Source organism: Mesorhizobium sp. dw_380 (assembly GCF_018588885.1).
In the GTDB taxonomy this organism is placed as follows: Bacteria; Pseudomonadota; Alphaproteobacteria; order Rhizobiales; family Rhizobiaceae; genus Mesorhizobium.
The window spans coordinates 112,843-167,512 of the sequence record NZ_JAFFIW010000009.1; the positions used below are offsets into that span (position 1 = coordinate 112,843).

The 54,670-nt window shown below is 62.6% G+C and carries 62 protein-coding genes (2 of these 62 running past the window's edge); 32 read left to right on the forward strand and 30 right to left on the reverse strand.

Translation table 11 applies throughout. The annotated features are described in order from the left end of the window. Positions 1-258, forward strand: partial view of a TfoX/Sxy family protein gene (locus JT360_RS11835; protein ID WP_214471800.1) — the 3' portion only. It extends 66 nt beyond the left edge of the window; 258 of the gene's 324 nt are visible here — the last part of the coding sequence; the start codon falls outside the window, past its left edge; it ends in the stop codon at positions 256-258. Between the two features lie 205 nt (positions 259-463). On the opposite strand, the gene JT360_RS11840 is transcribed toward JT360_RS11835, so the two are convergent. Together JT360_RS11840 and JT360_RS11845 are read right to left on the reverse strand one after the other, a co-directional pair. Further along, entirely contained in the window at positions 464-1,381 is a 918-nt protein-coding gene (locus JT360_RS11840) for a pseudouridine-5'-phosphate glycosidase (RefSeq protein ID WP_214471801.1), read from the reverse strand. Positions 1,382-1,457: 76 nt separating this feature from the next. Beyond that, positions 1,458-2,402, reverse strand: a complete 945-nt coding sequence (locus tag JT360_RS11845; RefSeq protein ID WP_214471802.1) for a carbohydrate kinase family protein — start codon at positions 2,400-2,402, stop codon at positions 1,458-1,460. 282 nt (positions 2,403-2,684) lie between these two features. Here JT360_RS11845 and recA point away from each other — a divergent pair, with 282 nt between their 5' ends. Both recA and alaS read left to right on the forward strand, forming a co-directional pair. Beyond that, positions 2,685-3,785: a recombinase RecA gene (gene recA, locus JT360_RS11850; protein ID WP_027042422.1), complete on the forward strand. Its 1,101-nt coding sequence runs from the start codon at positions 2,685-2,687 to the stop codon at positions 3,783-3,785. A gap of 356 nt (positions 3,786-4,141) precedes the next feature. Beyond that, positions 4,142-6,808 (forward strand): alanine--tRNA ligase, encoded by a 2,667-nt coding sequence (gene alaS / locus JT360_RS11855; RefSeq protein WP_214471803.1) that lies wholly within the window; start codon positions 4,142-4,144, stop codon positions 6,806-6,808. Positions 6,809-7,080: 272 nt separating this feature from the next. Here the strand turns inward: alaS and JT360_RS11860 are convergent, their stop codons facing one another. Together JT360_RS11860 and JT360_RS11865 are read right to left on the reverse strand one after the other, a co-directional pair. Further along, a complete protein-coding gene (locus tag JT360_RS11860) occupies positions 7,081-7,707 on the reverse strand; it encodes a glutathione S-transferase family protein (RefSeq protein WP_214471804.1) in 627 nt (208 codons plus the stop codon). 83 nt (positions 7,708-7,790) lie between these two features. Further along, positions 7,791-9,002, reverse strand: a complete 1,212-nt coding sequence (locus JT360_RS11865; protein ID WP_064991552.1) for an NADP-dependent isocitrate dehydrogenase — start codon at positions 9,000-9,002, stop codon at positions 7,791-7,793. 216 nt (positions 9,003-9,218) lie between these two features. Between JT360_RS11865 and JT360_RS11870 the strand changes: the two genes are divergently transcribed. The 3 genes from JT360_RS11870 to JT360_RS11880 all read left to right on the forward strand — a co-directional run bounded on the left by JT360_RS11870 (position 9,219) and on the right by JT360_RS11880 (position 11,167). Continuing rightward, on the forward strand, positions 9,219-10,136 hold the full coding sequence (locus JT360_RS11870; protein ID WP_214471805.1) for an RNA methyltransferase: 918 nt from the start codon (positions 9,219-9,221) through the stop codon (positions 10,134-10,136). Beyond that, the gene (gene murI / locus JT360_RS11875; RefSeq protein ID WP_214471806.1) at positions 10,129-10,917 is read left to right on the forward strand and encodes a glutamate racemase; all 789 of its coding nucleotides are present in this window, start codon (positions 10,129-10,131) and stop codon (positions 10,915-10,917) included. Before JT360_RS11870 ends, murI begins: the two co-directional genes overlap by 8 nt. A 61-nt stretch (positions 10,918-10,978) precedes the next feature. Next, a complete protein-coding gene (locus JT360_RS11880) occupies positions 10,979-11,167 on the forward strand; it encodes a DUF3008 family protein (RefSeq protein ID WP_010909084.1) in 189 nt (62 codons plus the stop codon). A gap of 88 nt (positions 11,168-11,255) precedes the next feature. Here JT360_RS11880 and JT360_RS11885 read toward each other — a convergent pair whose 3' ends face one another. After that, positions 11,256-11,453 carry a hypothetical protein gene (locus tag JT360_RS11885; protein ID WP_140506376.1) on the reverse strand — a complete coding sequence of 66 codons (198 nt, stop codon included), beginning with the start codon at positions 11,451-11,453 and terminating at the stop codon, positions 11,256-11,258. A 375-nt stretch (positions 11,454-11,828) separates the two neighbouring features. On the opposite strand from JT360_RS11885, the gene rpsD reads away from it, so the two are divergent. The 4 genes from rpsD to JT360_RS34230 all read left to right on the forward strand — a co-directional run bounded on the left by rpsD (position 11,829) and on the right by JT360_RS34230 (position 14,768). Further along, positions 11,829-12,446 carry a 30S ribosomal protein S4 gene (gene rpsD / locus JT360_RS11890; protein WP_013895883.1) on the forward strand — a complete coding sequence of 206 codons (618 nt, stop codon included), beginning with the start codon at positions 11,829-11,831 and terminating at the stop codon, positions 12,444-12,446. Between the two features lie 133 nt (positions 12,447-12,579). Continuing rightward, positions 12,580-13,467, forward strand: coding sequence for a tRNA 2-thiocytidine(32) synthetase TtcA (gene ttcA, locus JT360_RS11895; RefSeq protein WP_214471807.1), 888 nt, complete (start codon positions 12,580-12,582; stop codon positions 13,465-13,467). Then, positions 13,457-14,284: an inositol monophosphatase family protein gene (locus tag JT360_RS11900; protein ID WP_214471808.1), complete on the forward strand. Its 828-nt coding sequence runs from the start codon at positions 13,457-13,459 to the stop codon at positions 14,282-14,284. Before ttcA ends, JT360_RS11900 begins: the two co-directional genes overlap by 11 nt. A 55-nt stretch (positions 14,285-14,339) precedes the next feature. Next, positions 14,340-14,768 (forward strand): UCP034077 family protein, encoded by a 429-nt coding sequence (locus JT360_RS34230; RefSeq protein ID WP_502845465.1) that lies wholly within the window; start codon positions 14,340-14,342, stop codon positions 14,766-14,768. Positions 14,769-14,803: 35 nt separating this feature from the next. Here the strand turns inward: JT360_RS34230 and JT360_RS11905 are convergent, their stop codons facing one another. From JT360_RS11905 to JT360_RS11930, 6 genes are all read right to left on the reverse strand, one after another. Next, positions 14,804-16,072: a multidrug effflux MFS transporter gene (locus JT360_RS11905; protein WP_352127192.1), complete on the reverse strand. Its 1,269-nt coding sequence runs from the start codon at positions 16,070-16,072 to the stop codon at positions 14,804-14,806. Between the two features lie 136 nt (positions 16,073-16,208). Then, complete coding sequence (grxD, locus tag JT360_RS11910; RefSeq protein ID WP_010909091.1) at positions 16,209-16,544, reverse strand: Grx4 family monothiol glutaredoxin; 336 nt, start codon at positions 16,542-16,544, stop codon at positions 16,209-16,211. Positions 16,545-16,739: 195 nt separating this feature from the next. Beyond that, on the reverse strand, positions 16,740-16,973 hold the full coding sequence (locus JT360_RS11915) for a BolA/IbaG family iron-sulfur metabolism protein (protein WP_214471809.1): 234 nt from the start codon (positions 16,971-16,973) through the stop codon (positions 16,740-16,742). A 97-nt stretch (positions 16,974-17,070) separates the two neighbouring features. After that, complete coding sequence (locus JT360_RS11920; RefSeq protein WP_214471810.1) at positions 17,071-17,595, reverse strand: hypothetical protein; 525 nt, start codon at positions 17,593-17,595, stop codon at positions 17,071-17,073. Continuing rightward, the gene (gene purL / locus JT360_RS11925) at positions 17,592-19,823 is read right to left on the reverse strand and encodes a phosphoribosylformylglycinamidine synthase subunit PurL (RefSeq protein WP_214471811.1); all 2,232 of its coding nucleotides are present in this window, start codon (positions 19,821-19,823) and stop codon (positions 17,592-17,594) included. The genes JT360_RS11920 and purL overlap by 4 nt, the downstream gene beginning before the upstream one ends. A 165-nt stretch (positions 19,824-19,988) precedes the next feature. Further along, positions 19,989-21,401, reverse strand: coding sequence for an aminotransferase-like domain-containing protein (locus JT360_RS11930; protein WP_214471812.1), 1,413 nt, complete (start codon positions 21,399-21,401; stop codon positions 19,989-19,991). Between the two features lie 94 nt (positions 21,402-21,495). Here JT360_RS11930 and JT360_RS11935 point away from each other — a divergent pair, with 94 nt between their 5' ends. After that, the gene (locus JT360_RS11935) at positions 21,496-21,747 is read left to right on the forward strand and encodes a DUF1127 domain-containing protein (protein WP_214471911.1); all 252 of its coding nucleotides are present in this window, start codon (positions 21,496-21,498) and stop codon (positions 21,745-21,747) included. Here the strand turns inward: JT360_RS11935 and JT360_RS11940 are convergent. The 4 genes from JT360_RS11940 to purQ all read right to left on the reverse strand — a co-directional run bounded on the left by JT360_RS11940 (position 21,728) and on the right by purQ (position 24,214). Next, complete coding sequence (locus JT360_RS11940) at positions 21,728-22,366, reverse strand: Pr6Pr family membrane protein (RefSeq protein ID WP_214471813.1); 639 nt, start codon at positions 22,364-22,366, stop codon at positions 21,728-21,730. The two genes, JT360_RS11935 and JT360_RS11940, sit on opposite strands and share 20 nt — an antisense overlap. A gap of 2 nt (positions 22,367-22,368) precedes the next feature. After that, positions 22,369-22,776 (reverse strand): hypothetical protein, encoded by a 408-nt coding sequence (locus tag JT360_RS11945; protein WP_214471814.1) that lies wholly within the window; start codon positions 22,774-22,776, stop codon positions 22,369-22,371. After that, the gene (locus tag JT360_RS11950; RefSeq protein WP_214471815.1) at positions 22,773-23,438 is read right to left on the reverse strand and encodes a glutathione S-transferase family protein; all 666 of its coding nucleotides are present in this window, start codon (positions 23,436-23,438) and stop codon (positions 22,773-22,775) included. Before JT360_RS11950 ends, JT360_RS11945 begins: the two co-directional genes overlap by 4 nt. A gap of 107 nt (positions 23,439-23,545) precedes the next feature. Beyond that, positions 23,546-24,214, reverse strand: coding sequence for a phosphoribosylformylglycinamidine synthase subunit PurQ (gene purQ, locus JT360_RS11955; protein WP_214471816.1), 669 nt, complete (start codon positions 24,212-24,214; stop codon positions 23,546-23,548). Between the two features lie 118 nt (positions 24,215-24,332). Between purQ and JT360_RS11960 the strand changes: the two genes are divergently transcribed. Further along, the gene (locus JT360_RS11960) at positions 24,333-25,079 is read left to right on the forward strand and encodes a hypothetical protein (protein WP_214471817.1); all 747 of its coding nucleotides are present in this window, start codon (positions 24,333-24,335) and stop codon (positions 25,077-25,079) included. On the opposite strand, the gene JT360_RS11965 is transcribed toward JT360_RS11960, so the two are convergent. From JT360_RS11965 to purC, 3 genes are read right to left on the reverse strand one after another with little or no spacing between them, the layout of a single operon-like run. Beyond that, positions 25,065-25,283 (reverse strand): hypothetical protein, encoded by a 219-nt coding sequence (locus JT360_RS11965; RefSeq protein WP_214471818.1) that lies wholly within the window; start codon positions 25,281-25,283, stop codon positions 25,065-25,067. The genes JT360_RS11960 and JT360_RS11965 overlap by 15 nt on opposite strands. 18 nt (positions 25,284-25,301) lie before the next feature. Next, the gene (gene purS / locus JT360_RS11970) at positions 25,302-25,544 is read right to left on the reverse strand and encodes a phosphoribosylformylglycinamidine synthase subunit PurS (RefSeq protein ID WP_013895864.1); all 243 of its coding nucleotides are present in this window, start codon (positions 25,542-25,544) and stop codon (positions 25,302-25,304) included. Positions 25,545-25,587: 43 nt separating this feature from the next. Next, entirely contained in the window at positions 25,588-26,382 is a 795-nt protein-coding gene (gene purC / locus JT360_RS11975) for a phosphoribosylaminoimidazolesuccinocarboxamide synthase (protein WP_214471819.1), read from the reverse strand. A 277-nt stretch (positions 26,383-26,659) separates the two neighbouring features. Between purC and JT360_RS11980 the strand changes: the two genes are divergently transcribed. Both JT360_RS11980 and JT360_RS11985 read left to right on the forward strand, forming a co-directional pair. Next, positions 26,660-26,980: a DUF1476 domain-containing protein gene (locus tag JT360_RS11980; RefSeq protein ID WP_214471820.1), complete on the forward strand. Its 321-nt coding sequence runs from the start codon at positions 26,660-26,662 to the stop codon at positions 26,978-26,980. Between the two features lie 107 nt (positions 26,981-27,087). Further along, a complete protein-coding gene (locus tag JT360_RS11985) occupies positions 27,088-27,861 on the forward strand; it encodes an HpcH/HpaI aldolase family protein (RefSeq protein WP_214471821.1) in 774 nt (257 codons plus the stop codon). A 19-nt stretch (positions 27,862-27,880) separates the two neighbouring features. On the opposite strand, the gene JT360_RS11990 is transcribed toward JT360_RS11985, so the two are convergent. After that, entirely contained in the window at positions 27,881-29,053 is a 1,173-nt protein-coding gene (locus JT360_RS11990) for an acyltransferase family protein (RefSeq protein ID WP_214471822.1), read from the reverse strand. A gap of 169 nt (positions 29,054-29,222) precedes the next feature. After that, complete coding sequence (locus tag JT360_RS11995) at positions 29,223-29,771, reverse strand: RBBP9/YdeN family alpha/beta hydrolase (protein WP_214471823.1); 549 nt, start codon at positions 29,769-29,771, stop codon at positions 29,223-29,225. Between the two features lie 244 nt (positions 29,772-30,015). On the opposite strand from JT360_RS11995, the gene JT360_RS12000 reads away from it, so the two are divergent. Next, a complete protein-coding gene (locus JT360_RS12000; protein WP_214471824.1) occupies positions 30,016-30,828 on the forward strand; it encodes a VOC family protein in 813 nt (270 codons plus the stop codon). A 50-nt stretch (positions 30,829-30,878) separates the two neighbouring features. Here the strand turns inward: JT360_RS12000 and purB are convergent, their stop codons facing one another. Beyond that, positions 30,879-32,186 carry an adenylosuccinate lyase gene (gene purB, locus JT360_RS12005; RefSeq protein ID WP_214471825.1) on the reverse strand — a complete coding sequence of 436 codons (1,308 nt, stop codon included), beginning with the start codon at positions 32,184-32,186 and terminating at the stop codon, positions 30,879-30,881. A gap of 147 nt (positions 32,187-32,333) precedes the next feature. Here purB and JT360_RS12010 point away from each other — a divergent pair, with 147 nt between their 5' ends. Then, on the forward strand, positions 32,334-32,588 hold the full coding sequence (locus JT360_RS12010; RefSeq protein WP_214471826.1) for a DUF2171 domain-containing protein: 255 nt from the start codon (positions 32,334-32,336) through the stop codon (positions 32,586-32,588). Positions 32,589-32,597: 9 nt separating this feature from the next. Here JT360_RS12010 and JT360_RS12015 read toward each other — a convergent pair whose 3' ends face one another. Next, positions 32,598-33,620, reverse strand: a complete 1,023-nt coding sequence (locus tag JT360_RS12015; RefSeq protein ID WP_214471827.1) for a P1 family peptidase — start codon at positions 33,618-33,620, stop codon at positions 32,598-32,600. Next, complete coding sequence (locus JT360_RS12020) at positions 33,620-34,693, reverse strand: branched-chain amino acid ABC transporter substrate-binding protein (RefSeq protein WP_214471828.1); 1,074 nt, start codon at positions 34,691-34,693, stop codon at positions 33,620-33,622. The genes JT360_RS12015 and JT360_RS12020 overlap by 1 nt, the downstream gene beginning before the upstream one ends. A 180-nt stretch (positions 34,694-34,873) precedes the next feature. Here JT360_RS12020 and JT360_RS12025 point away from each other — a divergent pair, with 180 nt between their 5' ends. The 7 genes from JT360_RS12025 (at position 34,874) to JT360_RS12055 (ending at position 41,376) form a co-directional block, all read left to right on the forward strand. Continuing rightward, positions 34,874-35,401, forward strand: coding sequence for a flavin reductase (locus tag JT360_RS12025; protein WP_214471829.1), 528 nt, complete (start codon positions 34,874-34,876; stop codon positions 35,399-35,401). Then, the gene (locus JT360_RS12030) at positions 35,398-36,327 is read left to right on the forward strand and encodes an AAA family ATPase (protein ID WP_214471830.1); all 930 of its coding nucleotides are present in this window, start codon (positions 35,398-35,400) and stop codon (positions 36,325-36,327) included. The genes JT360_RS12025 and JT360_RS12030 overlap by 4 nt, the downstream gene beginning before the upstream one ends. 3 nt (positions 36,328-36,330) lie before the next feature. Beyond that, positions 36,331-37,575 (forward strand): vWA domain-containing protein, encoded by a 1,245-nt coding sequence (locus tag JT360_RS12035; protein WP_214471831.1) that lies wholly within the window; start codon positions 36,331-36,333, stop codon positions 37,573-37,575. A gap of 50 nt (positions 37,576-37,625) precedes the next feature. Continuing rightward, positions 37,626-37,964, forward strand: a complete 339-nt coding sequence (locus JT360_RS12040) for an XdhC family protein (protein WP_214471832.1) — start codon at positions 37,626-37,628, stop codon at positions 37,962-37,964. A gap of 6 nt (positions 37,965-37,970) precedes the next feature. Continuing rightward, the gene (locus JT360_RS12045) at positions 37,971-38,675 is read left to right on the forward strand and encodes an XdhC family protein (RefSeq protein ID WP_214471833.1); all 705 of its coding nucleotides are present in this window, start codon (positions 37,971-37,973) and stop codon (positions 38,673-38,675) included. Further along, positions 38,672-40,282 (forward strand): NTP transferase domain-containing protein, encoded by a 1,611-nt coding sequence (locus tag JT360_RS12050; RefSeq protein ID WP_214471834.1) that lies wholly within the window; start codon positions 38,672-38,674, stop codon positions 40,280-40,282. The genes JT360_RS12045 and JT360_RS12050 overlap by 4 nt, the downstream gene beginning before the upstream one ends. Positions 40,283-40,524: 242 nt before the next feature. After that, on the forward strand, positions 40,525-41,376 hold the full coding sequence (locus JT360_RS12055; protein WP_214471835.1) for an alpha/beta hydrolase family protein: 852 nt from the start codon (positions 40,525-40,527) through the stop codon (positions 41,374-41,376). Positions 41,377-41,404: 28 nt separating this feature from the next. Here JT360_RS12055 and JT360_RS12060 read toward each other — a convergent pair whose 3' ends face one another. Beyond that, positions 41,405-42,457: a DUF1176 domain-containing protein gene (locus tag JT360_RS12060; protein ID WP_214471836.1), complete on the reverse strand. Its 1,053-nt coding sequence runs from the start codon at positions 42,455-42,457 to the stop codon at positions 41,405-41,407. 140 nt (positions 42,458-42,597) lie between these two features. On the opposite strand from JT360_RS12060, the gene JT360_RS12065 reads away from it, so the two are divergent. Beyond that, positions 42,598-43,104: a DUF1993 domain-containing protein gene (locus tag JT360_RS12065; protein WP_214471837.1), complete on the forward strand. Its 507-nt coding sequence runs from the start codon at positions 42,598-42,600 to the stop codon at positions 43,102-43,104. Between the two features lie 56 nt (positions 43,105-43,160). Here the strand turns inward: JT360_RS12065 and JT360_RS12070 are convergent, their stop codons facing one another. Continuing rightward, positions 43,161-43,325 (reverse strand): hypothetical protein, encoded by a 165-nt coding sequence (locus JT360_RS12070; protein WP_214471838.1) that lies wholly within the window; start codon positions 43,323-43,325, stop codon positions 43,161-43,163. Between the two features lie 292 nt (positions 43,326-43,617). Here JT360_RS12070 and JT360_RS12075 point away from each other — a divergent pair, with 292 nt between their 5' ends. The 3 genes from JT360_RS12075 (at position 43,618) to JT360_RS12085 (ending at position 46,652) form a co-directional block, all read left to right on the forward strand. After that, positions 43,618-44,148 carry a hypothetical protein gene (locus tag JT360_RS12075; RefSeq protein WP_250888747.1) on the forward strand — a complete coding sequence of 177 codons (531 nt, stop codon included), beginning with the start codon at positions 43,618-43,620 and terminating at the stop codon, positions 44,146-44,148. A gap of 120 nt (positions 44,149-44,268) precedes the next feature. Continuing rightward, positions 44,269-45,336: an aldo/keto reductase gene (locus JT360_RS12080; protein WP_214471839.1), complete on the forward strand. Its 1,068-nt coding sequence runs from the start codon at positions 44,269-44,271 to the stop codon at positions 45,334-45,336. Between the two features lie 47 nt (positions 45,337-45,383). After that, on the forward strand, positions 45,384-46,652 hold the full coding sequence (locus tag JT360_RS12085; protein WP_214471840.1) for a cysteine desulfurase-like protein: 1,269 nt from the start codon (positions 45,384-45,386) through the stop codon (positions 46,650-46,652). A gap of 13 nt (positions 46,653-46,665) precedes the next feature. Here the strand turns inward: JT360_RS12085 and JT360_RS12090 are convergent, their stop codons facing one another. From JT360_RS12090 to JT360_RS12110, 5 genes are read right to left on the reverse strand one after another with little or no spacing between them, the layout of a single operon-like run. Continuing rightward, positions 46,666-47,694, reverse strand: coding sequence for a histone deacetylase family protein (locus JT360_RS12090; protein ID WP_214471841.1), 1,029 nt, complete (start codon positions 47,692-47,694; stop codon positions 46,666-46,668). Beyond that, entirely contained in the window at positions 47,691-48,203 is a 513-nt protein-coding gene (locus tag JT360_RS12095; protein ID WP_214471842.1) for a GNAT family N-acetyltransferase, read from the reverse strand. The genes JT360_RS12090 and JT360_RS12095 overlap by 4 nt, the downstream gene beginning before the upstream one ends. A gap of 52 nt (positions 48,204-48,255) precedes the next feature. After that, positions 48,256-49,185, reverse strand: coding sequence for a 3,5-dioxohexanoate:acetyl-CoA acetone transferase (kce, locus tag JT360_RS12100; protein WP_214471843.1), 930 nt, complete (start codon positions 49,183-49,185; stop codon positions 48,256-48,258). Between the two features lie 4 nt (positions 49,186-49,189). Next, complete coding sequence (locus tag JT360_RS12105; RefSeq protein ID WP_214471844.1) at positions 49,190-50,575, reverse strand: aminotransferase family protein; 1,386 nt, start codon at positions 50,573-50,575, stop codon at positions 49,190-49,192. A gap of 1 nt (position 50,576) precedes the next feature. Then, on the reverse strand, positions 50,577-52,217 hold the full coding sequence (locus tag JT360_RS12110) for a N,N-dimethylformamidase beta subunit family domain-containing protein (RefSeq protein WP_214471845.1): 1,641 nt from the start codon (positions 52,215-52,217) through the stop codon (positions 50,577-50,579). 155 nt (positions 52,218-52,372) lie between these two features. Here JT360_RS12110 and JT360_RS12115 point away from each other — a divergent pair, with 155 nt between their 5' ends. From JT360_RS12115 to JT360_RS12135, 5 genes are all read left to right on the forward strand, one after another. Continuing rightward, positions 52,373-52,621: a ParB N-terminal domain-containing protein gene (locus tag JT360_RS12115; protein WP_006206067.1), complete on the forward strand. Its 249-nt coding sequence runs from the start codon at positions 52,373-52,375 to the stop codon at positions 52,619-52,621. Between the two features lie 110 nt (positions 52,622-52,731). Continuing rightward, positions 52,732-53,217, forward strand: a complete 486-nt coding sequence (locus tag JT360_RS12120; protein ID WP_214471846.1) for an SRPBCC family protein — start codon at positions 52,732-52,734, stop codon at positions 53,215-53,217. A gap of 184 nt (positions 53,218-53,401) precedes the next feature. After that, a complete protein-coding gene (locus JT360_RS12125; RefSeq protein ID WP_214471847.1) occupies positions 53,402-53,797 on the forward strand; it encodes a GFA family protein in 396 nt (131 codons plus the stop codon). 152 nt (positions 53,798-53,949) lie between these two features. Next, positions 53,950-54,147, forward strand: a complete 198-nt coding sequence (locus JT360_RS12130) for a hypothetical protein (RefSeq protein ID WP_214471848.1) — start codon at positions 53,950-53,952, stop codon at positions 54,145-54,147. Positions 54,148-54,343: 196 nt separating this feature from the next. Next, positions 54,344-54,670, forward strand: the 5' portion of a protein-coding gene (locus JT360_RS12135) for an undecaprenyl-diphosphate phosphatase (protein WP_214471849.1). It continues 546 nt past the right edge of the window; the window shows 327 of its 873 coding nt (coding positions 1-327); its start codon is at positions 54,344-54,346; the stop codon falls past the right edge of the window.

Genomic DNA, 54,670 nt, shown 5'->3' on the forward strand with positions numbered 1-54,670 from the left:
GGCGGCAAGGGCGTCTATTTCGACGGCGTTATCGTTGCCATCGTGCTGCGCGGCGAATTGCTGCTGAAGGCGGATGAACAAAGCGCGCCCGACTTCGAAGCCGCTGGCTGCCGGCAGTGGACCTATACCGGCTCAAGGCACGGCAAGCTCGTCGCCATGCCTTATTGGAGTATTCCCGACAGTGCTTTTGACGACCCGGACGAGATGACGGTGTGGGCCCGCCGCGCTTATGAGGCAGGGCGAAGGGCGGGGAAGTGACGCGCAAAATTCGGAACGCTGGAGGGACAGCACCCCCCTCTGGCCTGCCGGCCATCTCCCCCTCAAGGGGGGAGATTAGCAGCTTCGGTGCTCCGCTCACTCCCCAACGTCGAAAGATTGGAAGGCCGCGATGACGTCCGATCTCCCCCCTTGAGGGGGAGATGTCCGGCAGGACAGAGGGGGGCGCTGTCCCGCCAACGTTGGCCTAAAGTGCCTTCGCTATCTCCGCCGCCAGCCTCGCATTGTTCTCAACCAGCGCGATGTTGGTCTTGAGGCTCCTGCCACCAGTCAGTTCGAGGATTTTCGACAACAGGAACGGCGTCACTGCCTTGCCGGTCACGTTGAGCGCCTCGGCGGCCTTTTGCGCCGCCTCGATATAACCGGCCATCTCGTCGGCCGGGATTTCGTGGTTCTCGGGCACCGGGTTGGCGATCAGCATGCCGCCACCGAGCCCCAGCGCAGCCCGAGTCCGGTAGAAATGCGCGATCTCTTCGGGCTTTTGCAGGGTCAGCGGCGCGCGGAACGGCGACTGCCGCGACCAGAAGGCCGGCATCGTCTCGCAGCCATGACCGACGACTGGCACGCCGCGCGTCTCCAGAACTTCCAGCGTTTTTTCGATGTCGAGAATGGCCTTGGCGCCGGCCGACACGACGATGACCGGTGTGCGCGCCAGCTCGTCGAGGTCGGCCGAGATGTCAAAACTCTTTTCCGCACCCTTGTGCACGCCGCCAATGCCGCCGGTGGCGAACACTTTGATGCCGACCATGTGCGCTGCGATCATCGTGGCGGCGACCGTGGTGCCGCCCGTGCGCCCTTGCGCGACTGCGAAGCCGAGATCGGCACGCGACAGCTTCATGGCGTCACCCGTCATGGCGAGCGATTCGCGCTCGCCGTCGGAAAGGCCGATCTTGATGCGGCCGCCAACCACGGCGATCGTCGCCGGCACGGCGCCGCCGTCGCTGATGATCTTTTCGACGTCCGCCGCCATGGCGCCATTGTCGGGGTAGGGCATGCCATGGGTGATGATGGTGCTTTCCAGCGCCACCACCGGCCGCCCGGCGGCCAGGGCTTGCGCAACCGGCGCGTGGATATCGATGAAGGGGCGGGCGGTTTCCGGGTTCATCTGGATCTCCAACTTGGGAGCGGGCCCGCATCTGCCTCGACGCTTGGCGGCACTCCGGACTACGAATTTGCCGGTCTCATGCCACTTCCTGTGCATCCGGCACAAGGGCCAGCGCTTCCGCGAAGGTCGCCGCGGTGAAATCGGGAATGGCGTTGGCACTTTCGATGGCCAGCGTCGCCGCGGCAACGCCTTCGCGCAATGCGCTTCGCAAGGGCAAGCCGTGCAGCAAGGCCGCGACCGTCGCGCCCGCCAGCGCATCGCCGGCGCCGGTGACGTCAGCCACTCTTTTGGGAGTGGGCGGCACGACGGCGAAGATGCCGCCCTGGTCGAAACCCAGCACGGGACCGCCACCCGCGGTAACGACCGCGCTGCCGAGGCCGGCACGTTTCAGCCCCTCGATGATGTCTTGCCGGGAAGCCGCGCCGTCCAGCCCGGCCAACGCAAGGGCCTCGCGCTGGTTCATGAACACGACGGCCAAGTGCCCGAGAACCGGTTTCAGGCGCACGATCTTGGCCGGCGAGATGGCAATGGCGAAGATGGGCTTGCCGGCGGCGAGCGAAACCAGCCGCTCCAGTGCCGCCGACGGCAGATTGGCGTCGCACAGAATGGCGTCGGCGTCGGCGATCGCCTCGCGCACCTTGGAGCGGCGGATCTGCTTGGGAAACGCCAGCTCGTAGAGCGCCATGTCGGCAAAGCCGACGATCAGTTCTCCCTCACGGTCGAGCAACGCGGTATAGCTCGGCGTCGTGCGGTCAAGGAACACCGCCGACAGATCGGCAATGCCTGCTTGCGCAATGGCTCTCGAAATTGCGTCCGCCGCGGCATCGCCACCGCGCATCGACATCAGGGAGCCCGATACGCCGCGCCGCACCGTGCTGCGCAGCGCGTTGAACACGCCGCCGCCCACATCCTCGCGCATCGTGCCGGGATTGGACGCAGCCGGCACATACGGGCCAGCCACCTGGCCGCGGCGGTCGATATGGGCACCGCCCACGGCCAGTATCTTCGCGGATTTCACCATGCCGGCGATATGCCCTTTGTTATTCCAGCCGCACAAGCGCTAAGCTGCGTGACGGGAGTTTCGCATGCGAGGCAGCGATTCGGCGAACCGAAACAATGGAGCCGTCTGGCCTAATGCGAGATACATCCGTGCTTAATCTCTTGGTACGAAAAAAGAACAAATCCGGATAACACTTGTTTTTCAGTTATTTGAAGACCCTTGCCAAACGAGAACAAAAAAGGTACAAAATAGCAAGGATTACGGATTGTCCGGCCTTCATTGACGACCAAGGGGTGATGTATCATGGCTCAGAATTCTTTGCGGCTTGTAGAGGACAAGGCAGTGGACAAATCAAAGGCTCTGGATGCGGCGCTGTCGCAAATCGAGCGGGCTTTCGGCAAGGGCTCGATCATGCGGCTCGGCGCGAACGAGCAGGTCGTCGAGATCGAGACGGTGCCGACCGGCTCGCTTGGCCTCGACATCGCGCTTGGCGTCGGTGGCCTGCCGCGCGGTCGCATCATCGAAATCTACGGGCCGGAAAGCTCGGGCAAGACGACGCTGGCCCTGCACACGGTGGCCGAAGCCCAGAAGAAGGGCGGCATCTGCGCTTTCGTCGATGCCGAGCACGCGCTCGATCCGGTCTACGCCCGCAAGCTTGGCGTCGATCTTGAAAACCTTTTGATCTCGCAGCCCGACACGGGTGAGCAGGCGCTGGAAATCTGCGACACGCTGGTGCGTTCCGGCGCCATCGACGTGCTGGTGGTCGATTCGGTGGCGGCGCTGACGCCGCGCGCCGAAATCGAGGGCGAGATGGGCGATTCGCTGCCGGGCCTGCAGGCTCGCCTGATGAGCCAGGCGCTGCGCAAGCTGACCGCCTCGATCTCGCGCTCCAACACCATGGTCATCTTCATCAACCAGATCCGCATGAAGATCGGCGTCATGTTCGGTTCGCCCGAGACCACGACCGGCGGCAACGCGCTGAAATTCTATGCGTCGGTGCGCCTCGACATCCGCCGCATCGGCTCGGTCAAGGACCGCGACGAGGTCGTCGGCAACCAGACCCGCGTCAAGGTGGTCAAGAACAAGCTGGCGCCGCCCTTCAAGGTGGTCGAGTTCGACATCATGTATGGCGAGGGCGTATCAAAAACCGGCGAACTGGTCGATCTCGGCGTCAAGGCCGGCGTGGTCGAGAAGTCGGGCGCCTGGTTCTCCTATAATTCGCAGCGTCTTGGCCAGGGCCGCGAGAATGCAAAGCTGTTCCTGCGCGACAATCCCGATACCGCCCGCGAGATTGAACTGGCGCTGAGGCAGAATGCCGGGCTGATCGCCGAGAAATTCCTCGAAAATGGTGGCTCTGAAGGCAGCGGCGACGACGGTTTTGAGGACGAAGCCGGCGCGATGTAGGGCAACGGCCAGAGTTCGGCCATAAATGCAGCCTATCATCTGATGCTTAAGTAACCGAGTTCTGTAGTACCGCGTTCTAAACCGCCGGCCTTCGCGCCGGCGGTTTTTCGTTTTGGGAGACCGGCAAGGCTCCTACATTGCCCATTCCGTGTTTCTGGACAGGGTGGGGCGTGCCCGCTAAAAGGCCAAGTCTATCTTCCTATGCTTGTCGCCCAAAATGACCTCGGTCTTGAGAAGACGATATGCATAAAGCAAAGACCTAAAGCGTGTCGCGTGGATCCGCATCGACGCGCTTTGGAAAGCAGAGAACAGTTTCCGCCGGCCGCGCCGGCGGTTTTCGCGAAAAGGCAGCAGTCATGAGTGGCGTGAACGAGATCCGGTCGACATTTCTCGACTATTTCCGCAAGGAGGGCCACGAGGTCGTCGCCTCGAGCCCGCTCGTGCCGCGCAACGATCCGACATTGATGTTCACCAATGCCGGCATGGTCCAGTTCAAGAACGTCTTCACCGGATTGGAGAAGCGGTCCTATTCGCGCGCCACCACCGCCCAGAAAAGCGTTCGCGCCGGCGGCAAGCACAACGACCTCGACAATGTCGGCTACACCGCACGCCACCTGACCTTCTTCGAGATGCTCGGCAATTTCTCCTTCGGCGACTATTTCAAGGAGCGCGCCATCGAGCTTGCCTGGAACCTGATCACCAAGGAATTCGGGCTGAAGAAGGACAAGCTGCTGGTTACTGTCTATCACACCGATGACGAGGCGGCGGGGTTCTGGAAGAAGATCGCCGGTTTTTCCGATGACCGCATCATTCGCATCCCGACCTCGGACAATTTCTGGGCGATGGGCGACACCGGTCCTTGCGGGCCGTGCTCGGAAATCTTCATCGACCGCGGCGAGCACATCTGGGGCGGTCCGCCCGGCAGCCCTGAGGAAGACGGCGACCGGTTCCTCGAATTCTGGAACCTGGTCTTCATGCAGTATGAACAGGTGACGAAGGAGGAGCGCATCGACCTGCCGCGCCCGTCAATCGACACCGGCATGGGCCTGGAGCGCATGGCCTCCATCATGCAAGGGGTGGAAAGCGTCTTCGAAACCGATCTGTTCCGTCACCTGATCGATGCGGCGTCCTCCGCGCTTGGGCGGGCTCCCGATGCGGAAACCGTGGCGTCCTACCGCGTCATCGCCGATCACCTGCGCTCGTCTTCCTTCCTGGTTGCCGACGGCGTGCTGCCGTCGAACGAAGGCCGCGGCTATGTGCTGCGCCGCATCATGCGCCGCGCCATGCGCCACGCTCAGTTGCTCGGTGCGAGCGAGCCGCTGATGTGGAAGCTGGTGCCGGCGCTGGTGCGTGAGATGGGCCAAGCCTATCCCGAGCTGCTGCGCGGCGAACAGCTGATATCGGAAACGCTGAAGCTCGAGGAGACGCGGTTCCGCAAGACGCTGGTGCGCGGCCTTGGCCTGCTCTCGGAGGCGACGGAAACGCTCACCGCCGGCGACATGCTGGATGGCGAGACGGCCTTCAAGCTCTACGACACCTACGGCTTCCCGCTCGACCTGACGCAGGACGCGCTGCGCCAGCGCAACATCTCGGTCGATCTGGCCGGCTTCACCAACGCGATGGAGCAGCAGAAGGCCGAGGCGCGTAAACATTGGACGGGGTCCGGCGAGGCTGCCACCGAGGCGGTTTGGTTCTCGGTGCGTGAACAGACCGGCGCCACCGAGTTCCTCGGTTACGAGACCGAGCAGGCAGAAGGCCTCATCCAGGCGCTGGTCAGGGACGGCAAGACCGTCGACAGCGCCGGCAAGGGCGACGCGGTCGCCGTGGTCGTCAACCAGACGCCGTTCTATGGCGAATCCGGCGGCCAGATGGGCGACACCGGCGTCATTTCAGGCGAAGGCTTCTCAATCGAGATATCCGACACCCAGAAGAAGGCCGACGGGCTGTTCGTGCATCTGGGCAAGGTGGCAAGCGGCACCGTCAAGACTGGCGCTGCCGTCGAGCTCAAGGTCGACCATGCGCGCCGCACTCGACTGCGGGCGAACCACTCCGCTACGCATCTGATCCATGAGGCGCTGCGCGAGGTGCTGGGCACCCATGTCGCGCAGAAGGGCTCGCTGGTCGCGCCCGAGCGCCTGCGCTTCGACATCTCGCACAACAAGCCGATTTCATCGGAGGACCTCGAAGAGGTCGAGCGCATGGCGAACGAAATCGTCGTCCAGAACGGCCCGGTGACCACGCGCCTGATGTCCGTCGACGACGCCATCGCCGAGGGCGCCATGGCGCTGTTCGGCGAGAAATATGGCGACGAGGTGCGCGTCGTCTCGATGGGCACCGGTGTGCACGGCGCCAAGGCCAACCGGCCCTATTCGGTCGAACTCTGCGGCGGCACCCATGTCGGGGCGACCGGCGATATCGGCTTGGTGCGTGTCGTGTCGGACAGCGCGGTCGCCGCCGGCGTGCGCCGCATCGAGGCACTGACCGGCGAGGCTGCCCGCAAACATCTCGACGAGCAGGACAGGCGCCTGAAGGCAGCAGCGGCGACGCTGAAGATTTCACCGGCCGATGTGCCGGCGCGTGTCGAGGCGCTGCTCGAAGAGCGCAAGAAGCTCGAAAAAGACCTGACCGAAGCGCGCAAGAAACTGGCGCTGGGCGATCGGTCGCCCGCCGGTGCGCCCGCCGAAAACGAAACCATTGCCGGTGTCGGTTTTCTCGGCAAGGCGGTTTCCGGTGTCTCGCCGAAGGACCTGAAGCCATTGGCTGATGCCGGCAAGAAGTCGCTCGGCTCAGGCATCGTCGTCTTCGTCGGCGCCAGCGAGGATAACAAGGCAAGTGTCGTCGTGGGCGTGACGGACGACCTGACCAGCCGCTTCAGCGCCGTCGATCTGGTGCGCGTCGCCTCCGCCGCATTGGGCGGGCAGGGCGGCGGCGGTCGGCCAGACATGGCCCAGGCCGGCGGCCCCGACGCTTCGAAGGCCAATGACGCAATTGCAGCGGTAAAGGCGGCGCTCGAGGCAGCCTGAGCCTGGTAACCGGCTTAGGTTGAGCCGGTCTCCAGCTTCCCCGAGGGTAGCGCCGCCCCTCATCTGGCTGCCGCCATCTTCTCCCCGTTGAACGGGGAGAAGATGGCTGTCACCGCGGCTTTCGCCAATCGCAAGCGTTGCAGAGGAAGCGCCGGCGTTGGGACCAGCTTCTTTCTCCCCGTTTACGGGGAGAAATGCCCGGCAGGGCAATGGGCGGCGCCGGCGCCGATAGCTGTCATCCGTGGGGCAGTCTCATGCGGAGACGGCGAAACTCACCCGGCCTTTTCGGTTCGCGCAAAGCTCGGGCGGGCCGCGATACGCGCATACCAGGCCTGTATATCCGCAAACCCGGCGAGCAAACCCCGCCCTTCGGCGACCTTGACGAAATAGCCGATGATGGGTGCTGCATGCAGGTCGGCCAATGTCAGCTGGTCGCCGAGCAACCATGATCCTTGCGCCTTCAGTGACGTGAGCACCTTGAGCACCCTCTCTGCCTGCCGCAGGCCGTCCGCGATCAAGCTCTCGTCGGGCGTCTCTTTCTCCAGCCGCTCGACGGCGACGTCCCAGACCATCGATCTGTAACCATAAGCATCGAGCATGCCGATAACCTGGTTCATCCGCGCACGGCTGCGCGGAAGCTTCGGCTGCAGCGCCGGCCCCTCGAAGGCTTCGTCGGCATAGCGCGCGATCGCGCTCGTCTCGAAGAGGCGGAAGCCCTCATGTTCGAAGGCCGGGATGCGGCCGAACGGGTGGTGTTCAAGATACCCAGCCGGGATGCCCTCGGCGGCAAAGATGTCGAGCGGCACCAGCTCATAGTCGATGCCTTTCTCCTCTAGCGCCATCCGCGCGATGCGCACGTAAACGCTGTAGTCCGCGCCGTAGAGGATTGGCTTGGTCATCGATCGGCCTTTGCTTCCGCTCGGTCGTGCACGCAAAAAAACGAAGGCTCCTTTCGGAGCCTTCGGCATCTGGAACCGGGGACTTACGCCATCGCCTTCTGCAAATTCTCGTCGATCTTGTCGAGGAAGCCGGTGGTCGAGAGCCAGGGCTGGTCGGGGCCGATCAGCAGCGACAGGTCCTTTGTCATGAAGCCGGACTCGACGGTCTGGATGCAGACCTTCTCCAGCGTCTCGGCGAAGCGCTTCAGTTCGGCATTGTCGTCGAGCTTGGCGCGGTGAGCGAGCCCACGTGTCCAGGCGAAGATCGAGGCGATCGAATTGGTCGAGGTTTCCTCGCCTTTCTGGTGCTGGCGATAGTGGCGGGTGACGGTGCCGTGCGCGGCTTCGGCTTCCACCGTCTTGCCATCCGGCGTCATCAGCACCGAGGTCATCAGGCCGAGCGAGCCGAACCCTTGCGCCACCGTGTCGGACTGGACGTCGCCATCATAGTTCTTGCAGGCCCAGACATAGCCGCCCGACCATTTCAGGCTGGAGGCCACCATGTCGTCGATCAGGCGATGCTCGTACCACAGCTTCTTCGACTTGAACTCGGCCTCGAATTCAGCCTCGTAGACTTCCTGGAAAATATCCTTGAAGCGGCCGTCATAGGCCTTGAGGATGGTGTTCTTGGTCGACAGGTAGACCGGATAGTTGCGCAGCAGGCCGTAATTCAGCGAGGCGCGGGCGAATTCGCGGATCGATTCGTCGAGATTGTACATGGCCATCGCGACACCGGAGCCGGGTGCGTCGAACACGTCGTGCTCGATGACCTGGCCGTCCTCGCCGACGAACTTGATGGTCAGCTTGCCCTTGCCGGGGAAGCGGAAATCGGTGGCGCGGTACTGGTCGCCGAAAGCATGACGGCCGACGATGATCGGCTTGGTCCAGCCGGGCACCAGCCGCGGCACGTTCTTCATGATGATCGGTTCGCGGAAGATGGTGCCGCCGAGGATGTTGCGGATCGTGCCGTTCGGCGACTTCCACATCTTCTTCAGCTTGAATTCCTCGACGCGCTGCTCGTCGGGGGTGATGGTCGCGCATTTCACGCCGACGCCGTATTTCTTGATGGCGTTGGCCGAATCGATGGTCACCTGGTCGTTCGTCGCGTCACGATGCTCGATGCCGAGGTCGTAATATTCGAGCTTCAGGTCGAGATAAGGGTGGATCAGCTTGTCCTTGATGAACTGCCAGATGATGCGGGTCATCTCGTCGCCGTCGAGTTCGACGACCGGGTTCGCCACCTTGATCTTCGCCATGGAAAGAATGCCTCGTTTCTGGGATATGGGACGGCCTTGCCCGCGTGGCGTTCGGCCGGGGGGATGCGGAGCGTATATCAAAGCGTTTTTGGCCGCGCAAACGGCGATCGGTCACGAATGTGGGCTATGGCCGCCATCATTTGCGAATGCTTCATTTTCGCGGCCGAATATGGCAGGGGACGCTGAAATGCCGCAAACAGCAGTTCTTTGACAATCATGCCCGTCACGAAAGATCCCGACACCATCGCACCCGCCGGCCCGGCGATCATTCTGGTCGAGCCGCAGCTTGGCGAGAATATCGGCATGGTCGCACGCGCCATGGCCAATTTCGGCTTGGTCGAGTTGCGCCTGGTCAATCCGCGCGACGGCTGGCCGAGCGAGAAGGCACGTGCCGCCGCCAGCCGTGCCGACCATGTCATCGACGCGGTCAAGGTCTTCGACGATCTCGCCTCGGCACTTGCCGACCTGAACTTCGTTTTCGCCACCACGGCAAGGCAACGCGATGGCTTCAAGGCTGTGCGCGGTCCGGTCGAAGCGGGTAGGGTGCTCCGGGCCCGTCACGGAATGGGGCAGCGCACCGGCATCCTGTTCGGCCGCGAGCGTTTCGGCCTCTACAATGACGAGGTCGGCCTCGCCGACGAGATTGTCACCTTTCCGGTCGATCCCGACTTCTCCTCGCTCAACATCGCCCAGGCTGCGCTGCTGATGTCGTATGAGTGGATGAAGTCGGGCTTGGAGGATGAGACCAAGACCAACTTTTCGGGGCCGCGGATGAAGCCGGCGAGCAAGGAAGAACTGCACGGCCTGTTCGCCTACCTCGAAGGCGCACTCGAGGCGCGCGGCTATTTCCGGCCGGCGCCGAAGAAGCCGAAGATGGTCGACAATCTGCGCGCCGTGCTGACGCGCGCCGGTTTCGCCGAGCCGGAGCTGAAGGTGCTGCGCGGGATCATCTCGTCGCTCGACAGGTTTTCGCCGGCCATGCCGCGCGGCGATGGTTCCCCGGGCGATGATCCAAGGCGGCTTCCGGCCGCCGCGCGCGCCGGCAAGGCAGAGCCGGGTCGCCCGGCGCACCGGCCTTCCGGCGACGATGAGGATGCGCCGCCGCTGGGCGGTAAGGGAACCGATAATGACTGACCAGCCGATCCTGATGTTTGATTCCGGCGTCGGCGGGCTGACTGTATTGCGCGAGGCGCGCGTGCTGATGCCGGACCGGCGCTTCGTCTATGTCGCCGACGATGCGGCTTTTCCTTTTGGCGCCTGGGAAGAGCCGGCCCTGCGGACCCATATACTGGAGCTGTTCGCCAGACTGCTCGACAGGTTTGCGCCGGCCATTTCGGTCATCGCCTGCAACACCGCCTCGACGCTGGTGATCGATGCGTTGCGCGACAGATTTCCCGGCCATCCCTTCGTCGGCACCGTGCCGGCGGTCAAGCCGGCGGCGGAGCGCACCCGCTCGGGCCTGGTCTCGGTGCTGGCGACGCCGGGCACCGTGAAGCGGCAATATACGCGCGATCTGATCAGCAAGTGGGCGCAGAAATGCCATGTCCGCCTGGTGGGCAGCGATAGGCTGGCCGGGCTTGCCGAATCCTATATGCGCGAGGGTTTTGTCGACGAGGAAGCCGTGCGCGCCGAGATCGCGCCCTGTTTCATGGCACATGACGGGCTCAGGACCGACATCGTCGTGCTGGCCTGCACGCACTATCCGTTCCTGGTCAACCGCATGCGCAAGACCGCGCCCTGGCCGGTCGACTGGATCGATCCGGCCGAGGCGATCGCCCGGCGAGCCCTTTCGCTCCTGCCGCCCCTCGACGGGCCGCTGCCGCAAGGCGAGCCCGATATCGCCGTCTTCACCTCCGGCAAGGCGGATTTCGCCGTCAGCCGCCTGATGCAGGGCTTTGGACTGACCGTCGCCTGATCCCCGGAACATTGGCAGGTTCGTCGCGTTTCTCCGACACGGCAATGAAGGAGAAACGGCCATGCCAGCCACCTCTAAAGCCCAGCAGAAAGCCGCCGGCGCCGCGCTCTCCGCCAAGCGCGGCGAGACCAAGAAGAGCGAGCTCAAAGGCGCTTCCAAGGGTATGTATGAATCGATGAGCGAAAAGCAGCTCGAGGAATTCGCAGAAACGAAGCGTAAGGGTCTGCCGGAGAAGAAATCCAAGGATTGAGCGCTTGGAGCCGAGGCTCTGCCGAGGATTGCTGAACGAAAAAGGCCAGCGATTGATCGCCGGCCCTTTGACTGCTGCTTGGTTCGGCTTACCAGCGGTGGCAGCGCCGTACTCTTTCGACGATCACCCTGCGATGGCCATGCCGCCACACCACTCTCTTCTTGACGATGACGCGGCAGACCTGTTTGTGCCCGTGCCAATGACGGGCCATCGCCGGCTCCGGCGCAACCGCCATCGATCCGGCCAGAACCGCGGCGCCGGCCAAGGTAAGGAAGAACTTCTTCATGCTAATTGGACTCCTCTAGCTCCAGTTCGTTCCTGGTGCCGTTGGCGCAAACCTCCCGCCACATCCGGCATCGCATCAACGCCCGGACGCTATAGGGTTGCGTCAGGTCGCGCCACTCACAAGCTTGACACCGGTTAAATCTCGGTTTAACCAGCCGCCAACGCCGGGCAGCGATGTCCGGTGTTTGTTTTATATGCGCAAGATCTGTAACAGCTAGTCGTTCCCGATCTTGTTTGAACTGACGTGTCCCGTGGGTTTTCCGCCGCGTTGCGTGGGAAAACCCTGTCAGGTCTCGAAAACGGAGGCCAGAGGAGGGCGCGTTTCCTTCACCCGTACCATGAGGTGCCGGGTGTGTTGTTTTGAAAAGGGAATGCGATGAGCAAGCGCGAATCAGCGAAATACAAGATCGACCGCCGTCTCGGCGAGAATATCTGGGGCCGCCCGAAGTCCCCGGTCAACAAGCGTGAATACGGTCCCGGCCAGCACGGCCAGCGCCGCAAGGGCAAGCTTTCCGACTTCGGCCTGCAGCTGCGCGCCAAGCAGAAGCTGAAGGGTCACTATGGCGACGTTTCGGAAAAGCAGTTCCGCAAGGTCTATGAAGAGGCCGACCGCCGCAAGGGCGACACTTCGGAGAACCTGATCGGCCTGCTCGAATCGCGTCTCGACGCGGTCGTCTACCGCGCCAAGTTCGTTCCGACCATTTTCGCCGCGCGTCAGTTCGTCAACCACGGCCACGTCAACGTCAACGGCAAGCGCGTCAACATCGGCTCGTATCGCTGCAAGCCGGGCGACGTCGTCGAAGTGCGCGAGAAGTCGAAGCAGCTGGTCATCGTCCTGGAATCGGTTGGTCTCGCCGAGCGCGACGTGCCCGACTACATCGAAGCCGATCACAACAAGATGGTCGCGACGTTCTCGCGTATTCCGGGTCTGGCGGATGTCCCGTTCGCCGTGCAGATGGAACCGAACCTCGTCGTCGAATTTTATTCGCGCTAAGCGAACGCTTCTCTGCGATATCGGAAAGGCCGCCCTCGAGGCGGCCTTTTTGTTTCGCCCATCCGCTTTGCCGTTTCGATTTTCCGGCCAATGCGCTAATCCGGGCGGAAGTCACATCCGGGGCCGCCGCGCCATGAACATGCTGCAAGACATCGAAACGCTTGAACCGGCCGCCGAAGGCGGTTTCCATCCGCTGTTCGCCGATGTGCCGTCCTCGGTCGAGTTCAACAAATTGCGCAAGCGGCTGCTGCGGCTGACCCGCCAGGCGATCGAGGATTTCTCGATGGTGAAGCCCGGAGAGCGCTGGCTGGTCGCTCTGTCGGGCGGCAAGGATTCGTACTGCCTGCTTGCCATGCTGCTGGATCTCAAATGGCGCGGGCTGCTGCCGGTCGAATTGCTGGCCTGCAATCTGGACCAGGGCCAGCCGAATTTCCCCAAGCACATCCTGCCCGACTATCTCGATGCCAACGGCATTGCGCACCGCATCGAATACCAGGACACCTATTCGGTCGTCACCAGCAAGCTACCCGAGGGCAGTACCTACTGTTCGCTGTGCTCCCGGCTGCGGCGCGGCCATCTTTACCGCATCGCGCGTGAGGAGGGGTGCTCGGCCCTGGTTCTCGGTCACCACCGGGAGGACATCCTCGAAACCTTCTTCATGAATCTGTTCCACGGTGGCCGGCTTGCCGCCATGCCGCCAAAACTGCTCAACGACGACGGCGACGTCATGGTGCTGCGGCCGCTGAGCTACTGCGCCGAAATCGACCTCGAAAAATTCGCCGCCGCGATGCGGTTCCCGATCATTCCCTGCGACCTCTGCGGCAGCCAGGAAGGCCTTCAGCGCAACGCCATGAAGGCGATGCTCGAGGACATCGAAAAGCGCATGCCCGGCCGCAAGGACACGATGATCCGCGCGCTGTCCAACACAAGGCCATCGCATCTGCTCGACAGGAACCTGTTCGATTTCGCCGCTCTCAACGAAACCCTCACCTCCAGGCAAGATGCTCCAGATGACATTTGACGATAACGCGATCGACTGGCTGGCCAGCCTCCTGGCTGAAGCGGCCGACACCGAAATCATGCCCCGCTTTCGCCGGCTGGGCGACGGCGATGTCAGACAGAAGACGTCGGCCGCCGATCTGGTGACGGAGGCTGACGTGAAGGCCGAGCGGCTGATCACCGCGCGACTGCGCGCGCGTTATCCTTCGGCCATGGTTGTCGGCGAGGAAGCCTGTGCCGACAACCCGGCGCTGCTCGACGGTCTGGGCGATGCAGATCTGGCCTTCGTCATCGACCCGGTCGACGGCACCTTCAACTTCGCATCCGGTGTGCCGCTGTTCGGCGTCATGCTTGGCGTCGTGGTCAAGGGCGAAACGGTCGCCGGCATCATCCACGATCCCGTCGGCAAGGACTGGTTGATCGGCGCCAAGGGCGCCGGCAGCCATATCCGCCACGCGCATGGCGCACTGGAGACAGTACGGGTTGCCCCGAGCGCGCCGATCTCCCAAATGACAGGCGCGGTCTCCTGGCAATACATGGCCGAGCCCGACCGCACGCGGCTGGCCTGTAACCAGACCAAGACGCTGTCGCAGTTCAACTACCGCTGCGCTGCCCACGAATACCGCTTGCTGGCGAGCGGCCATGGCCATTTCGTCGTCTACAACAAGCTGATGCCGTGGGATCATCTCGCCGGTGTGCTGATCCATGCAGAGGCCGGCGGCCATGCCGCGCGGTTCGACGGCACAGCCTACCTCCCGTCGCATGTCGGCGGCGGCCTGCTTGTCGCGCCCGACAAGGAAAGCTGGCAGGAACTGCGCGGCGAACTCTGGTCGCAATAGGATCACATTTCCGCGGGCGGCGTTCAGGCCGCTAGCTTTTATGGGGCGAAAAGTGATGCGACCACCTGCAAACCCAAAGATTCGGCGAATATGGCCCGCAATTGTCGCGGCAACCATCGTCCTGTTCGCGGGCTCCAGAGAGGCAGGGGCACAGGAACGCAGCTGTCGGAGCCCTGATCCTATCAACAGTATCAATGAAATGTCCGAGGCTATTTTCGCTTGTTGGAAGCCGCCATCCGGAACCGCCGGCATGTCTCTGACATTGCAGTTTTCGCTTCGCCGAAACGGCACATTGATCGGCAAGCCTCACGCCACCTATTCTGACCTCGGGACTGACGACCAGCTCAGCCGGGCTTTCGTGGCTTCCATCGTCAAGGCTCTCGATGATGCCTTGCCATTGCCCTTTTCGGACAGCATGGGCGGAGCAATCGCAGGGCGTATGCTAGCCCCTCGGTTCACGGCGACTCGTGAAGGTGCCTCCTAAGGGTGCGCAGCGGTTTCGGGACAGCGCCACGCGCATTAATGCAGGTCGGTGACGTGTCCTGAGACAGGTGGGTTCTGCGGCTGGAACATCTTGCCGCGCTCGGCAACAAGAATCATCAGCAGTGCCGCGACCGAGACGCTGCAGAAGCCGGCGGCAAGCGGCGTCACCGTGCCGTTAAAAGCCTGACCGATCAGCGTGCCGAGGATGCCGCCGAGAAAAGTCTGCATGAAGCCAAGGATCGACGATGCTGTGCCGGCCAGTTGGCCGAGCGGCTCCATGGCCAGCGCGTTGAAATTGGCGCCGAGCGCCCCGAAGGGGAGCATGGCGCAAGCAAAGAAGGTGATGAACAGCCAAAGCGGCATCTTCATCTCCAGCGAAACGACCAGCCACGCCAGGCTGATGACCAGAAACAGCAGCAGCGCACTCTGCGAGAGGCGGCGCATGCCGATACGGCCGACAAGGCGCGAGTTCAGAAAATTGGAGAAGGCGAGCACGCCGGCGACACCGGCGAAGATGACCGGGAACATCTCGCCGACGTTGAAGATATTGACATAGATCTGCTGCGCCGAGGCGATGAAGCCGAACATGGCGCCGAAAATGAAGGTGCTGGCAAAGGCATAGCAGAGCGCGATGCGATTGGTGAGCACGATGCGGAAGCCGCCGAGGATGGAGGAGGCAGTTAATGGCCGGCGGTATTCGGGGTGCAGCGTCTCCGGCAGGCGCATCAGCGACCACGCCGAGACGATCAGCGCGCCGACGGCCATGGTGACGAAGATCCAGTGCCAGGTCGCGAACAGCATGATGAACTGACCGATGCCGGGGGCAATGACCGGGATCGCCATGAACACCATGAAGATCAGCGACATCACTTCGGCCATGCGCCGGCCGTCGAAGGTGTCGCGCACGATCGAGACCGCGATCACGCGTGTCGCGGCCGCGCCAATGCCCTGCACGGCCCGGCATATCAGCAGCGTTTCAAAGCTTGGCGCGATGGCGGCCGCGGCTGCGGCCGCGACGTAGATGATCAGCCCGGCGACAAGCGGCGAGCGGCGGCCGAAACGGTCCGAGATCGGCCCGAAGAACAGCTGACCGCCGCCGAAGCCAAGAATATAGGCGGTGATCACATATTGCCGGTGGTTTTCGTTCTCGACGCCCAGCGAGGCGCCGATCTGCTGCAGCGCCGGCAGCATGATGTCGATGGCCAGCGAATTGAGCGCCATCAGCGCCGCGCACAGCGCGATGAATTCCCAGCGCGGAATAGGCAGTTTGCTTGCCGATTGCGGCGCTGATGATTGCTGGTCCACGGCAAGTCCGATCTCTCAAGCAAAAATGCGCCGGGCGGGCCGGCGCATTGGCTCGTCTTGTCCCGAAATCAGGGACCTAAAAATTGCCGAGCTGCCTCGGTGCTCAGTGCAGTCGTTGCGACATGCCCGACCGAAATCAGGCGGCGCCTTTGACGCTGACGCCCTTTTCGACAAGGAAGGTCTGCAATTCGCCGGCCTGGAACATCTCGCGCACGATGTCGCAGCCGCCGACGAATTCGCCCTTGACGTAGAGCTGCGGGATCGTCGGCCAGTTGGAATAGTCCTTGATGCCCTGGCGAAGTTCGGCCGAGTCCAGAACATTCACGCCTTTATAGTCGGCGCCGATATAGTCGAGGATCTGGACGACCTGGCCGGAAAACCCGCACTGCGGGAAGCCGGGCGTACCTTTCATGAAAAGGACGACGTCGTTGCCCTTCACTTCATTGTCGATGTAGTCGTTGATGCCGCTCATGGAATATCCTTTCACGCCTGCGGGAGTCAGGCTCGAAGCTTGTCCTTCAAATAAACCCATAGGTTGCCTGAAACAAGACTTTAGCCGTGCCAGGACCGAAATGGCGCAAAGGATGGGGCGTTTTGGGCCAAGCGGCTTAGCGGCTTTTTGACGCCGCAGCCCGCGAACCAACCTTTTTGTTGGGCTGGAAATGCCTCAGTCGGGAACGCTGGTCTGCAGCGCCAGCGCGTGCAGCACGCCGCCCATATTGCCCTTCAGCGCATCATAGACCATCTGGTGCTGCTGGACGCGGCTCTTGCCGCGAAAGCTCTCGGCCACGACTTCGGCCGCGTAATGGTCGCCGTCGCCGGCGAGATCGCGGATCGTCACCTTGGCGTCCGGGATGCCGGCCTTGATCAGTTTTTCGATGTCGCGGGCGTCCATTGCCATGAAGGAAATTCCTGTTTCGGGCGGGCGCCGCCGCCCGTGCGATGAGAGTCGATGTAAACCTAATGCCTTTCCGGCCGGGATTGAAGCCGATTGTGGCCTATGAACCATTCTCATCCGGATGGAGCGCATCGGCTGCAGGGTCGTCGTCGCGCATCGAGAAGGTGCGGCCAAGGCTGAAGACCAGCACGTAGAGTGGGATGTTGACCACCATATTGGCGATCGGCAGATAGCTGGTCATTTGCCAGGCAGGCGAGAAGAACGGCCGGCCGTAGCCATTGCAGAGAAGCGAAGAGCCGTACTCCCACAAGGCTCCCAGGATGGCCGCGACGGCGAAAAGCTTGATGCAGGTGAGGACGTGGCTTGTCCGCGCCTGGTCCGGCAGAAGCCGGCTCCAGAGCACCAGGCAGAGGATCGGAACCGCATAGATGAGGTTCTGCAGCGCCAGCATCGGAAGCGTGCCATTGGCGGCGGCGAGGAACTCCGCGCGCGTTTCCAGCCTGGGGCAGACCTCACTCGAGGTCGTCGACAGCAGGAAGAAGGCGAACGGCCCGAGGAACCAGAAGAAGAACAGCGACGGCCAGAAGACGACTGCAAGCAGCGCCCTGGCAGCCAGTCTGGTCAACTGGCCTGGTCCATGAAGCGCGGGAACCAGCCTTCGTGGGCGGCGGTCAAGTCGCTGACCGGGATCGGCCTGGCATCGCCGAGCTTCAGCGTGTTGCCGCCGGTCGAGCCGATCCACGGCGCAAAAATGCCGAGTTCGCCCTGCTGCTTGCGAATGGCGTCCCATTCGTCGCCATGCGGGTCGATCGACAACGTCAGGAGATAGCGGCCCTGGTCCTCGCCGAAGAAGACCGGGATCGGATCGGTGCCGACAAGGCCGGGAACGGTCGCGCCGATGCCGGAAGCCATCGCCATTTCGGCCAAAGCGACCGCAATGCCGCCGTCCGAAACGTCATGTGCCGACGTCACGATGCCGGACGCGATCAACGTGCGGACATGGTCGCCGACGCGCTTCTCGTGCGCGAGGTCGACCGGCGGCGGCGGACCGTCGGTGCGGCCGTGGATGTCTCTAAGATAGACCGACTGGCCAAGATGCGTTCCCCAGGCGGCCGGCGCGCCGACCAGCAGGATCATCTGGTCTTGCGCCGCAAAGCCGGTGCGCACCATCTTCGACCAGTCGGCGATCAGGCCGACGCCGCCGATGGTCGGCGTCGGCAGGATGCCTTGGCCGTTGGTCTCGTTGTAGAGCGAGACATTGCCGGAGACGATCGGGAAGCCGAGCGCGCGGCAGGCATCGCCGATGCCCTTCACCGCGCCGACCAGCTGGCCCATGATCTCGGGCCGTTCGGGATTGCCGAAATTGAGGTTGTCGGTGGCGGCCAGCGGCAGTGCACCGGTAGCGGTCAGGTTGCGCCAGCATTCGGCCACCGCCTGCTTGCCGCCCTCATAGGGATCGGCCTCGCAATAGCGCGGCGTGACGTCGGACGAAAAGGCGAGCGCCTTGGTCGGATGGCCCTCGACCCGCACCACGCCGGCATCGCCGCCGGGAAGCTGCAGCGAATTACCCTGGATCAGCGTGTCGTACTGCTCCCACACCCAGCGGCGCGAGGAGAGATCCGGTCCGCCGAGCAGCTTCAGAAGCGCGTCCGCGACATCGGCCTGCGGAACGTCATTGGCGGCGAGCGGCGCCGGCTTTTTCGGCTCGACCCACGGCCTGTCGTATTCCGGCGCCTTGTCGCCGAGATCCTTGATCGGCAGATCGGCGACCTGATCGCCCTGATGCAGCACGCGGAAGCGCAGATCGTCGGTAGTCCTGCCGACGATGGCGAAGTCGAGGCCCCATTTGTGGAAGATCGCCTCGGCTTCTTTTTCCTTTTCGGGGCGCAGCACCATCAGCATGCGCTCCTGGCTTTCCGACAGCATCATCTCGTATGCGCTCATGCGCTCCTCGCGCACCGGCACCTTGTCGAGGTCGAGCTCGATGCCGAGGTCGCCCTTGGCGCCCATCTCGACCGCCGAGCAGGTGAGGCCAGCCGCGCCCATGTCCTGGATGGCGATGACGGCGCCGGAAGCCATCAGTTCGAGGCAGGCTTCGAGCAGGCATTTTTCGGTGAAGGGATCACCCACCTGCACGGTCGGGCGCTTCTCGTCGATCTTGTCGTCGAATTCCGCCGAGGCCATGGTGGCGCCGCCGACGCCGTCGCGGCCGGTCTTGGCGCCGAGATAGACGACCGGCAGGCCGACGCCCTTGGCTTCCGACAGGAAGATTGCATCGGTCTTGGCGAGGCCCGCGGCAAAGGCGTTGACCAGGATGTTGCCGTTGTAGCGGGCGTCGAAATTGACCTCGCCGCCGACCGTCGGCACGCCGAAGGCGTTGCCGTAGCCGCCGACGCCCGAAACCACGCCGGCCACGAGATGTCTGGTCTTGGGGTGGTCGGGAGCGCCGAAGCGCAATGCGTTCATCGCCGCGATCGGCCGCGCGCCCATGGTGAAGACGTCGCGCAAAATGCCGCCGACGCCGGTCGCCGCACCCTGGTAGGGCTCGATGAAAGAGGGATGGTTGTGGCTTTCCATCTTGAAGACGACGCAGTCGCCGTCACCGATGTCGACCACGCCTGCGTTCTCGCCAGGTCCCTGGATGACTTGCGGGCCGGTGGTGGGCAGCGTGCGCAGCCATTTCTTCGAGGATTTGTAGGAGCAATGCTCGTTCCACATCGCCGAGAAGATGCCGAGCTCGGTAAAGCTCGGCTCGCGGCCGACGAGATCGAGGATGCGCTGATACTCATCGGGCTTCAGCCCGTGCGCGGCAATGAGCTCAGGAGTGATCGGGACGGAATTGGAAATGGTCATGGGCGGCGATTAATGTCCATGGAAGCGGGGATTTTGAGTCTCCTCTTATCGCAAGCAGAGGAGCCGATACACCCATGGATTGACGAAAAACGCGCGAAAACCGGACAAAGCCACAAGGCAATCCCGGGCGGCCGGTAATCCTTTGCGCGCAAGGCGCTTCAGGGCTCAGGAGAAGCTGTCGTAGCCGGCGCGGCCCTCATCGAGAAGCCGCCGGATGACCGCAACGCCTTCGGCGATGTCCTTGCGCTGTCTTGGCTGCGAAATGCCGAAGCGGACGCCGTGAAAGACCTGTTCGGAGCGGCCGGCCTTGAACTCGTCCTCGTCGTCGATCAGCACGCCGTGCTCCAGGCAGGCGTTCTTGAAGGTGCCGGAAAGCCACGGGTCGGGCAAAGTCAGCCAGACAAAGGGTACGTTGTCGTGCGACTTGAACGCGAAGCCGGCCAACGTCTCGCGCACAATCGCGATGCGGGCGTTGATTTCGGCGATGCTGCGCTTGCGGATGTCGCTGGCCTGGCCGGACAGGACCAGCCGGGCATTCACCTCCGCCAGCAGAAAGGGCATGCCGCCGGTCATCATCTTGTGGGCGACGCGGATGCGATGGCGATAGGCGGGCGGGCATGAGAGCCAGCCGCCGCGAACACCGGCCGCGACCGCTTTCGACAGTCCGCCGGCGACGATGGTTCGTTCCGGCGCGAACTCGGCCAGCAACGGCGTCGGATCTTCGCTCAAGCCGCCATAAAGATCGTCCTCGATGAGGATGACATTGTACTCCCGCGCGATCCGAGCGATCGCCTCACGGCGCGCTGCCGACAGCGCCGCCAAGGTTGGGTTTTGCATCGTCGGCATCAGGAAGATCATCTTGGGATGTTTCTGCGCGCAGACGCGCTCGAAGTCGTCAGGATCGATGCCTTCGCCATCCGACGCCACCAGCGCGGTGCGCCGGCCGATCAGCCCGGCACTACGGGAAATCTGCGAATAGGTGAGGTGCTCGAAGGCGACATAGTCGCCGGGCGTGGTCAGCGCCGCGATCGCCGCCATCACCGCCGCATGGGTGCCGAGCGTCGGAACGATGGCGTCGATGGTCGGGCGGAAGGAGTTGCGCGAAAGCCAGCGGGCGCCGGCCTCATACCAGCGGTCAGGAAAATCGCGCGTATAGCTTGAAATCTCATGCGGATGATCCTGCGCCGTGCGCGACAGGACATCGGCGACGATGGTGCCTTGGCCGATGTCCGGTGCGGCCGTGCTGTCGAACCGCAGCTTGCCTCTCGGCGCATCGATGTAGCGCGTCCCCTCGCCATCCGGGGCCATCAGGTCAGGCTTTGCGCCATCGGGGCGCTGGCCGAGCACATAGGTTCCACGCCCGACTTCACCGCTCACCAGACCGCGCTCGCGCAGCAGCTGATAGGCCCGGCCGACCGTCCCGACCGTGGCGCCGATGTCGTAGGCGAGGTCGCGCTGCGGCGGCAGCTTTGCTCCGGCGCCGATCACGCCCCGGTCGATGTCCGTTTCGATGGAATCCGCGAGCCGTTGATAGAGCGGGCCGGAGCCGGCCGACAGATCTGGGAACCAATTTGTCATGGTGACAATTTTGTATATTGCACCTGTAGGTGAGTCAATACATATCAAAAAGCGCCTAAAGAAGGGTACAATTCGGAAATTCGGCAGAAAGAAAATGAGCACAATAGCGACAATCCCTCCTTCGAGAGCTGAATTATCTGGCCAGTCGACGCGCCCATCGGGCCGGCGAGGCTTTGTCGGCCGCCTGATGCATGTGATCCGGTCATTGGCAAGGTGGGTCGACTATCTGCTGGAGCGCCGGCGCAGCCGCCTGGCGTTGCTCGAAATGACCGACGATCAGCTCAAGGATATCGGCGTCTCGCGTTGTGACGCCCACCGCGAGGGCATCAGGCCTTTCTGGGACTGACGCGTGCAACGCCACGGTCAGCGAGAACAGCGATGACGCACAGCACGAGAAAAAGCCCGGTGATGGCCAGCGCCGAAATGGCGACGCTGGCGGCGCCGTTCTTGGTGACATCGAGGAACGGGTAGGGCACCTCACCGGCAAGTGGCGTCCGTGCCAGCGCATAGGCCAGATAGGCGATGGGATAAAGCATCCACCAGGAGATGTCGCTCCAACGCGTCTTGCCGTTGGCGCCTGATATCAGCCACCACAGCACGAACAGCAGCGGCGTCACATAGTGCAGAAGAATGTCGCAGAGCAGGAACAGCCCCTGCGGCTGCCAGAGCCGTGCCAGCACAGTCGCATAGACGATAAAGACCAAGGTGATCGAAACCGCGACGCCTGCCCGCATCCGTAGTCCGGCGAAGGCCGGCAGCCAGGCATAACCGGCGGGTGACAACAGCGAGGTGTGCACCAGCACCGCGCCGATATTGGTCAGGATGGTGAAGAAGCTGAAATAGAAAACGATCGAGCCAAGCAGGCCGCGCCCGGCTTCCATCGACGCTGGTATGGTGATGCAGAACTGCAGGACGAGCCCGATAAGGCCCAGGGCCAGACCGGCGACCTGCAGAAAGCGGCCCATCGCTAGGCGGTCGCGGCGCAGGCGGGATTGCCTGCCTGCCAACGGGCAATGTCGGAGCCGATGCGCGCGCCGAGGGGATCGTTCATCAGCGGCCCGAACACGTCGACGCGGCTCGAATCGCCTTGCGCCTGAACGACCAGCAGCGGTTTTCCGCCATAGTGCTTGGCCGGCACCAGCAGGAAACGCGGCGTGCCGCTGAACGAATTCAGCTCATTGGCCATCTGATATTGCTTGAAGGCTGGGTCCTTGCTGGCGATCCAGCATTTGTGGGCTGATATCGCCACTTGTTCCATGGCCAGCAGCGCCGCACTCTTGCCCGAAGGGACCGGGGCGCTCTTGGGGGTGGATTGGCAAGAAGCAAGGACGAAACCTGCCGCGGCAACCAGTGCGATCGTCCTGCTCTCGATCAAGCGGCACCCATCTCGAGTTCGGACAGAAAAATCTTCAGGCCGTCAGTCATCTCGCCCCACACCCGCGACAATGCCGGATGCTGCGAAGCGATCTGCTCATAGGCATCGAATTTGGGATAGGCGTCGAGCAGGTCGTGGCGGCCCGTCATGGCGCGGAAATTGTTGAAGATGAACCGCGTCGGCGTCAGCCAGGCATCGGCGAAACTGATGTCGTTGCCGAGCGCGAAGGGGCCCTGCGCCATGCGCGCCTCGATAGCCGCCAGCCCGTGGCGCAGGCGCGTGAATTGGGCGTCGATTTCGGCATTGTTTCGCTTTGGCACGGAATGCAGCTCGAAAAGCTTCATCGTCGGGGTCAGCACGTCGAGATCTGTGATGCGGGCGAACATCCGCACCAGCGCGCGATCCTTGGAATCAGGCGGCAGCAGCGCCGGTTCCGGAAAGCGTTCCTCGAGATACTCCGCGATGACCACCGATTCGACGATGGTTTCGCCCGAGCCGGTGATCAGCACCGGAATCCGGTTCATCGGCGAGATGGCGCGAAACTCTTCCGGGATCGGAAAACCCGACGGCGGCGCGATGATCTTGAGCGGCACGTCCTTGATATAGGCCAGCGCCCGCACGATCGACGAATACGGCGACAACGGCCGCGAATGGAGTTTCATGACCGTCTCTCTCTCCCCAGTGATGCGGACTTGCCCAGCGCAATGGCTGGCCCCAATAAAATGGACCGGGATGTCCGGCTGTTTTCAAGGCATTCGCCTCGATGATGTCAGGCGGCGATGCCGAGGGCGCCTTCGAAGAGCGCACGGCCGTCGCTGCCGCCATGGGCGGCTTCAATCAGGTTTTCCGGATGCGGCATCAGGCCGAGCACATTGCCTTGCTCGTTGATGATGCCGGCAATGTCGTTGATCGAGCCGTTGGGATTGGTGCCTTGCGCATAGCGGAACACCACCTGGCCTTCGCCTTCGAGGCGGGCAAGCGTGTCGGCGTCGGCGAAGTAATTGCCGTCATGATGCGCCACCGGCGAGCGGATGACCTGGCCCGGCTGGTAGCGGCGGGTGAACATGGTGTTGGCGTTGGTGATCTCGAGCTTCACCTGCCGGCAGACAAACTTCAGCGACGTGTTGCGCATCAAGGCGCCAGGCAGCAGGCCGGCCTCGACCAGGATCTGAAAGCCGTTGCAGACACCGATGACCGTCACACCCTTGGCCGCTTTTTCCGCGACCGCCCGCACGACCGGCATGCGCGCCGCGATCGCGCCGCAGCGCAGATAGTCGCCAAAGGAAAAGCCGCCGGGGATGGCGATCAGGTCGACATCGGGGATTTCGGTATCGGTCTGCCAGACGGTGATCGGCGGTTTTCCCGAAATCTTGGTCAGCGCCGCGATCATGTCGCGGTCGCGGTTGAGGCCAGGCAGAAGGACGACGGCTGATTTCATGGCATGTCCAATTGAATCAAGAGGCATATCCAGTTTTGGCGTATCGGCAGCGTAGTTGCGGGTCAAGCGCCAGTTAAGGCTTTTCAGCTATTTGGTGGACGCAACCGGGTGAACGCATTTGAAGAGCGGTTGGGAACTCAAATTCGAAGACAATCACTGGGCATCCGGCGTTTCCGGTGCGGCAGTGCTGCTTTTGTCTGCATTCATTTATGCATTTTTCTCTCAGGCTGACGCCAGTTTCGCGACGGCCTTTTCGAGAATGTTTTGGCTTAAAATCGACCTTGGACGTTGCTCCTCATCCTTTGCCAATTTAATCATGGCCCAGATTGCCTATGCACTGGCGATTTGCCTCGTGCTGTTAGGGCTTGTAGTTGCCCTTGGCGTCGCAGCCATTGGTGATGCCGAAAACAGGATGCGGTATCTCAAGCTCCTCCTTGGGACATTGGTGTTCCTTCTCATCTTGCTGGCATTGGCCATGAAAGATGACGGTTTTTGGCTCAGCTCAACCGGTCGCAGGTCCTTTGGTGGATATTCGAGTATAGTAGATGCGTGTATGCAGAGCCACAATACCGATTTTCTTCGTATCTACATAATAAGCGCTTGGCTTATGGTGGGATCGTGGATGGCCATCAAGATGGACATTTTTTACTTCAGAGAAATATACTTCCGTCGAAATTACAGCGATCTCCCGAAAAATCCAAAACTTCGCGCCGAAATATTAGCGATCCGCGCTAAATACGGCGACGTGAATCAGCCAATGCGGAAGCCACCATGGACATTCTCGATGGTAGCTTTTGCAGGCTTCCTGCTTTTCATAGTGGTGCACGGGCTCTACAAGTTGGCTGTCGTTTTAGGCGCCCTCTAGGCGCCGTTCGATACGCTCAAGCCGGTCACCCCGGCGAGACAACACGCCATAGGTATTCTTCACGTCGATCTCGGTGGCAATGAGGTGCCCACGAATAGAGTCGATCTCGGATTTCACTTCCGAAAAGCCCTGAGAAAGCTGACCTAGTCGTCGGTCAATGCTCTTCAGAAGCTCGAACATCAATTCATTCGTGACTTCCGACATGGTGCCTCCGACACAACCTCAGGTAAGTGTCACGCTATAATTCTCAATCACCGTATTCGCCAGCAGCTTGTCACACATGGCTTTCAGGTCTGCTTCGGCCTTGGCCTTGTCGCTTTCCGCCAGTTCGACGTCGAACACCTTGCCCTGCCGCACCGCGCCGACGCCATCAAAACCTAGACCGGACAGAGCGTGCTCGATCGCCTTGCCTTGCGGGTCGAGAACGCCGTTCTTGAGGGTGACGGTAATGCGGGCCTTGATCACGCTGGACATGCTCCTGTTCTAAGTGTTGGGGCGCAAGCCGCTATCAGTGCGGCTTGCCCTTGAGGCCGTCGGTCGAGGCGACAAGCACCGGGCCTGTCGGGCGCGGAGGCTCGTTTTCATTCATGATGCCGAGGCGGCGGGCAACTTCCTGGTAGGCCTCGACGAGGCCGCCCATGTCGCGGCGGAAACGGTCCTTGTCGAGCTTGTCCTGCGTCGCCACGTCCCACAAGCGGCAGGAATCCGGCGAAATCTCGTCGGCGACGACGATGCGCATCATGTCGCCTTCGAACAGGCGACCGCACTCGATCTTGAAGTCGACGAGCTGGATGCCGACACCCATGAACAGGCCGGAGAGGAAGTCGTTGACGCGGATGGCGAGCGCCATGACGTCGTCGATCTCCTGCGGGCTTGCCCAGCCGAAGGCGGTGATGTGCTCTTCCGACACCATCGGGTCGTCGAGCGCATCGGCCTTGTAGTAGAATTCGATGATCGAGCGCGGCAAGACGGTGCCTTCCTCGATGCCGAGGCGTTTGGAAAGTGAGCCGGCAGCGACATTGCGCACCACCACTTCGAGCGGAATGATCTCGACTTCCTTGATCAGCTGCTCGCGCATGTTGAGCCGGCGGATGAAGTGGGTCGGGATGCCCATGCGGTTGAGGTGGTTGAAGATGTGCTCGGAAATACGGTTGTTGAGCACGCCCTTGCCGTCGACGACCTCGTGCTTCTTCTTGTTGAATGCGGTTGCATCATCCTTGAAGAACTGGATCAGCGTGCCCGGCTCTGGTCCCTCATAGAGGATCTTGGCCTTGCCTTCATAAATGCGGCGGCGATTTTTCATCTGATTTTTTTCTCTGGATTTCCGGACAGGCGGCAAGCGACCATTTCCTGTCCGTCTGCCTGAAATAGTGCGGCTACGGTAGGGTTCAATGCCGGGTCTATCCCAATCACATCGTTTGCTCAATCGACAAATCCTTTCAATCAACCGCTTTCGGGACTGAAATGCCGCAGCGCAGCATGCGATGAAGCGTATTGACCGGCTCGCGACCTTTTGGTTTGTGCTTTGGCAACACACATATTCGCCTGCCAACGAATCGGATTTGACCCGGAGGGATGCCATGAGCAGCATGAAAGACCGCGAAGAGGGCTTCGAGCGTAAGTTCGCATTCGACGAGGAGCTTCGGTTCAAGGCCTCGGCCCGCCGCAACAAGGCGCTCGGCCTCTGGGCTGCCGAAAAGCTCGGAAAATCCGGCGCCGATGCCGATGCCTATGCCAAGGAAGTGGTTGTTTCCGATATCGAGGAAGCCGGCGATCACGATGTGTTCCGCAAGATCCGCAAGGATTTCGATGCCGCCGGTGTCGGCCAGTCGGACCACCAGATCCGCCGCACCATGGACGAGCTGATGGCGCAGGCGATCGAGCAGATCAAGAACAGCTGAGCCGGCCCTATACTGGACCAATCGACCGCCCGGCCTAACCGGGCGGTTTTTCTTTGCCTTGCGGCGGTTTCCGGCTGAAACTGCTGACGTTAACGAGGAAAGATTAGATGTCCCTGAAGTCCCGCCTTGCCGCCGATGAAACGATGGTCACCGCCTGGTCGGGCGTGCCGGACGCCTTGACCGTCGAGATCCTTGCGAGGCAGGACTTTGATGCCGTCACGCTCGACATGCAGCATGGCGGCCATCACGAGGACAGCGTCCTGCGCGGCCTGGCGCCGGTGCTCGCCACCGGCAAGCCGGCGCTGGTGCGCATTCCCGTCGGCCGCTTTGACATGGCGAGCCGGGCGCTCGATTTCGGCGCCGAGGCGGTCATCGCCCCGATGGTGAACTCGGTGGCCGACGCAAAGCTGTTTGCCGCGGCGATGAAATATCCGCCGCTCGGCGAGCGATCGTGGGGCCCGACCTACGCTTTCCCACGCCATGGCAAGGGCGACTATGCCGAATGGCTGCGCGACACCAACCAGCGCACCATGGCCTTTGCCATGGTTGAGACGCGCGCCGCGCTCGACGCGCTCGACGGCATTCTCGACACGCCCGGCATTGACGGCATCTTCCTCGGGCCATCGGATTTCTCGATTGCCTGGACCAACGGCGCCACGGTCAACTCCACGCTGGAGGGCATGATGGAGACGGTGGCGTCGGTTGCGGAGCGCACCCGCAAGGCCGGAAAGCATGCCGCGATCTATGTCATCGAACCAGCAATTGCCGGCCGTGTCGTATCGATGGGCTATCGCCTGCTCGCCACGGGGTCCGAGCATGCATTGATTTCATTGGGCGCAAACACCCTGCTGAAGAGCATCAAGGACTCTATCGGATCCTAGCTGTCACAGCATCGTGTGGTCAGGCCTTCGCTGCCGCAAGGGCGGCGGTGACTGACCCGCCGCGTCTGAATTTGTCGACCAGAGCGCCGAGCGTCTGGACCCACCAGTTGTTGAAGGCCATCAAAGGCAAGGCCACGAAGATCGAACCTACTATGGCGGCGGCGGCGCCGAGTGGGGCGGAGTCGCTGGCCAACAGGACCCATGACCCCAGTGAGCAGATGACGGGTACATGCACGAGGTAGAGCGGGAAGGACAGGTCGCCCAGGAAACGTGCCGTCTTGCTCGAGAGCCATGACGGCGGCTCATCCACACTCAGCACGGCGTAGACCAACATGATGCTTGCCGGGATGGCTACGCAGGCTTGCCGCAAGCCTATGTCGGAACCCACCATCTCAAGCACGGCGAAGGGGCTGTACATGCCTACAGCACTCCCCGCATAACCCAGCAGCGCCAGGGAAGTTATCACCATAGCACCTCTCGCCCACCGATTCAGACGAAGTTCCATGGCGAGAAGAGAATACAGCAGGAGGCTGGCCGGAAAGGCACAAAAGAAGAAACTGACCTGCAACATCAGGAATATACCTATTGCCACGCCGAACCAAGGCAGCAACACCCAGCGGCTTTGAAGGAAAAAGATGATCGGGGCGAGGGCGAAGGTCAGCATGCTTCCCCAGAACTCGATCATCATGGTCCACAGGCTGCTGTCATAATACTTGTCGCCGTAAATGAACGCGCGCCAGGCCCCTTGCAGGAACGCGTCGGCGAAACTCGCGGTATCCGGCGACAGCACCTTTGAAGCATTGCCGAATCTGCTTAGCCAGTCGGATTGGGTAGCAGCGGCCGCATCCTCGAAGAAATACAGGTCGAGCTTGAAGACGGCGCAGGATGCCAGCGTCGTAACGATTACCGGGCCAGCCAGGCGTGGCAGGCGCTTGATCGCACCCAGCAGCAGATCTTCCGCCTTGCGGGTCTGAAAATAACGCTTCACAAGCACATAGGAAGACAGGACGAAAAACAAGTACACGGCGGAGCCGCCATTGAAGGCGACGAAAGCCATGCTTGTTTTGAGCGATTGCGCCGCCTTGTCTCCCTCGCCTTCCGCCAACGGCGCAAAAGCACGCAAACAATGCCCATTCAGAACAACGAGCGCCGCGACGCCTCTTAACAATTCGAGTGAAGCATCCTTGCGCAAGTATGGGCCTTTTTTGAAAAATTGCTAGTTTAGCGCACGCAAATATAACCGTCCGGCGAACAAAGTGCGCCGTTACTGAAGAGATTACCGCGATCTGCATTAAATTATTGTTCACACAAGCCCAGCGGCTCTTCCGACTGGCTTCGTGCGCGGACTTCGGCTGTATATATTACAGGTCGGTCAGGAACTTGGCGAAGGTCATCGATCCCTCGGGCCAAGGACCGAAGCCTGAATCCGCATTGAGATGGCCGGTTTCGCCGGCATCGATGAACAGCGAGCCCCAGGCTCCGGCGATATCCTCGGCGACATCGAAGGCGCAGAACGGGTCGTTGCGGCTGGCGATCACGATCGATGGAAAAGGCAGCGGCTCGCGCGGGTACGGGCCGAAGGTCATCAGGTGCTTCGGCTTGATCTTGGGATTGGCAACATCGGGCGGCGCCACGAAGAAGGCACCGGCGACCGGTCTCACGAATTGCGGAATGGCCTGCACGGCTGCCGCGACACCGAGCGAGTGGGCGACGATGACAACCGGCTTCTCGGCTTCGTTGACCGCATTGGCCACACTCGCCGTCCAATCGTCGCGGACTGGCTTCGACCACTCCGCCTGCTCGACACGCCGCGCCGTCGACAGTTTCGATTGCCAGCGGGTTTGCCAATGCTCGGGGCCGGAATTGGTGTAGCCCGGAACGATCAGGATATCTGCGTCTTTGACTTTCATGGCGCTGAGATAGCGAGCGCGATTGTCTCATGCAACCGTCGATGGGCAAGGTCCTGGCCATAATGGTGAACACCATGTTCGCTTTTCGCCATCTTGTGTGAACGATCGCGATCGACGATCTGTCGTCGGGAAAGAAACAGCCGTGAAGGACCGGGATTTTGGCGCTGACACGACGTACAATGATCGGCGGCGCCGGGTTCCTGGCTTTGGAGTTTCGCCGAGCGTGGCCGCAACGGAGACAATGATGAGCGAACTGCCATTTGCCGCCACCACGCCGGTGAGCGTTGCCCGCGTCGGGCTGAAGGCACGCAATGCCGAAAGCCTCGCTGCCTACTATCGCAGCGTTGTCGGTCTGCAGGAATTGAGCCGTGCCAATGGCGCGATCACGTTGGGTGCCGGCAGTCGTCCGTTGCTGGTGCTCGAGCCGGACGCTTCCGCCAAGCCGGACGATCCGCGCAGCGCCGGACTGTTCCACACGGCTTTCCTGCTCCCCAGCCGCGCCGATCTCGGCCGTTGGATCAACCACGCCATATCAGACAAGATCGCCATCGAGGGTGCTTCGGACCATCTGGTCAGCGAAGCGCTGTACCTGACCGATCCCGAAGGCAACGGCATCGAGATCTATGCCGACCGCCGCCCGCAAGACTGGAAGTGGAACGGCGACAAGATCGCCATGGCGACGGAGCGGCTGAACATTCCATCTGTCGTCGCCGAAGTGCCGGCCGGCGATGCGGGCTGGCAGGGCGCGCCGGAAAACAGCGTTGTCGGCCACGTCCATTTGCGCGTCGGCAGGCCGGAAGACGCTGAAGCCTGGTGGAACCAGGAATTCGGCTTCGACACAATGGCCAGATATGGCGCCCAGGCGGTCTTCCTGTCGTCAGGCCATTACCACCATCATATCGGCGCCAATGCCTGGCAGAGCGCCGGCGCCGGCCGCCGCGACCCGTCCCATTCGGGCCTCGCCTGGGTCGAGATGCGCTCGGACAATGTGAGCAGCGAAACGACCCGTGAGGACCCGTGGGGCACGGTGATCAGGACCGTTCCCGGCAAGGCGTGATTTGACGTCGGCACAGCTTCTTTCTCCCCGTAAACGGGGAGAAAGAAAGCTCAAGCTTCCCCAAACACTCGCCTGAAAATCGTATCGACATGCTTGGTGTGGTAACCCAGGTCGAATTTCTCGCGGATCTCGGCTTCGGGAAGAGCCGCGGTCACTTCCTTGTCGGCCAAAAGTTCTTCAAGGAAATCAGCGCCTTGTTCCCACACCTTCATGGCGTTGCGTTGAACCAGCCGGTAGGAGTCCTCGCGCGACAGGCCGGCCTGCGTCAACGCCAGCATCACGCGCTGCGAATGCACCAGGCCGCGGAACTTGTTCATGTTCTTCAGCATGTTCTCGGGATAGACGACCAGCTTGTCGATGACGCTGGTCAGCCGCGACAGCGCGAAATCGAGCGTCACCGTGGCGTCCGGGCCGATCATGCGCTCGACCGAGGAGTGCGAAATGTCGCGCTCGTGCCAGAGCGCCACATTCTCCATCGCCGGCAGTGCCATGGAACGCACCATGCGGGCAAGGCCGGTGAGGTTTTCCGTCAGCACTGGGTTGCGCTTATGCGGCATCGCCGACGAGCCTTTCTGGCCCGGCGAGAAAAATTCTTCGGCTTCCAGCACCTCGGTGCGCTGCAGATGTCGGATTTCGACAGCCAGCCGCTCGATCGACGAGGCGATGACGCCGAGGGTGGCAAAGAACATGGCGTGGCGGTCGCGCGGGATCACTTGCGTCGACACCGGCTCCGGCTTCAACCCGAGCTTGGCCGCCACATGTTCCTCGACATAGGGCTCGATGTTGGCAAAGGTGCCGACCGCGCCTGAGATGGCGCAGGTTGCGATATCCTCGCGCGCGTGCACCAGCCTCTCGCGGCAGCGCGAGAATTCGGCATAGGCCTGCGCCAGCTTGATGCCGAAGGTTGTCGGCTCGGCATGGATGCCGTGGCTGCGGCCGATGGTGACGGTGTCCTTGTGCTCGAAGGCACGGCGCTTGAGCGCGGCAAGCAGGCCGTCAATGTCGGCGAGCAGGATGTCGCTGGCCCGGGTGAGCTGGACGGCAAAGCAGGTGTCGAGAACATCCGACGATGTCATGCCCTGGTGGATGAAGCGCGCATCCGGTCCGACGAATTCAGCAAGATGGGTCAGGAAGGCGATGACGTCATGCTTGGTGACGCGTTCGATCTCGTCGATCTTCTCGACGTCGAATTTCGCCGCGCCACCCTTTTCCCAGATTGTTTTCGCAGCCGCTTTCGGGATGACGCCGAGTTCGGCCAGCGCGTCGCAGGCGTGGGCCTCGATTTCGAACCAGATGCGAAACCGGGTTTCGGGCGACCAGATGGCGACCATTTCCGGCCTGGAATAGCGTGGGATCATCGGTCAGTCCTGACATATCGAGAGGTTTGTCCGCGTCCTAACAGAGGCGGACCAAATGCTCAACGCCGCTGCCGCGCAAAGCAGAGGCTCGATGCATCCAATCGGCTGGTCATTTGTTATTGTCGGCAGTCCCAATGGAGAACCACCATGACCGACACCAGCAAAATTCGTGAGCATATGGAAGTCGTCGGCGCCGATGGCGTGCATGTCGGCACTGTCGACAAGGTCGACGGCCAGCGTATCAAGCTGAGCAAGGCTGACAGCGGCCAGGGCTCTCATAGGGGCCATCACCATTACGTCCCCCTGGCCCTGGTTGCCGAGGTCGACGGCAAGAAGGTGTGGCTGTCCGCGAATTCCGATGTCGCGGTGACCTTCGAGGAAGAAAAGTCCGATCCGCTTTGATCGTCGACGTCAGCCGCGATGTGACCAGACCGGGAACAGGTCGTTGTCGGCTGGCGTCGCGGCAAACACGCCGCGGCTGATGGCGCGCGCCATGGTGGCGCCGGCCGCGGCATAGAGGTCGATTGCCGCATCGGCTTCGAGCCGGATGCCGCTTTTGCCGGTCGCCAGCGCGAACACCAGATCGCCGTCAGCCGGCGTGTGCGTCGGCCAGATGGCGCGCACGAAGCCGTCATGCGCCGACATCGCCAGGCGTTTCGCGGCGGCTTTGGTTAGGACCGCGTCCGTGGCGATGACGGCGATGGTTGTGTTGCCGCCGGTCTCCATCTGCTTCCCGGCATGCTTGTCGCGGTATTTCAGCAGAATTTTCTTCGCATCCTTCGGCATTGGTGAGGGATAACCGAGCCCGCCGAACTCGTCGCCGATTTCGAACGGCGCCGCCCAGAAGTGGCGGGTTCCGCTGACAGTCACCGATCCGGTCGGGTTGACGGCGGCCAGCGCACCGATGGTGACGCCACTGTCCAGCAGCGTCGAGGCGGAGCCCAGCCCGCCCTTCAGCCCGGCGGTCAACGCACCCGTGCCGGCGCCGGCCGTGCCGAGCTGGAAGTCGGTGGCGGCGGATTGCGCTGCCTCATAGCCGAGGTCGCGGTAAGGCGGATAGCGGCCCCAATCCTTGTCGCCGCCATTGCGCAGGTCGAACAGGATTGCCGCCGGCACGATCGGCACGCGAAAGCCGCCCACCTCGAAACCGATGCCACGTTCGCGCAGCGCCGCCTGCACGCCGGACGCCGCGTCGAGGCCGAAAGCCGAACCGCCCGACAGCACCACGGCATGGACCGCCTCGACCGAATTGTGCGGTTCGAGCAAATCCGTCTCGCGCGTGCCCGGCGCGCCCCCCAGGATCTGGACACCGGCCACCGCCGGTTCATCGCAAAGCACAGCCGTCACGCCGGACTTCAGCCTGGCGTCGGAAGCATTGCCGACAGTGAGGCCGGCAACATCGGTGATCAGATTGCGCGGACCGGTGCGGAACATCAGTTGCTTTCCAGGGGCACGAAGCGCGTGCCGTCGAAGCGGAAGACGCGGTAGGGGCTCTGGCTAAGGTCGCCCTTGGCATCAAAGCGGATCGGCCCGATCGCCGTGGTGAAATCATGCCCGGTCAGCGCCTCGGTCAGCGGCCTGCCCGAGGTTTCGGACAAGGCCGTTGCCGCCTTGGCGATCTCGACCGCCGCATAGGCAGGCAGCGTATAACCGTCCGGCACGATCTTTTGCGCGGCGAAGCTCTCCAGCACTTTTGGGTCGGCGACATCGGCCCATTCGGGCGGCGCGATCATCAGCGTGCCCGTCGCATAGGGCACGTCGCCGGGCGGCGTGCGCAGATTTTCGCCGCCGGCAAAGACAATGCTGGCCTGGAGCTGCGCGGCATCGCGGGCCATGATGGCAATGTCGTCGCCGTCGCCACCGGCAAAAACATGCGTGGCGCCAGCCTTTTTCAACCGCCCGACCAAGCCGATCTGGTTGTCGAGCTGCGGGCGGAACGTGTCGACGAAGACAGGTTTCAGCGCCGCCTGCTCCGCCGCCGCGCGAAACGTCTCGGCGATCTCGCGGCCGTAGATGGTACCGTCGTCGATGATGGCGAACAGTGCGTTCTGCCACAGGCGGGTGAGGGTGGAGGCAACGGCATTGCGCTCATCGTCGCCGCGCGGCCCGAGGCGATAGACCGGCCAGCCGGTCTTGCCGCGGCGGTCGGTCAGGCTTTCCGTTCGCACGCCGACGGTGATGACGGGAATATTTGCGTCCTTGAGGATCGGCATCGCCGCTTCGATAGCGTCCGTGCAGAGAAAGCCGACCACGACATTGACCTTGGCCGCTGCGAAGTCCCTGGCAGCGGCGGCGCCGCCGTCGGCGGTGCAGGCGTCATCCAGGGTCTTGAGTTCGACGCCATTTGTTTCTGCCGCGTGCCCGGCACCGGCCTGGATCTGCTTGCCGAGGATGGCCGATGGTCCCGACAGCGGCGCGGCAACGCCGATCGTGAGCGTCTGGGCGCTGGCGGCGCCGGCCGCGAACAGCCAGGCCAGCGCGGCGGATATCGTTGCCCCGGGTCGCATCCTGCCGAAGAATTCCTCCAAGCCCGCGATAACAGCGCGAGCACCAGTTCCCGCCAAGACCTAAAGGCTGCCCGGCCTTGGTGCAACACGCGAATTCGGGATATGGGCCAAGCACTTCGCTTGTGGCGTGTCGTATGTCGCCATATATAGCGGTAGGGTTTCTGGCTGTGGAAAATTCCTGTGCTGAAGAAGAATGACATTGGACCGCAGGCCTATCGCGACGCGATGAGCCATTTTGCCGGTCACGTCCATGTGGTGACCACCGATGGGCCCGCCGGCAAGCGTGGCGCGACGGTGATCGCTGCCTGTTCGGTGTCGGATACGCCGCCGACCATCCTGGTCTGCCTCAACCGCGAGAACCCCAAGAACGAGCCGTTCGTGAAAAACGGACGATTTGCCCTGAACACGCTGGCTTCGCACCAGCAGCCGCTCTCGGTCGGTTTTTCCGGCATGACCGGTCTTCCGGTCGAGGAGCGTTTCGCGCTCGGCGAATGGGATGTGATTTCCACCGGCGCGCCGACGCTGAAGGGCGCCCTTGCGGTGTTCGACTGCGAGCTGATCGACACCAAGGACCTGGCCACCCATCGTGTGCTTTTTGGCAAGGTGACAGGCCTGCGCATGGGCGATAATTTGCGGCCGCTGATCTATCACGCCCGCGGCTACCATGTCCTGGAGAGCGGAGCGGCGGCATTCACGGAGAACGAATGACCGAGCTGAAACCGCGCCCCGCGCCGCGGACGATCGACGAGACGCTCGATCTCCTGACCGGCGCGGACTATGTGGCCGACCGGTCGCTGGCGACCGTGCTTTTCCTGTCGCTGCGCATGAACCGGCCCTTGTTCCTCGAGGGCGAGGCCGGCGTCGGCAAGACCGAGATCGCCAAGGTCTTGGCGCAGGCGCTTGGGCGCCGCCTGATACGCCTGCAATGCTATGAGGGGCTCGATGTCTCCTCGGCTGTCTATGAGTGGAACTACGCCGCGCAGATGATCGAGATCCGCATGGAGGAGGCGGCCGGCAAGGTTGATCGCTCCGCCATGGAACGCAATGTGTTCTCCGAAAAATACCTGATCCGCCGCCCGGTGCTCGATGCGCTGACCGGCAAGGCAGGTGCCGCGCCAGTCTTCCTGATCGACGAACTCGACCGCACCGACGAAGCCTTCGAAGCCTTCCTGCTTGAAATCCTGTCCGACTTCCAGGTGACGGTGCCCGAACTCGGCACCATCAAGGCGGAGGAGCCGCCGATCGTCATTATCACCACAAACCGCACCCGTGAGATCCACGACGCGCTGAAGCGGCGTTGTCTCTATCACTGGGTCGATTATCCCAATGCCGAGCGGGAACTGGAGATCGTGCGCCGCAAGGTGCCGCAGGCCAACCAGCGGCTCTCGGCGGAGGTGGTCTCCTTCATCCAGAAACTGCGCCAGATGGAGCTGTTCAAGGTGCCGGGCGTCGCCGAAACCATCGATTGGGCCGGTGCGCTGACCGAACTCGACAAGGTGGCGCTCGACCCTGAGACGGTGTCCGACACGATCGGCGTGCTGCTGAAATACCAGGACGACATTGCCCGGATCGAACAGGGCGAAGGCCGGCGCATCCTCAACGAGGTGAAGTCCGAGCTTTCGGCGGCGGAGTAGGCCATGCTGCGCTCCCAACCGAAAGAGGCCATGCCGCACGGGCGCATCGCCGACAACATCGTCTATTTTGCCCGCACCTTGCGCAAGGCCGGCATGCGGGTGGGGCCGGCTTCGGTCAAGGACGCCATCGAGGCGGTGCTGGCCGCCGGCATCGGTTCGCGCGATGATTTCTACTGGACGCTGCACGCCGTGCTGGTCTCACGGCACGAGGACCACGCTACTTTCGACGAAGCTTTCCGCCTGTTCTGGAAGTCGCGTGAGTTGATCGAGAAACTGCTGGCGATGTTTTCGCCGGTTGCGCCCGACGTCAGGGAGAAGCAGAAGCCGCGCGCGGCCGAGAACCGCGTCAGCCAGGCGATGTTCGAAGGCCACCAGAAGAACCAGCCGCCTCAGGAGGTTCCGGAGATCGAGGTCGATGCCCGCTTCACATTTTCCGGCAATGAGGTGCTGCGGGGCAAGGACTTTGCCCAGATGAACGCCGCCGAGATGGCCGACGCCAGGAAGGCGATCGCAGAGATGCGGCTGCCTATCGACATGGTGCGGACCAGGCGCTTCAAGGCCGATGCGCATGGCCGCCGCGTCGACCCGCGCGCCATGATGCGTTTGGCTGCGCGCACCGGCGGCGAGCTGATCCTGCCCAAATTCCGCCTGGCCCGCGAAGTCCACCCGCCGCTGGTGGTGCTGGCCGACATTTCCGGTTCGATGAGCCAATATACGCGCATCTTTCTGCACTTCCTGCATGCGCTGACGGAAAAACGCCGGCGCGTGCACACTTTCGTCTTCGGCACGCGGTTGACCAATCTGACCCGGCAGATGCGCCATCGCGATCCCGATGCCGCCCTTGCCGATTGTTCGGCGGCGGTCAAGGACTGGTCTGGCGGTACGCGCATCGGTGACACGCTGGCCGAGTTCAACCTGATATGGTCGCGGCGCGTGCTGGGGCAGGGTGCGGTGGTGCTTCTGATCACCGATGGGCTGGAGCGCGACGATGTCGCCGGGCTTGCGCAGGAGATGGAGCGGCTGCACAAATCCTGCCGGCGGCTGATCTGGCTGAATCCGTTGCTGCGCTTCGACGGTTTCCAGGCGCGCGCTCGCGGCGTCAAGGCGATGCTGCCGCATGTCGACGAATTCCGCTCGGTGCACAATCTCGACGCGCTCGCCGACCTCTGCGCCTCGCTCGACAAGAAATCGGCGATTTCAGTCGATCCACGGCGATGGATGGAAGCTGGCGCGGGGCTCGCCGCATAACCATATGTTTTCTCGGCTCCTTGGAAAAACAGACCCTGAGGGAAGCAACGATGAGCGACAGTCTTTATCTCGACGAAGCCCGCGATCCGCTGATCATTGCGGAAGGTTGGATGAAGGACGGCAAGGATGTCGCTATCGCGACCGTGGTCGAGACCTGGGGTTCGGCGCCACGCCCGGTCGGCAGCCACCTTGTCATCGACGCGGACGGCAATTTCCACGGATCGGTTTCGGGCGGCTGCGTCGAGGGCGCGGTGGTGACCGAAGCGATCGATGTCATCGGCTCTGGCAAGGCCAAAATGCTGGAATTCGGTGTTGCCGACGAGACCGCCTGGCAGGTCGGCCTGTCCTGTGGTGGCCGCATCAAGGTCTATGTCGAGAGGCTTGGCTGATCTACGATGGATCCGTATGCGCTGAAAACCCTCAACGCCGAACGACGCGCCCGCCGTGCGGCGATCCTCGTCACCGATCTCGGCGATGGTCGCGATCGCATCGTGCGCGAGGGCGATCTGGTTGCCGGCGATCTCGGCGCCGCGATCGCCAAGGCGTTTCGATCCGGCAATTCCGGTACCGTCGAGGCGGAAGGGCGGAGCTTCTTTCTCAACGCACATCTTCCGCAGCCGCGGCTTGTGGTGATCGGCGCGGTCCATATCAGCCAGGCGCTGGCGCCAATGGCCAGGATCGCGGGCTATCCCGTGGAGATCATCGATCCGCGCACCGCCTTTGCCACACCGGACCGCTTTCCCGATGTCGCCTTGCATGCCGAGTGGCCGGAAGACGTGCTGAAGCGCCAGCCGCTCGACAGCTACACGGCGCTTGCCGCCGTTACGCATGATCCGAAGATCGACGATTTCGCGCTGAAAGCGGCGCTTGAGGCGAACTGCTTCTATGTCGGGGCGCTTGGCAGCCGCAAGACGCACGCCAAGCGCGTCGAACGCTTGCTGGCGCTGGGCGCGCGTGCCGAGCGGATCGCAGGCATTCATGCGCCGATCGGGCTCGACATCGGTGCCGCGAGCCCCGCCGAGATCGCCGTCGCCATTCTCGCGCAGGCCATCCTTGCCTTTCGCTCGCGCGGCCTCGATGCCAAAGGCGCGGCGGCGTGAGATTCGGCCCAGTTCCGATCGATCAGGCCGAAGGCGCGGTGCTGGCACATGCCACCACCGCCGGCGAAAAGCGGTTTCGCAAAGCGCACAGGCTGAACGCCGAAGACGTCTCCATCCTCAAGCAAGCAGGTCTCTCGCAGGTCGTTGCGGCCGTGTTGGCCCCGGACGATCTCGGCGAGGACGCCGCAGCGCAACGAATTGCCGAGAGCATGACTTTCGGCGGCATCGAGGTCAGGCCGGCCGCCACCGGTCGCGTCAACCTCCACGCCAAGGCGGCCGGCATCTTCACGGTCAATGCCACTGTCATCGACGCGATCAACGCCGTCGATCCCGCTATCACCATTGCCACGCTGGCGCAGCACGCGCCGGTCGAGAAAGGCCAGATGGTCGCGACGGTGAAGATCATTCCCTTCGCGGTCGCCTCCGCGTTGGTCGACGCGGTGGCCAAAATCTGCGCGGGCGGCGAGATATTTGCCGTCAACATCTATCAGCCGGTGCGCGTCGGCGTCATCCAGACGGTCCTGCCGGGCACCAAGCCTGGCGTGCTCGACAAGACATTGCGCGTCACCGAAGCACGGCTGGCGCGCTCGGGCGGCAGGCTGACGGCTGAGCGACGCACGCCGCATGAGATCGCGCCCGTGGCGGAGGCTGCAACCTCGCTGGCGCGCGACAACGACATGGTGGTGATCTTCGGCGCCTCCGCCATGAGCGATTTCGCCGATGTCGTTCCGGCGGCGATCGAGAGGGCGGGTGGAACTGTCATCCGCGCGGGCATGCCGGTCGATCCCGGCAATCTTTTGGTGCTCGGTACGCTCGACGGCAAGCGCGTCATCGGTGCGCCCGGCTGCGCCCGCAGCCCCAAGGAAAACGGCTTCGACTGGGTGCTTGACCGCCTGGTTGCCGGCCTCGACGTCACCGCGCGCGACATCGCCGGCATGGGTGTCGGCGGGCTGCTGATGGAAATCCCGACACGGCCCCAGCCGCGCGAGCCGCTGCCGGCCAAGAGCCAACTCAAGGTCGGGATCATGCTTCTGGCGGCTGGCCGGTCGAGCCGCATGGGCGGGCCGAACAAGCTGCTGGCGCTGTTCGACAGCAAGCCGTTGGTGCGCCGCACCGCCGAGCGCGCGCTCGCCTCGAAGGCTTCATGCACGATCGTCGTCACCGGCCATCAGCGCGAGCGGGTGCGCGGAGCATTGTCGGGTCTCGACGTCACCTTCGCCGACAATCCCGACTTCGCCGAGGGCCTGTCCACCTCCCTGAAAGCCGGGATTGCCTATCTGCCGCAAGACATCGCCGGCGTGATGATTGTTCTTGGAGACATGCCAGGTGTCGCGTCCGACGATCTGGACTGGCTGATCGATGCCTTCCGCAAAGCCGGAGGCAATTCGGTGGTCCGCGCCTCGCATGAGGGCAAGCGTGGCAACCCGGTGCTCCTGCCGCGCTCGCTGTTCCCGGCCATCGCCCATCTCGAAGGTGATACCGGCGCACGCCATCTGGTCGAGGCCGAAGGACTTGACGTCATCGATGTCGAGATCGGCGTGGGCGCTTCCGTGGATGTCGATACCCGTGAGGCGCTGGAAGGCGCTGGCGGCGTGCTGCAGGATTGACAAACCCGGGCTGAATTACGCAAGCCTGCGGTATGGCTTTTCGTCCGTCCACCTTTGCGCTTCTACCCCCCTCTGGCCTGCCGGCCATCTCCCCCTCAAGGGGGGAGATTGGATGTCGCCACGGCTTTCGCCAACCGCCGTCGTCGGAGAAAGAGTGTCGGCGCGGAAGCTGCCAATCTCCCCCCTTGAGGGGGAGATGGCCGGCAGGCCAGAGGGGGGCGTGCCGCGCCGTCCTAGCAGCTGTGTTTTTCTTGTTTTCTTCGGCCGCCAACGCCGACACTTTGTCCCTAAAACCCTTCAAGGACGATCTCTTCGCCTATCCGGCCACGCTCTCATCCGACACCAACGGCGCCTACACGGTCATCGACTATCGCGAGATGCGCGACATCAACCAGCGCGACGAGGTGCCGGAAAAGCGCGTGCATCCGCAGTACACCGACACTGGCGTGCGCAAGGTGCAGCAGGACCTGATGCTGAAGACAGACGCTGGCGATATCAGGCACATCGCCGTCGGCAAGACCGAGGGCGCCGCCATCATCGTGCTCTACCTGCATGGGCAGGGCGGCAGCCGCAAGCAGGGCGTCGACGACTTCACCTTCGGCGGCAATTTCAACCGCCTCAAGAATCTGATTGCCGCCAGTGGCGGCCTCTATCTCAGCCCCGATTTTCCGGATTTCGGCGACAAGGGCGCGGCGCAGATCGCGGCCCTGATCGATCACTATGCTGAACAGTCGCCAAGCGCGAAGATCTTCGTCGCCTGCGGCTCGATGGGCGGCGCGCTGTGCTGGAAGCTTGCCGGTCGCAAGGACACGGGCGGCCGCATCAGTGGCTTGCTTCTGCTCGGCTCGCTATGGGACGATGATTTTTTCTCCAGCCCTGCCTTCAAGCGCCGCGTGCCCGTCTTCTTCGCCCAGGGCAGCCATGACGTGGTTTTTCCCGTGGCGAACCAGGAAGCCTTCTTCCGCTCCATCCTGGCCAAATCGAAGACCTACCCGACACGCTTCGTCCGTTTCGAGACCGGCACCCATGGCACGCCGATCCGCATGGCCGACTGGCGCGGAACGCTCAACTGGATGCTGTCGAAGGCGCCTTGATCGCCCCAACCCGAAGCTTGTCCAAGGCTCAAGGCGCGGTGTTGTAGTCGACGACCGTCTGCGGGTTTTCCTCGCCGTCATAGGACGCATCGACGTCATACTGGACCAGCGAGAAATCGCCGTTGCGGAACAGATAGGTGCCCGACGACGAGGCGTCCCCGACACCGCGCCATTTATCGAAAGTGCTGATCGTGTGGGCATTCTGGTCGTAGTCCGAATTGACGGCCCAGCCCGTGGTCCGGAAGCCGACAATGTGCATGGATTCGACTTTGCCTTCGCTGTCATTGTTCACGTAGCGGATATCCATCTCAGGCTCGGTGAACTGCAGCTGCCGCACCCCGGCTACATCGTCGGTCATGTAGTAGACCGAACTTTCATTGTAGGCCGCTGCCGAACAGGAGAAATGAAACAGGCGTGTTTCCTTGTCGGGGTCGCCGGGCTGCGCATCCTTGTCCTTGTATTTGATCGAAAAGGCCGCCGGCTCTTTGGCCAGAAGGTCCTTGTCGCACTGATCGCCATAGGTCGCGAGAAAAGCCTTCTTGGCCTGCTCCAGCGCCGTATCCTTCTTCGGCGGCGGCGGACCGTCGCCGCAGCTTGGCGGCAGAGCCTCTTCGAAACCCGCAGTGGAGGGTTTCAGCGCGCCCTTTTCGATGTGGATCGGATCAAAAAGTGGCTCCGCCTGGACCTGGGCATTCACCTGGCGCAGCGTGTAGCAGCCGGCGAAGACCTTTTCGCCGCCGCTCTTGTCGGTGGCGCGGATGGCGACCGGGACGTTGTAGAAAATGCTGCCGGCCGCACCTTCGTCTGAAACAGCACCGGTCTCGACCTCAACCTTGTCGGTGCCGTCATAGCCCTTGACAAAGCTGTCAAAATCCTTTGCCGGCTTCGTATCGCCGAAATAACCCCAGGCGCGGGCGAATTCGTGCCGGTTGATGGCGCTGTAGAGCGAACGGATGACCGCCTCGGCGCTCGACCGGTCGTCGACATACGGCGCTTCAGGTGCATCTTCGGCGGCTAAGGCCGGCAGACCAGTCGCGGCCAGGGAGAGAAAGGCAGTCGCTGCGAGAAGGACGCGTCTCATCTGGAATCTCCGCTCGATAACGGAAATTCTACCACGGCGATTGCGGCGACGTGGTGACGCTCCATCCACGGCGCTTGAAGAATCGTGCGCGGAGGCGCTACGTCCCTCCGCCGGCGTTCCGACCGGACAGGAGATTTGACGTGACGATATCGATGTATGAGGCATCCGTGCCCGTATTTTCAGCCAGGCTGAAAGCACTTTCCACCGTACTTGCGGCGGCCGAACAAAATGCGCTTGACCGCAAGATCGACCCACAGGTGTTTTTGACCTCAAGGCTGGCGCCCGACATGTATGCGCTGACCAGGCAGGTGCAGATCGCCACCGACCATGCCAAGGGGGCGCCGTCGCGGCTGGCCGGCCGCGAGGTGCCGAAATACGAGGACAATGAGGCAAGCTTTGCCGATCTCGAGGCTCGGATAGCCAAGACAGTCGCGCTTCTGGCGACTTTCTCGGCAGCCGATATCGACGGCTCCGATGACAAGATGATCGAGTTGAAGCTCGGCGGGCGCGAAACCACGATGGGCGGCATGCAGTATCTGCTGCATCTGGCCATGCCCAACTTCTATTTCCACCTCACCACCGCTTACGACATCCTTCGCCACAATGGCGTGCCGCTGGGCAAGGCGACATTCCTGGGATCGCGTTGAGAAATTGGACTTTACGGATGTCCCGGATCGGATCCGGGACATCTTGCAAGATGCATTTAGCGAATGGACATTTCGCGGGCGATGCGCGGAAAATCGGCAGGCTTGATACCGATGTCGGCGCGGTCGGCATTGCTCATCGAGTGAAGCAGCGCGAGCGCCGTGCGGTATCTCAGATGTTCCTGCGGGCGCGGCCGGGCGAACATTTCCGTGAAGAAACCCATCTTTCAGGCTCCTGGTTGGTCCTCCACATCAAACAATATAGGTGAATCGTTAAAATTGTGCAGTGCAGCATTTGCATGCCTGCTATGCGGCGCGCTGAAGCTTTCGCACCGCAGGAACCGTAGGCTGGACGCTGGCACATGGCCAGTTTTCCTCGCCACTCCTGGCGAATTTCCGGACAGATGAAGATGCAATCCGGCTTTTTTGTTTGAGCGGCCTTGATGCTCGCCAGCGGTCTTCGCAACAGCTAAATTCGTTAACATCCGTGGCAGGTATTTTTAACGAGCCGGTTCTATGCTCTGTAGCCTAGACAGTCAGGTAAGGGGGGAGGCTGACATCGCTACCAGCGCCAAGCGTGACTTCGCTTCGCTGCTCGACGACCTCTTCGTTGCCTCCGACAAGGGCAGCGAGGGCGCCGAGGCCGGGGCGCGTCCGTCCATTCCGTTTGACTATCTCTCGGTTGCCGATGAACTCCATTCCGGCCGCATCAAGGTGTCAGCCGCCGAATATCGTGAGGCCGGTGCCGATCTGGCGAGTGAATTCGCCGCCTTGCTCGAGCACGCCAAGCTTGCCCTGGCCGGCGAAGAGCCAAAGCTCGAGGAAAAACTGCCGCCGATCGATCCTGAATCGATCGCGGTCGAACTGGGACTGGATCAGCCAAAAAGCACCGCCGATTTCGGCCGTATGCGCCGCAGCTTCGCCTTCGCCAACCATCCCGATCGCGTCGCCCCGCATCTGCGCCAGCGCGCCATGATCCGCATGCAGGTGGCCAACATGCTGATCGACGAGGCCAAGCGCCGCGCCCTGGCCGGTGCCCGCCGCTAAAACGCCGCGCAATTCACGCAAAAGTCGGTGCGTTGAGGCTTGGAGAGCGGCTCTGCTTTCCCTATAGATGCGGCTCATTCCCGCGCTGCCACGCACGCCTTCCCTCCGGAGCAGAAATCCATGCACAAACGCCGTCTCGGTCGGACCGATCTTCTTGTTACCCAGATATGCCTTGGTTCGATGACCTGGGGCCAGCAGAACACCGAGGCCGAAGGCCACGCGCAGATGGATCTGGCTTTTTCGCGGGGCGTCAATTTCATCGACACCGCCGAACTCTACCCGATCCCGCCCAAGGCGGAGACGCAAGGGCGGACCGAGAAGATCATCGGCAACTGGATGAAGGCCAGGGGCAACCGTGACAAGGTGATCCTTGCCTCCAAGGTCGTTGGTCGCACCGCCAACGATTGGTTTCGCGGCGACAGGCCCTCGCAATTGGTGCGCGCCGATATCTTTGACGCCATCGACAAGTCGCTGGCAAAGCTCGGCACCGACTATGTCGACCTCTACCAGATCCACTGGCCGGAACGGGACATTCCCTGGGGCGCCAACCCGACGCGGGTCGGCGCAGTGGCGCGCCGCGCCGATTCCGTCGGGGCGCCTGCCGACGAAACGCCAATCGCCGAGACGCTTGCCGTCTTTGATGAACTGGTGAAGGCAGGGAAGATCCGTCATTTCGGCCTATCGAACGAGAGTTCCTGGGGCGTGATGCGGTTCCTTGCCGAGGCCGATAAGGGGACCGGCCCTCGGGTCGCGTCGATCCAGAACGCCTACAATCTCGTCAACCGCACCTTCGAGGTGAACCTCGCCGAGGTCCGCGAACGCGAAGAGGTGTCGCTGCTTGCCTATTCGCCGCTGGCGCAGGGCTATCTGACCGGCAAATACGACCATGGCGCGCGCCCGCAGGGCTCGCGTTCGCAACTGTTCAATCGCGGCCAGCGTTACGAGAGGCCGAATGCCGCCGCGGTGCTGCTCGAATACAATGAACTGGCGCGCTCCTTTGGCCTGGAGCCGGCCCTGTTTGCCAATGCCTATGTGTCGAGCCGTCCGTTCGTCACGTCGAACATCGTCGGTGCCACGTCAGTTGCACAGCTGGAGATGGCGCTGTCCTCGGTGGATGTCGTCTGGACCGAAGAGATGCAGAAGGCGGTCGATGCGATCCATCAGCGCGTCGGCAATCCCTGTCCTTGATGGCTCAGGGTGCGGAGTTACCCAGAAATAACTGAGGGCTGAAGACCATGGCGGACTTTCCGATCGAGGCGGTGCGGGGACGATTCCCGGCTCTCTCCCTGACCGACAATGGGCGTCGCCGCATCTATCTCGACAACCCGGCAGGCACGCAGGTGCCGCAGGCTGTCGCCGACGCGGTGTCGCGCTGCCTGCTTACCACCAACGCCAATCTCGGCGGCCATTTCGAAACGACGATCGCGGCTCAAGCTGTCGTCGACGAAGCGCATCAGGCGATGGCCGATTTCCTCGGCGCGGCGAGCCCGCAGGAAATCATCATCGGCGCCAACATGACGACGCTGACCTATCACATGTCGCGCACGCTCGGCCGCACCATGAAGGCGGGCGACGAGATCATCCTCACCCGCATGGACCATGAGGGCAATGTGTCGCCCTGGCTGCAACTGGCCGAGGATCTTGGCCTGGTCGTGCGCTGGCTGCCTTTCGACGAAAAGAGCTGGCAGGTCGAGGAGGCGACGCTGGCCGGACTGCTAACCAGCAAGACACGATTGGTTGCATTGAACTACGCCAGCAATCTGACCGGCTCGATCAACCGGGTTAAGTCCCTGACTGCCATCGCAAAACAGGCCGGCGCACCGGTCTATGTCGACGCCGTGCAGTTCGCGCCGCACGGCCTGATCGACGTACAGGAGCTTGGCTGCGATTTCCTGATCTGCTCGGCCTACAAATTCTTCGGTCCACATATGGGCATATTGTGGGGACGGCTGGATATCATCGATGGCCTGAAGGCCTATAAATGCCGCTGTTCGTCGAACGGCCTGCCGGAGCGGTTCGAACTCGGCACGCCGCAGATCGAATTGATGGCCGGTCTGACGGCGGCGGTCGATTATTTTGCTGATCTTGGTGCTGCGGCGGGCGAGGGCGGTTCAAGAAGGCAGAAGATCGCCAGGGCCTTCGAACTGTCCATCGCCTATGAAAACCCGCTGGCGCAAAGGCTGATCGACGGCCTGTCCGACATTGCAGGCCTGAACATCCAAGGCATCACCGATCCGAAGCGGCTCGGCGATCGCGTGCCAACGGTCTCCTTCACCGTCGAGGGCATCGTGCCTGAGACGATCGTGCGGCAGATGAACGCCGAAAACATCTTCCTGTGGTCCGGTCACAACTACGCCTGGGAGATCGTCCACCAGCTCGGCATTCCTGCCGAACAGGGCGTCGTGCGCATCGGTATCGCGCATTACAACACGGCGGCCGAGATCGACGAGACACTGGAGAGCGTGCACCGGGTCATCGCCATGCTCAGGCAGCAGCGTTACTAGCGGGTTTGCATTGTCACCGCGCCTTGCCGCCAAATCCAGTGAGAAAGGCGGTGAGGTTGTCGCTGAGTTCGTCGCAGAGGTAGCCGCCTTCCTGGACGATGACAGTCGGCAGGCCGAGCTTGGCGATGGCTTCGCCGATGCGCGAGAACCCTGGCGTTGTCACCGAAAGCCCGCCGAACGGATCGCCCTCGAACGCGTCGAGATCGAGCGCGACGACCAGCGCGTCGGGCGAGAAGGCACGGATACGCCGGAACGCAATGCCAAGCGCTTCCAGAAACGCGGCATCGGCGGATTTGCGCGGCAGCGGCAGGTTGAAATTGTAGCCAAGCCCCGGCCCTTCGCCGCGCTCGTCGGCATGACCCCAGAAGAACGGATAGAAGCGCACCGGATCGGCATGCAGCGAGACGGTGAGCACGTCGGGCCGCGCATAAAAGATGCCTTGCGTGCCGTTCCCGTGGTGCAGGTCGACATCGAGGATTGCCACGCGCGCCGCCTGCTTGCGCAACACCTGAGCGGCAACCGCCGAATTGTTGATGAAGCAGAAGCCGCCGGCGACATCGGCAAAGGCGTGGTGGCCCGGTGGGCGGCACAGCGCATAGGCAGCCGGCGCGCCTGCCATCACCGCTTCAGCGGCTTCAACCGCGCTCCACGCGCTCCACAGCGCGCTTTGCCATGTTTCGCCCGAGATCGGGCACGCCGTGTCGGCCATGTGGTAGCCGGCCTGGCCGACCGCCGAGGCCGGATAGGAGCCGTTGCGGGCGATCGGGTGGATGTTGGGGATCACCTCCACCGAGGCACCCTCAATGCGCTGCCAGCGCGTGTAGATATGCTCAAGGAAATCGAGATATTCGGGCGTATGCACGGCCGAAACTGGGCCGAGGCCGTGATTGCGCGGCCGCTCGATCGAGCAGCCGGCAGATTTTGCACCGGCTAACAACCTCTCGACGCGTTCCGGCTTTTCCGGATTGGGCTGCGCGGCGCCGCTCGAGAGAAAGGCCTTGGGGTCGTGGCGCTTCTGCTCCTCGGCAAAGAAGGCTTTCATTGCTGATCCCCATTTTCCGGCGCATCAGCGAAGGCAAAAAAGGCTTCACCGATGATCTTCTGCGTCTGTTCGTAGCTCGACCAGGCAATACCCAGCCTTTCATAGAAGGCTTTTGCACCCTCATTGTCGGTGTCGACGGACAGCCTCAGATACACGCCGCCTTCCTTTCGGCTCTGCGCCGCAACGCGCCGCAGCAGCCGCTCGCCGATCTTGCGGCCGCGAAACCGATCCTCGACATAGAGGTCCTGCACATAGACGCCAGGCCGGCCCATCCAGGTCGAAAAGATCGGGAAATGCAGGCAGAGGCCGGCGAATTCGCCATCGACTTCGGCGATCAACGTGGAGAAAGCGGGCTTCTCGCCGAAACCCCAGGTTTTGAGATCGTCGGCCGTCGAGATGATTTCTTCCGGTGCGCCGATATGGGTGCCGAGTTTCAGGATCGCCGCATGGATGGTTTCGACGTCTTCGATCCGTCCGGGGCGGAGGAGGATTTTTTCTGGGGCTGTCATGGCAAGTAGGGAGCCAAGGCGGGACTGGACGCAGGCATCTCAAATCATCATCTCAAAACGCCACCCGGTCGCCGCCCTTGAGTGCCAGCATGTCGCGCGCTTCGGCTGGGGTGGCAACTTCCAGCGACAGCCCATCGAGAATGCCACGGATGCGGCGCACCTGGTCGGCGTTGGATTTCGCCAGCTGGCGCCCGTCATAAAGACTGTCCTCCAGCCCGACGCGGACATTGCCACCCATGGCCGCGGCGATCGAGATCAGCGGCATCTGGTTGCGGCCGGCGGCCAGCACCGAGAACTGGTATGTGTCGCCAAACAATTTGTCGGCGATCCGCTTCATGTGGATGAGATTGTCCGGATCGGCGCCGATGCCGCCCAGAATACCCAGCACGAACTGGATGAACAGCGGCCCCGACACCAAGCCTCGGTCGCGGAAATGCGCCAGCGAATAGAGGTGGCCGACATCGTAGCACTCGAATTCGAAGCGCGTGCCGCAGCCATTGCCCAGCCTTTCAAGCACGCCTTCCATGTCGGCGAAGGTGTTCTTGAAGATGGTGTCGCGGGTGGCCTCGAGCAGCTTCGGCTCCCACTCATGTTGCCATTCCCTCGGCTTGTCGAGCATCGGGAACAGCGCGAAGTTCATCGAACCCATGTTGAGCGAGCACATTTCCGGCTCGGCCCGCAGAGGCGCCGCCAGCCGCTGGTCAAGTGTCATCAGCGAGGAGCCGCCGGTGGTGATGTTGATCACCGCCGATGTTGCCTGCTTGATGCGCGGCAGGAACTGCATGTAGACGTCCGGATCGGCGGTCGGCCGGCCATCCCGGGGGTCGCGGGCATGCAGGTGCAGGATCGAGGCACCGGCCTCGGCCGCGGCGATCGCATCCGCCGCGATCTGGTCCGGTGTCACCGGCAGGTAAGGCGACATCGATGGCGTGTGCACCGAGCCGGTGACGGCGCAGGTGATGATGACTTTTCGCGTCGCCATTCCCTTACCCCCGGCCTTCGACGGGCAAGTCGAGTTCGGAGGCCAGAACCTCCAGCGAGTCGCCGATGATAGAGATGATCTCGCCAACCTGCTCGCTGGTGACGATCATCGGTGGCGCGACCATGAAATTATCGCCGTCGACGCCACCTTTGACCTTGCGGCCATAGATGATCAGCCCGCGTTCGTAGGCGAGATCGAGCAGGCGCTGCGTGGCTTTCTTGCTCTGGTCGATCGGTCGCAGCGTGTCGGGATCGGCAACCATCTCGGCGCCGGTGAGCAGGCCCTTGCCGCGCACGTCGGCAATGAACGGGAAGCGCCTCGCCAGACCCTTCAATCCGTCCATCAGCACGTCGCCCATGGCGGCCGCATTGGCGATCAGGTCGAGCCGGTCCATTTCGCCGAGCACGGCAAGCCCGGCGGCGCAGGCGAGCGGATTGCCGGCATAGGTGTGGCCATGCTGGAAGCCTCCGGAGGCGAGCAGCGGCTGCACCAGCCGCATCGGTGCCGCCAGCGCGCCGAGTGGCGCGTAGCCCGAGCCCAGCCCCTTCGACAGTGCGACGATATCGGGCTTGCAGTTCCAGTGATCGCCGCCAAGGAACCTGCCGGTGCGGCCGGCGCCACTCATCACTTCGTCATGGATGAGCAGGATGCCGTAGCGGTCGCAGATCTCGCGGATACGCGCATAGTAGCTGTCGGGTGCGACCAGGGCTGCGGTGGCCGCACCGCCGATCGGCTCCATGATGAAGGCAACGACGCTCTCCGGGCCCTCGGCAAGGATCTTCTCCTCCAGCATGTCGGCATAGCGGATGCCGCGCTGTTCCATCGAAAGATTGTCGCGGTCGCGCCAGGCGGTCGGCGCCGGCACGGTCGGCATCACGCGCATCATCGGCGTAAAAGTTTCGGCCAGCGCGTCGTCGCCGGTGATCGAGAGCGAACCCAGCGTGCCGCCGTGATAGGAGGGAAAACGGGTGATCACCTTCCAGCGGCTGGCCTGGCCGGTGGCAACAGCCCATTGTCGAGCCAGCTTGATGCAGGATTCCGTCGCCTCCGAGCCGCCCGAGACGAAGAAGATGCGATCCATGCCTTCGGGCAGTTTTCCTGCCAGCTCACGCGCCAGTTCTTCCGCCGGCTCATTCTCGAAATGCAGTCGATAGGCGAAGGTGGCGCGGTCCATCTGCCGCTTCATGGCATCAAGCACATTGCGGTTGGAATGGCCGATATTGGCGACCATCGGCCCGCTTGACCCATCGATGAAGCGGCGGCCGTCCTGCGTCCACATATAGATGCCCTCGGCGCGGTCGATCAGCGGCCGCCGCAGACTGGACAGGTAGAACAGATGCGAATCTCGCCGGGCTTCGGTCTGTTGAGCGGCGGTCTGAGCTTTCGACATGTCAGGACTTTCCGATATAGCGATCGAGGACATTCTTGGTGACGCGTTCGACCATCGGGTCTTGTCTTAGCAGGCCGGCGACCCATTCGCAGCTTCCGGCGTGGAACACCTCGCCCTTGCCGCGCGGGAAGTTGACGATCATGCCGTTGCCACGTTTGACCTTTTCAAGATTGGCGTCGCTCGCCTCGCCGAACAGCGTTTCGGCGGTGAAGCGGCCATCCTCGTCGGTGAGGAACTGGTCCTCGATCGGGATGTCGGCGCTTTCCTCCACCTGGGACGCCATACCGACGGCGAGAACTTGCAGGCCATCCGGCGCGCCGCTCGTCGCGGTGGGGTAGGGCAGGCCACCGGTGATCTCGAAGTCGAGGCCGTCGACCTCATAGCCATAGACATGGCTGTCGGCGCCAAGCAGGTCGCCATAATAAATGCCGGTGCCGGCAAAGGCCCAGTGCTCGGGCCGATAGACCGGAAAGCCGCGCACGCCGCGCGGCGCGCAGCCGCCCCAGCCGGCATAGACGCCACGTGTCGCGTTGAGCCCGAAGGTCGCCGAGCCCGGCCGGTCGATTTCCGGCGCTTCCCAGGAATTGGTGGCTCGGGTGATGTCGCCGCCGCGATAGGCGGGGTCCTCGGCGCGGGCGCGGTATTTGTAGCAGACCTGGCGGCGGCCTTCGTCTTCCAGCCGCGTCTGCCACATGAAATTGCCGGCAAAGCGCGCCGCATGGCCGCCGCGCTCGACATAATTGTCGACGGCATCGCGCATTTCCCAGGTCCAGTACTCGTCGTGGCCGACGAAGACGGCACAGTCATAGCCGTCAAGAATATCCGGCGAAAAATGCAGGTCGTGCTGGCTGACGAGGTCGACGCCGTAGCCGGCCCGTTCGGCAAAACGGAAAAAGTGGCTGTCGTAGCTCGCCCAGCCCGACGAGGCGTATTTCTTCGAATGGCCGGTGGCGAGCGCCCATTCCATATGCGGATAGCGCGGCACCGTCTTCGGTGGCACGGCGACCTCCAGCGGCACGCGCGGCGCATCCTTCGGCAACACGACGAAGCCTCGGCACCAGGGCCGCTGCGTCGACACGACGGGCGAGTACTGGTTGCGATCCGGCCCGGTGATGCCCTGATAATGGTTGGAGCCGCCCCAGGTGTTGTAGGCAAGCCAGGTGCCCGTCGCAGCCACCTGCAGCACACGGCCGGGCTTCTTGCCAATCTGGGGAGAGACTATGAAGAGATGACGGCAAAGGATCGGCTTGCCGTCGCGTCCATCGGCGGTCAGCGTCACGCGGTAGGCCCCGGACGGCCAATCGCTCCCGACATGGAATTCGAACGAAGCTTCCCATCCGCACCCCTCGGCCGAACATTGGTCTGGACTGTCCTGCCAGCGCGCCGCGATGCCCGATTTCTCGAACATTTTCGTCTCGGTGCCGCCATCGCGGGTGATCGCCATGCTGAAGGACGGAGCGGTCGAACTGACATGCAGCGTCACCGTCTCGCCGGCGCGATAGGAAAAACGGTCGCTGTAGCACCAGATCTCGCCGCGTTCGCCATCCATCCCAGGCCATTCGTAATAGTGGCCGTGCACGGCGTGGCGGCGCTGCTCTGGCGTCAGCCCGAAATCGGGGAATTCGGTCGGCAGATGGGTCATGAACACCGGAAAAGCTCGAAGGTCGTCATTTCGGCGATCTGCAGGGCGAGCGTCAAATGGAAACGATCGGGCCAGCATTTGTTAGCCGCGCCCTTGGCCAGCTTCAGCAAACGGATTATCTCAGGGAAGGCGGCGTTTCCGCCATGGGGATCGGCATGCTCAGAGTGCAAAAGGTCAAGGTCGACGACATCTACGTGCCGACGGCGCGCAAGAAGACGCTGCATCCCGAGACCGTCCGGCACCTCGCCGAGGACATCCTGGAGAACGGCATGAAGATGCCGATCCAGGTCCGCCACGACGGCAAGCGCCATATACTGGTCGAAGGCCTGCATCGGCTGGAGGCGGCCAAGTGGCTCGGCGAGACCGAGATCGACGCTTATCTGGTGCAAGCCAAACGCCACTGACGCGGTTTCTGCCAACTCGCCATTTCCGGAATTTTCTCTCTGGCCATGTCGGGCGGCGTTGCATTGGCTCGTCCTTGGGACGGAAGCCAGATCAACCCGAGGAGACCACTGTGGCCACCAAGCTCGACATTGCCCCCGCCAACGACCGCGAACTGGTTCTTGCCCGCATCATCGATGCGCCGCGCGAGAGCGTCTATCGCTGCTGGACCGACCCGAAACTGGTCACGCAATGGTTTTCGCCAAAGCCGTGGACGACGCCGCGCGCCGAGATGGATGTGCGCACCGGTGGCTCGAGCCTTGTCGTCATGGCCAGCCCCGACGGCAACGAGTTTCCCAACCCCGGTGTCTTCCTGGAAGTCATTCCCGGCAAGAAGATCGTCTTCACCGATGCCTATACCCAGGCGTGGGAGCCGTCGGAAAAGCCGTTCATGACCGTTGCGCTGACCTTCGAGGATGAAGGCCAGGGCAAGACCCGATACATCGCGCGCGTCCGGCACTGGAGCGTCGCCGACCGCGAACAGCATGAGCAGATGGGTTTTCACGTCGGTTGGGGCCAATGCACCGACCAGTTCGAAGACCTCGCCAAGACGCTTTGAAATCGGCGGGACGGGAACAGATCGATATGTGCAAGACCCTGCTTTTCGGCTGACCGGGCACCACCCGCCGTGGTGAACTTCATCGCATTCCGATTATCGATGCGTTGTATCAAAGCTTTTCAATTGACCCTGTCGGCCGTGCGACTACGTTGCCGCTTATTTCCTCCATTTGTGGATCGAGACGATGGCTAAACACCAGGGTGGCTGCCTTTGCGGAGCGGTGCGCTACCGCACCGACGCGGCTCCGATCAACGAGCGCATCTGCCATTGCCGGCTTTGCCAGAAGGCGATCGGCGCCACTTTCAACGCGCGCGTATTGTTTCGCATCGATGAGGTGACGATCGAAGGGCCGTTGGCAACAGTCAACACCTCGCCGGATCTCAAGCGCGGCTTTTGCCCGAACTGCGGCACGACGATGTTTTCGCGGCGCGATTCCGCCGGCATCATCGGCATCACCACCGGTTCGCTCGACGACCCCTCGACGTTCAAGCCGCAGATGCACATTTTCACCGCCTCGAAACAGCCCTGGGTGGTTCTTGACGACGGCCTGCCGCAATATGAAGGCGCTCCGCCGGCCTAGGCTTTTTTCCTTCTGCGCCAGGCAGAGAAAGAAGCGAGATCATGACCAAAAAATAATCCAATTCGACACGCTATAGCCGGCAAAGCGTCATTGGCGAGCCATCATTGTCTTCCTATCTATGCTGCGCGGGCCGGCATTCGAGGAGACGACGGATGAACGACAGCATCAGCACCCTGGACGAGCTTTTGAGCGATCCGATGGTCCTGCTTGTCATGGAGCGCGACCGTGTGCGCCCGGAACAGGTCCGTATGCTGCTCGAACGGGCGCGGCGTCCCGCTGTCGATGAGCCGATTGTGCCGCCGCCCCACGTGATCGCCAGGGCCTGCCAGAAACTCTGGCTGTGCCCGTAATCGCTTTGCCGTTTTTCCCCCGTGAGAACGCAGGCCGGCCCTTTGGGCCGGTTTTGAACTGTGCGCATTCGGCGCAGCAGTGCCAGATTACAAATCCGTAAATTGATTATCCGGTCCATGACGGTAAGGCTTGCCCGGGCCTGACCGGCACCGGTCCCATCCGCGCAATTTCGATCTCTCACACACGGAACCAGACATGGCTGACCTCTGCACTCAAGGCGTGGACACGGGCTTTGTCGGCCTGGGATATGCCAAGGTCGCCTTTCTCGGCCTGGTGCAGGGCATCACCGAACTGCTGCCGATTTCGTCCACCGCCCATATGCGCATCGTGCCCGCGGTGCTCGGCTGGCAGGATCCCGGCTCCGCTTTCTCCGCCGCCATGCAGCTTGCCGCCCTTGCCGCCGTGATCAGCTATTTCTGGAGCGATGTCAGGGATCTCCTGTTCGGTTCGCTCGACGCCCTCACGCGGCGCGATTTCGCCGACCGGCATTTCCGGCTGGCATCCTGGATCGTGCTGGCGACG

Coding starts and splice junctions, on each gene's coding strand:
- JT360_RS11840 (WP_214471801.1), bottom strand. CDS start 1,381: ATGAACCCGGAAACCGCCCGCCCCTTCATCGATATCCACGCGCCGGTT.
- JT360_RS11845 (WP_214471802.1), bottom strand. CDS start 2,402: ATGGTGAAATCCGCGAAGATACTGGCCGTGGGCGGTGCCCATATCGAC.
- recA (WP_027042422.1), top strand. CDS start 2,685: ATGGCTCAGAATTCTTTGCGGCTTGTAGAGGACAAGGCAGTGGACAAA.
- alaS (WP_214471803.1), top strand. CDS start 4,142: ATGAGTGGCGTGAACGAGATCCGGTCGACATTTCTCGACTATTTCCGC.
- JT360_RS11860 (WP_214471804.1), bottom strand. CDS start 7,707: ATGACCAAGCCAATCCTCTACGGCGCGGACTACAGCGTTTACGTGCGC.
- JT360_RS11865 (WP_064991552.1), bottom strand. CDS start 9,002: ATGGCGAAGATCAAGGTGGCGAACCCGGTCGTCGAACTCGACGGCGAC.
- JT360_RS11870 (WP_214471805.1), top strand. CDS start 9,219: ATGCCCGTCACGAAAGATCCCGACACCATCGCACCCGCCGGCCCGGCG.
- murI (WP_214471806.1), top strand. CDS start 10,129: ATGACTGACCAGCCGATCCTGATGTTTGATTCCGGCGTCGGCGGGCTG.
- JT360_RS11880 (WP_010909084.1), top strand. CDS start 10,979: ATGCCAGCCACCTCTAAAGCCCAGCAGAAAGCCGCCGGCGCCGCGCTC.
- JT360_RS11885 (WP_140506376.1), bottom strand. CDS start 11,453: ATGAAGAAGTTCTTCCTTACCTTGGCCGGCGCCGCGGTTCTGGCCGGA.
- rpsD (WP_013895883.1), top strand. CDS start 11,829: ATGAGCAAGCGCGAATCAGCGAAATACAAGATCGACCGCCGTCTCGGC.
- ttcA (WP_214471807.1), top strand. CDS start 12,580: ATGAACATGCTGCAAGACATCGAAACGCTTGAACCGGCCGCCGAAGGC.
- JT360_RS11900 (WP_214471808.1), top strand. CDS start 13,457: ATGACATTTGACGATAACGCGATCGACTGGCTGGCCAGCCTCCTGGCT.
- JT360_RS34230 (WP_502845465.1), top strand. CDS start 14,340: ATGCGACCACCTGCAAACCCAAAGATTCGGCGAATATGGCCCGCAATT.
- grxD (WP_010909091.1), bottom strand. CDS start 16,544: ATGAGCGGCATCAACGACTACATCGACAATGAAGTGAAGGGCAACGAC.
- JT360_RS11915 (WP_214471809.1), bottom strand. CDS start 16,973: ATGGCAATGGACGCCCGCGACATCGAAAAACTGATCAAGGCCGGCATC.
- purL (WP_214471811.1), bottom strand. CDS start 19,823: ATGACCATTTCCAATTCCGTCCCGATCACTCCTGAGCTCATTGCCGCG.
- JT360_RS11930 (WP_214471812.1), bottom strand. CDS start 21,401: ATGACAAATTGGTTCCCAGATCTGTCGGCCGGCTCCGGCCCGCTCTAT.
- JT360_RS11935 (WP_214471911.1), top strand. CDS start 21,496: ATGAGCACAATAGCGACAATCCCTCCTTCGAGAGCTGAATTATCTGGC.
- JT360_RS11940 (WP_214471813.1), bottom strand. CDS start 22,366: ATGGGCCGCTTTCTGCAGGTCGCCGGTCTGGCCCTGGGCCTTATCGGG.
- JT360_RS11950 (WP_214471815.1), bottom strand. CDS start 23,438: ATGAAACTCCATTCGCGGCCGTTGTCGCCGTATTCGTCGATCGTGCGG.
- purQ (WP_214471816.1), bottom strand. CDS start 24,214: ATGAAATCAGCCGTCGTCCTTCTGCCTGGCCTCAACCGCGACCGCGAC.
- JT360_RS11965 (WP_214471818.1), bottom strand. CDS start 25,283: ATGTCGGAAGTCACGAATGAATTGATGTTCGAGCTTCTGAAGAGCATT.
- purC (WP_214471819.1), bottom strand. CDS start 26,382: ATGAAAAATCGCCGCCGCATTTATGAAGGCAAGGCCAAGATCCTCTAT.
- JT360_RS11980 (WP_214471820.1), top strand. CDS start 26,660: ATGAGCAGCATGAAAGACCGCGAAGAGGGCTTCGAGCGTAAGTTCGCA.
- JT360_RS11985 (WP_214471821.1), top strand. CDS start 27,088: ATGTCCCTGAAGTCCCGCCTTGCCGCCGATGAAACGATGGTCACCGCC.
- JT360_RS11995 (WP_214471823.1), bottom strand. CDS start 29,771: ATGAAAGTCAAAGACGCAGATATCCTGATCGTTCCGGGCTACACCAAT.
- JT360_RS12000 (WP_214471824.1), top strand. CDS start 30,016: ATGAGCGAACTGCCATTTGCCGCCACCACGCCGGTGAGCGTTGCCCGC.
- purB (WP_214471825.1), bottom strand. CDS start 32,186: ATGATCCCACGCTATTCCAGGCCGGAAATGGTCGCCATCTGGTCGCCC.
- JT360_RS12010 (WP_214471826.1), top strand. CDS start 32,334: ATGACCGACACCAGCAAAATTCGTGAGCATATGGAAGTCGTCGGCGCC.
- JT360_RS12015 (WP_214471827.1), bottom strand. CDS start 33,620: ATGTTCCGCACCGGTCCGCGCAATCTGATCACCGATGTTGCCGGCCTC.
- JT360_RS12020 (WP_214471828.1), bottom strand. CDS start 34,693: ATGCGACCCGGGGCAACGATATCCGCCGCGCTGGCCTGGCTGTTCGCG.
- JT360_RS12030 (WP_214471830.1), top strand. CDS start 35,398: ATGACCGAGCTGAAACCGCGCCCCGCGCCGCGGACGATCGACGAGACG.
- JT360_RS12035 (WP_214471831.1), top strand. CDS start 36,331: ATGCTGCGCTCCCAACCGAAAGAGGCCATGCCGCACGGGCGCATCGCC.
- JT360_RS12040 (WP_214471832.1), top strand. CDS start 37,626: ATGAGCGACAGTCTTTATCTCGACGAAGCCCGCGATCCGCTGATCATT.
- JT360_RS12045 (WP_214471833.1), top strand. CDS start 37,971: ATGGATCCGTATGCGCTGAAAACCCTCAACGCCGAACGACGCGCCCGC.
- JT360_RS12060 (WP_214471836.1), bottom strand. CDS start 42,457: ATGAGACGCGTCCTTCTCGCAGCGACTGCCTTTCTCTCCCTGGCCGCG.
- JT360_RS12070 (WP_214471838.1), bottom strand. CDS start 43,325: ATGGGTTTCTTCACGGAAATGTTCGCCCGGCCGCGCCCGCAGGAACAT.
- JT360_RS12075 (WP_250888747.1), top strand. CDS start 43,618: ATGCTCTGTAGCCTAGACAGTCAGGTAAGGGGGGAGGCTGACATCGCT.
- JT360_RS12080 (WP_214471839.1), top strand. CDS start 44,269: ATGCACAAACGCCGTCTCGGTCGGACCGATCTTCTTGTTACCCAGATA.
- JT360_RS12085 (WP_214471840.1), top strand. CDS start 45,384: ATGGCGGACTTTCCGATCGAGGCGGTGCGGGGACGATTCCCGGCTCTC.
- JT360_RS12090 (WP_214471841.1), bottom strand. CDS start 47,694: ATGAAAGCCTTCTTTGCCGAGGAGCAGAAGCGCCACGACCCCAAGGCC.
- JT360_RS12095 (WP_214471842.1), bottom strand. CDS start 48,203: ATGACAGCCCCAGAAAAAATCCTCCTCCGCCCCGGACGGATCGAAGAC.
- kce (WP_214471843.1), bottom strand. CDS start 49,185: ATGGCGACGCGAAAAGTCATCATCACCTGCGCCGTCACCGGCTCGGTG.
- JT360_RS12105 (WP_214471844.1), bottom strand. CDS start 50,575: ATGTCGAAAGCTCAGACCGCCGCTCAACAGACCGAAGCCCGGCGAGAT.
- JT360_RS12110 (WP_214471845.1), bottom strand. CDS start 52,217: ATGACCCATCTGCCGACCGAATTCCCCGATTTCGGGCTGACGCCAGAG.
- JT360_RS12115 (WP_006206067.1), top strand. CDS start 52,373: ATGCTCAGAGTGCAAAAGGTCAAGGTCGACGACATCTACGTGCCGACG.
- JT360_RS12125 (WP_214471847.1), top strand. CDS start 53,402: ATGGCTAAACACCAGGGTGGCTGCCTTTGCGGAGCGGTGCGCTACCGC.
- JT360_RS12130 (WP_214471848.1), top strand. CDS start 53,950: ATGAACGACAGCATCAGCACCCTGGACGAGCTTTTGAGCGATCCGATG.